The organism is Nonomuraea maheshkhaliensis, from assembly GCF_039529435.1.
Classification (GTDB): domain Bacteria; phylum Actinomycetota; class Actinomycetes; order Streptosporangiales; family Streptosporangiaceae; genus Nonomuraea; species Nonomuraea maheshkhaliensis.
Genome location: NZ_BAAAMU010000053.1, coordinates 1 through 55996, shown reverse-complemented (window position 1 = coordinate 55996; position 55996 = coordinate 1). Strand labels below are relative to the sequence as shown.

At 70.4% G+C, this 55996-nt stretch carries 53 protein-coding genes and 1 pseudogene (1 of these 54 cut by a window edge); 22 read left to right on the top strand and 32 right to left on the bottom strand.

Features of this window, described 5'->3' with window-relative positions; all coding sequences use genetic code 11:
- Positions 1-752: the 5' portion of a GntR family transcriptional regulator gene (locus tag ABFX54_RS30725; protein ID WP_346110058.1), read on the bottom strand. It extends 115 nt beyond the left edge of the window; only the first 752 of its 867 coding nucleotides appear in the window; the start codon lies at positions 750-752; its stop codon lies off the left edge, out of view.
- Between the two features lie 786 nt (positions 753-1538).
- Positions 1539-1784, bottom strand: a pseudogene (locus ABFX54_RS57105) (Lhr family helicase); the annotation flags it as partial.
- A 6-nt stretch (positions 1785-1790) separates the two neighbouring features.
- Here ABFX54_RS57105 and ABFX54_RS30715 point away from each other — a divergent pair.
- Genes ABFX54_RS30715 through ABFX54_RS30705 form a run of 3 tightly spaced genes read left to right on the top strand, consistent with a single transcriptional unit; the run spans position 1791 to position 5445 of the window.
- Complete coding sequence (locus ABFX54_RS30715; RefSeq protein ID WP_346110057.1) at positions 1791-2297, top strand: DUF5682 family protein; 507 nt, start codon at positions 1791-1793, stop codon at positions 2295-2297.
- Entirely contained in the window at positions 2294-3415 is a 1122-nt protein-coding gene (locus ABFX54_RS30710; protein ID WP_346110056.1) for a VWA domain-containing protein, read from the top strand. The genes ABFX54_RS30715 and ABFX54_RS30710 overlap by 4 nt, the downstream gene beginning before the upstream one ends.
- The gene (locus ABFX54_RS30705; protein ID WP_346110055.1) at positions 3412-5445 is read left to right on the top strand and encodes a hypothetical protein; all 2034 of its coding nucleotides are present in this window, start codon (positions 3412-3414) and stop codon (positions 5443-5445) included. The genes ABFX54_RS30710 and ABFX54_RS30705 overlap by 4 nt, the downstream gene beginning before the upstream one ends.
- 44 nt (positions 5446-5489) lie before the next feature.
- Here the strand turns inward: ABFX54_RS30705 and ABFX54_RS30700 are convergent, their stop codons facing one another.
- From ABFX54_RS30700 to ABFX54_RS30690, 3 genes are read right to left on the bottom strand one after another with little or no spacing between them, the layout of a single operon-like run.
- A complete protein-coding gene (locus ABFX54_RS30700) occupies positions 5490-6680 on the bottom strand; it encodes a PQQ-dependent sugar dehydrogenase (protein ID WP_346110054.1) in 1191 nt (396 codons plus the stop codon).
- Entirely contained in the window at positions 6677-7564 is an 888-nt protein-coding gene (locus ABFX54_RS30695) for an SDR family NAD(P)-dependent oxidoreductase (RefSeq protein ID WP_346110053.1), read from the bottom strand. Before ABFX54_RS30695 ends, ABFX54_RS30700 begins: the two co-directional genes overlap by 4 nt.
- Positions 7565-7578: 14 nt before the next feature.
- On the bottom strand, positions 7579-8316 hold the full coding sequence (locus ABFX54_RS30690; protein ID WP_346110052.1) for an SDR family oxidoreductase: 738 nt from the start codon (positions 8314-8316) through the stop codon (positions 7579-7581).
- A gap of 87 nt (positions 8317-8403) precedes the next feature.
- Here ABFX54_RS30690 and ABFX54_RS30685 point away from each other — a divergent pair, with 87 nt between their 5' ends.
- Entirely contained in the window at positions 8404-9009 is a 606-nt protein-coding gene (locus ABFX54_RS30685; RefSeq protein WP_346110051.1) for a TetR/AcrR family transcriptional regulator, read from the top strand.
- A 35-nt stretch (positions 9010-9044) separates the two neighbouring features.
- Here ABFX54_RS30685 and ABFX54_RS30680 read toward each other — a convergent pair whose 3' ends face one another.
- The 3 genes from ABFX54_RS30680 to ABFX54_RS30670 form a co-directional block, all read right to left on the bottom strand.
- Positions 9045-9461, bottom strand: a complete 417-nt coding sequence (locus tag ABFX54_RS30680; protein ID WP_346110050.1) for a DUF6086 family protein — start codon at positions 9459-9461, stop codon at positions 9045-9047.
- A gap of 123 nt (positions 9462-9584) precedes the next feature.
- Entirely contained in the window at positions 9585-9872 is a 288-nt protein-coding gene (locus tag ABFX54_RS30675) for a S41 family peptidase (protein WP_346110049.1), read from the bottom strand.
- A gap of 1 nt (position 9873) precedes the next feature.
- A complete protein-coding gene (locus tag ABFX54_RS30670; protein WP_346110048.1) occupies positions 9874-10080 on the bottom strand; it encodes a S41 family peptidase in 207 nt (68 codons plus the stop codon).
- 369 nt (positions 10081-10449) lie between these two features.
- Here ABFX54_RS30670 and ABFX54_RS30665 point away from each other — a divergent pair, with 369 nt between their 5' ends.
- Entirely contained in the window at positions 10450-10614 is a 165-nt protein-coding gene (locus ABFX54_RS30665) for a hypothetical protein (RefSeq protein WP_346110047.1), read from the top strand.
- Between the two features lie 168 nt (positions 10615-10782).
- Positions 10783-10965 carry a hypothetical protein gene (locus ABFX54_RS30660; protein ID WP_346110046.1) on the top strand — a complete coding sequence of 61 codons (183 nt, stop codon included), beginning with the start codon at positions 10783-10785 and terminating at the stop codon, positions 10963-10965.
- Between the two features lie 52 nt (positions 10966-11017).
- Here the strand turns inward: ABFX54_RS30660 and pafA are convergent, their stop codons facing one another.
- Both pafA and ABFX54_RS30650 read right to left on the bottom strand, forming a co-directional pair.
- Positions 11018-12376, bottom strand: a complete 1359-nt coding sequence (pafA, locus tag ABFX54_RS30655) for a Pup--protein ligase (RefSeq protein WP_346110045.1) — start codon at positions 12374-12376, stop codon at positions 11018-11020.
- Between the two features lie 104 nt (positions 12377-12480).
- The gene (locus ABFX54_RS30650) at positions 12481-13080 is read right to left on the bottom strand and encodes a TetR/AcrR family transcriptional regulator (RefSeq protein WP_346110044.1); all 600 of its coding nucleotides are present in this window, start codon (positions 13078-13080) and stop codon (positions 12481-12483) included.
- 87 nt (positions 13081-13167) lie between these two features.
- On the opposite strand from ABFX54_RS30650, the gene ABFX54_RS30645 reads away from it, so the two are divergent.
- Entirely contained in the window at positions 13168-13902 is a 735-nt protein-coding gene (locus ABFX54_RS30645) for an SDR family NAD(P)-dependent oxidoreductase (protein ID WP_346110043.1), read from the top strand.
- A gap of 88 nt (positions 13903-13990) precedes the next feature.
- Here the strand turns inward: ABFX54_RS30645 and ABFX54_RS30640 are convergent, their stop codons facing one another.
- On the bottom strand, positions 13991-14449 hold the full coding sequence (locus ABFX54_RS30640; RefSeq protein ID WP_346110042.1) for a hypothetical protein: 459 nt from the start codon (positions 14447-14449) through the stop codon (positions 13991-13993).
- 438 nt (positions 14450-14887) lie between these two features.
- Between ABFX54_RS30640 and ABFX54_RS30635 the strand changes: the two genes are divergently transcribed.
- Together ABFX54_RS30635 and ABFX54_RS30630 are read left to right on the top strand one after the other, a co-directional pair.
- Positions 14888-16024 carry a serine hydrolase domain-containing protein gene (locus tag ABFX54_RS30635; RefSeq protein ID WP_346110041.1) on the top strand — a complete coding sequence of 379 codons (1137 nt, stop codon included), beginning with the start codon at positions 14888-14890 and terminating at the stop codon, positions 16022-16024.
- Between the two features lie 303 nt (positions 16025-16327).
- A complete protein-coding gene (locus ABFX54_RS30630; protein ID WP_346110040.1) occupies positions 16328-16936 on the top strand; it encodes a flavin reductase family protein in 609 nt (202 codons plus the stop codon).
- A 62-nt stretch (positions 16937-16998) separates the two neighbouring features.
- Here the strand turns inward: ABFX54_RS30630 and ABFX54_RS30625 are convergent, their stop codons facing one another.
- The 4 genes from ABFX54_RS30625 to ABFX54_RS30610 all read right to left on the bottom strand — a co-directional run bounded on the left by ABFX54_RS30625 (position 16999) and on the right by ABFX54_RS30610 (position 19980).
- The gene (locus tag ABFX54_RS30625) at positions 16999-18201 is read right to left on the bottom strand and encodes a DUF7779 domain-containing protein (RefSeq protein ID WP_346110039.1); all 1203 of its coding nucleotides are present in this window, start codon (positions 18199-18201) and stop codon (positions 16999-17001) included.
- Positions 18099-18503, bottom strand: coding sequence for a hypothetical protein (locus ABFX54_RS30620; protein WP_346110038.1), 405 nt, complete (start codon positions 18501-18503; stop codon positions 18099-18101). The genes ABFX54_RS30625 and ABFX54_RS30620 overlap by 103 nt, the downstream gene beginning before the upstream one ends.
- Before the next feature lie 24 nt (positions 18504-18527).
- On the bottom strand, positions 18528-19304 hold the full coding sequence (locus tag ABFX54_RS30615) for a DUF4062 domain-containing protein (protein ID WP_346110037.1): 777 nt from the start codon (positions 19302-19304) through the stop codon (positions 18528-18530).
- A gap of 364 nt (positions 19305-19668) precedes the next feature.
- Positions 19669-19980, bottom strand: a complete 312-nt coding sequence (locus tag ABFX54_RS30610; RefSeq protein WP_346110036.1) for a hypothetical protein — start codon at positions 19978-19980, stop codon at positions 19669-19671.
- A gap of 632 nt (positions 19981-20612) precedes the next feature.
- Between ABFX54_RS30610 and ABFX54_RS30605 the strand changes: the two genes are divergently transcribed.
- Complete coding sequence (locus ABFX54_RS30605; protein ID WP_346110035.1) at positions 20613-23927, top strand: ADP-ribosylglycohydrolase family protein; 3315 nt, start codon at positions 20613-20615, stop codon at positions 23925-23927.
- Positions 23928-23935: 8 nt separating this feature from the next.
- Here ABFX54_RS30605 and ABFX54_RS30600 read toward each other — a convergent pair whose 3' ends face one another.
- The 5 genes from ABFX54_RS30600 to ABFX54_RS30580 all read right to left on the bottom strand — a co-directional run bounded on the left by ABFX54_RS30600 (position 23936) and on the right by ABFX54_RS30580 (position 27823).
- On the bottom strand, positions 23936-24871 hold the full coding sequence (locus ABFX54_RS30600) for an HD domain-containing protein (RefSeq protein WP_346110034.1): 936 nt from the start codon (positions 24869-24871) through the stop codon (positions 23936-23938).
- A complete protein-coding gene (locus tag ABFX54_RS30595) occupies positions 24868-25176 on the bottom strand; it encodes a PadR family transcriptional regulator (RefSeq protein WP_346110033.1) in 309 nt (102 codons plus the stop codon). The genes ABFX54_RS30600 and ABFX54_RS30595 overlap by 4 nt, the downstream gene beginning before the upstream one ends.
- Before the next feature lie 178 nt (positions 25177-25354).
- The gene (locus ABFX54_RS30590; protein ID WP_346110032.1) at positions 25355-26539 is read right to left on the bottom strand and encodes a methyltransferase domain-containing protein; all 1185 of its coding nucleotides are present in this window, start codon (positions 26537-26539) and stop codon (positions 25355-25357) included.
- On the bottom strand, positions 26536-27525 hold the full coding sequence (tgmB, locus tag ABFX54_RS30585) for an ATP-grasp ribosomal peptide maturase (RefSeq protein WP_346110031.1): 990 nt from the start codon (positions 27523-27525) through the stop codon (positions 26536-26538). Before tgmB ends, ABFX54_RS30590 begins: the two co-directional genes overlap by 4 nt.
- Position 27526: 1 nt before the next feature.
- The gene (locus ABFX54_RS30580) at positions 27527-27823 is read right to left on the bottom strand and encodes a hypothetical protein (RefSeq protein WP_346110030.1); all 297 of its coding nucleotides are present in this window, start codon (positions 27821-27823) and stop codon (positions 27527-27529) included.
- 449 nt (positions 27824-28272) lie between these two features.
- On the opposite strand from ABFX54_RS30580, the gene ABFX54_RS30575 reads away from it, so the two are divergent.
- The 3 genes from ABFX54_RS30575 (at position 28273) to ABFX54_RS30565 (ending at position 31488) form a co-directional block, all read left to right on the top strand.
- On the top strand, positions 28273-28500 hold the full coding sequence (locus ABFX54_RS30575; protein ID WP_346110029.1) for a GntR family transcriptional regulator: 228 nt from the start codon (positions 28273-28275) through the stop codon (positions 28498-28500).
- Between the two features lie 291 nt (positions 28501-28791).
- Positions 28792-28947: a hypothetical protein gene (locus tag ABFX54_RS30570; RefSeq protein ID WP_346110028.1), complete on the top strand. Its 156-nt coding sequence runs from the start codon at positions 28792-28794 to the stop codon at positions 28945-28947.
- Between the two features lie 1776 nt (positions 28948-30723).
- Complete coding sequence (locus tag ABFX54_RS30565) at positions 30724-31488, top strand: hypothetical protein (protein ID WP_346110027.1); 765 nt, start codon at positions 30724-30726, stop codon at positions 31486-31488.
- 127 nt (positions 31489-31615) lie between these two features.
- On the opposite strand, the gene pcp is transcribed toward ABFX54_RS30565, so the two are convergent.
- The 5 genes from pcp to ABFX54_RS30540 form a co-directional block, all read right to left on the bottom strand.
- Positions 31616-32260 (bottom strand): pyroglutamyl-peptidase I, encoded by a 645-nt coding sequence (pcp, locus tag ABFX54_RS30560; protein WP_346110026.1) that lies wholly within the window; start codon positions 32258-32260, stop codon positions 31616-31618.
- 23 nt (positions 32261-32283) lie between these two features.
- A complete protein-coding gene (gene rraA / locus ABFX54_RS30555) occupies positions 32284-32754 on the bottom strand; it encodes a ribonuclease E activity regulator RraA (RefSeq protein ID WP_346110025.1) in 471 nt (156 codons plus the stop codon).
- 162 nt (positions 32755-32916) lie between these two features.
- Positions 32917-34578, bottom strand: a complete 1662-nt coding sequence (locus tag ABFX54_RS30550; protein WP_346110024.1) for a hypothetical protein — start codon at positions 34576-34578, stop codon at positions 32917-32919.
- A gap of 86 nt (positions 34579-34664) precedes the next feature.
- On the bottom strand, positions 34665-35297 hold the full coding sequence (locus tag ABFX54_RS30545) for a TetR/AcrR family transcriptional regulator (RefSeq protein WP_346110023.1): 633 nt from the start codon (positions 35295-35297) through the stop codon (positions 34665-34667).
- 11 nt (positions 35298-35308) lie between these two features.
- The gene (locus ABFX54_RS30540; protein WP_346110022.1) at positions 35309-35959 is read right to left on the bottom strand and encodes a hypothetical protein; all 651 of its coding nucleotides are present in this window, start codon (positions 35957-35959) and stop codon (positions 35309-35311) included.
- A gap of 150 nt (positions 35960-36109) precedes the next feature.
- On the opposite strand from ABFX54_RS30540, the gene ABFX54_RS30535 reads away from it, so the two are divergent.
- Positions 36110-36901 (top strand): hypothetical protein, encoded by a 792-nt coding sequence (locus ABFX54_RS30535; protein ID WP_346110021.1) that lies wholly within the window; start codon positions 36110-36112, stop codon positions 36899-36901.
- Positions 36902-37001: 100 nt separating this feature from the next.
- Positions 37002-37484 carry a hypothetical protein gene (locus ABFX54_RS30530; RefSeq protein ID WP_346110020.1) on the top strand — a complete coding sequence of 161 codons (483 nt, stop codon included), beginning with the start codon at positions 37002-37004 and terminating at the stop codon, positions 37482-37484.
- On the opposite strand, the gene ABFX54_RS30525 is transcribed toward ABFX54_RS30530, so the two are convergent.
- Genes ABFX54_RS30525 through ABFX54_RS30515 form a run of 3 tightly spaced genes read right to left on the bottom strand, consistent with a single transcriptional unit; the run spans position 37447 to position 41127 of the window.
- On the bottom strand, positions 37447-39642 hold the full coding sequence (locus ABFX54_RS30525; RefSeq protein WP_346110019.1) for a DUF6571 family protein: 2196 nt from the start codon (positions 39640-39642) through the stop codon (positions 37447-37449). The genes ABFX54_RS30530 and ABFX54_RS30525 overlap by 38 nt on opposite strands.
- A gap of 32 nt (positions 39643-39674) precedes the next feature.
- Positions 39675-40196 (bottom strand): GNAT family N-acetyltransferase, encoded by a 522-nt coding sequence (locus ABFX54_RS30520; RefSeq protein WP_346110018.1) that lies wholly within the window; start codon positions 40194-40196, stop codon positions 39675-39677.
- 34 nt (positions 40197-40230) lie between these two features.
- Positions 40231-41127 (bottom strand): helix-turn-helix transcriptional regulator, encoded by an 897-nt coding sequence (locus ABFX54_RS30515; protein WP_346110017.1) that lies wholly within the window; start codon positions 41125-41127, stop codon positions 40231-40233.
- Positions 41128-41264: 137 nt separating this feature from the next.
- Here ABFX54_RS30515 and ABFX54_RS30510 point away from each other — a divergent pair, with 137 nt between their 5' ends.
- Positions 41265-42194: an NADP-dependent oxidoreductase gene (locus ABFX54_RS30510; RefSeq protein WP_346110016.1), complete on the top strand. Its 930-nt coding sequence runs from the start codon at positions 41265-41267 to the stop codon at positions 42192-42194.
- Between the two features lie 25 nt (positions 42195-42219).
- Complete coding sequence (locus tag ABFX54_RS30505; protein WP_346110015.1) at positions 42220-43284, top strand: Kelch repeat-containing protein; 1065 nt, start codon at positions 42220-42222, stop codon at positions 43282-43284.
- Between the two features lie 17 nt (positions 43285-43301).
- Here the strand turns inward: ABFX54_RS30505 and ABFX54_RS30500 are convergent, their stop codons facing one another.
- The gene (locus ABFX54_RS30500; RefSeq protein WP_346110014.1) at positions 43302-44270 is read right to left on the bottom strand and encodes a GlxA family transcriptional regulator; all 969 of its coding nucleotides are present in this window, start codon (positions 44268-44270) and stop codon (positions 43302-43304) included.
- A gap of 117 nt (positions 44271-44387) precedes the next feature.
- Between ABFX54_RS30500 and ABFX54_RS30495 the strand changes: the two genes are divergently transcribed.
- Positions 44388-45341, top strand: a complete 954-nt coding sequence (locus ABFX54_RS30495; protein WP_346110013.1) for an NADP-dependent oxidoreductase — start codon at positions 44388-44390, stop codon at positions 45339-45341.
- A gap of 12 nt (positions 45342-45353) precedes the next feature.
- On the opposite strand, the gene ABFX54_RS30490 is transcribed toward ABFX54_RS30495, so the two are convergent.
- Positions 45354-45866 (bottom strand): NUDIX hydrolase, encoded by a 513-nt coding sequence (locus tag ABFX54_RS30490; protein WP_346110012.1) that lies wholly within the window; start codon positions 45864-45866, stop codon positions 45354-45356.
- 179 nt (positions 45867-46045) lie between these two features.
- Between ABFX54_RS30490 and ABFX54_RS30485 the strand changes: the two genes are divergently transcribed.
- The gene (locus ABFX54_RS30485) at positions 46046-47953 is read left to right on the top strand and encodes a serine hydrolase (protein WP_346110011.1); all 1908 of its coding nucleotides are present in this window, start codon (positions 46046-46048) and stop codon (positions 47951-47953) included.
- A 29-nt stretch (positions 47954-47982) separates the two neighbouring features.
- Here the strand turns inward: ABFX54_RS30485 and ABFX54_RS30480 are convergent, their stop codons facing one another.
- The gene (locus ABFX54_RS30480) at positions 47983-48492 is read right to left on the bottom strand and encodes a hypothetical protein (protein WP_346110010.1); all 510 of its coding nucleotides are present in this window, start codon (positions 48490-48492) and stop codon (positions 47983-47985) included.
- Between the two features lie 69 nt (positions 48493-48561).
- A complete protein-coding gene (locus tag ABFX54_RS30475; RefSeq protein WP_346110009.1) occupies positions 48562-49857 on the bottom strand; it encodes an ATP-binding protein in 1296 nt (431 codons plus the stop codon).
- Positions 49858-50070: 213 nt separating this feature from the next.
- Here ABFX54_RS30475 and ABFX54_RS30470 point away from each other — a divergent pair, with 213 nt between their 5' ends.
- From ABFX54_RS30470 to ABFX54_RS30460, 3 genes are all read left to right on the top strand, one after another.
- Entirely contained in the window at positions 50071-53601 is a 3531-nt protein-coding gene (locus tag ABFX54_RS30470) for an nSTAND1 domain-containing NTPase (RefSeq protein ID WP_346110008.1), read from the top strand.
- Positions 53592-54278 carry a hypothetical protein gene (locus ABFX54_RS30465; protein ID WP_346110007.1) on the top strand — a complete coding sequence of 229 codons (687 nt, stop codon included), beginning with the start codon at positions 53592-53594 and terminating at the stop codon, positions 54276-54278. The genes ABFX54_RS30470 and ABFX54_RS30465 overlap by 10 nt, the downstream gene beginning before the upstream one ends.
- A partial coding sequence (locus ABFX54_RS30460; protein WP_346110006.1) for an NACHT domain-containing protein occupies positions 54275-55996 on the top strand: 1722 nt, incomplete at its 3' end. The genes ABFX54_RS30465 and ABFX54_RS30460, both read left to right, overlap by 4 nt.

The window sequence follows — 55996 nt, the reverse complement described above, 5'->3', positions numbered from 1 at the left end:
TCGAACAGGCTCAGGTGCTCCTGCCAGGAGTGCGGGGCCCGGACGGCGGCCGTCTGACTGAAGATCCACTGTGCTCGCTGGAGCATCGGCTTCATCATCAGGGCGAGGTACGAGTTGCCCGCGGCCTCGCCGACCGCCAGGTGGAAGGCGGTGTTCAGATCGGCCACCTCCTCCAGGCGCCCGCTCTCCACCGCCTCCTTGGCCTGATCGAGCACCTGCCGCAGCCTGGTGCTCGTGTCCGGGCCTGGGTCCGCCCCCGGCCTTGAGCCCGAGGTTGGTCCTGACCTTGACCTGGATCCCGACCTTGACCCCGACCGCGAGCTCGGGGTCGAAGTCGGCCCGGAGCCCGAAGCGGAGTCCAAGCTCGAAGCGGAGCCCAAGCCCGACGCGCAGTCCAAGCCCGACGCGGAGTCCAAGCCCGCGGCCAAGGCCAAGCCGCGCTTGCGCGCCGCCAGCCGCGCCGCCAGCCCTTCGACGGCCATCCGCACGTCGAACAGCTCCTCACCCTCCTCCGCCGACAACCGGGCGACCGTGGCGCCGATGCGGGGGACGACCTGGATGAAGCCCTCGGCGGCCAGCACCCTGATGGACTCGCGAACGGGATTGCGGGAGACGCCGAGCGCGGCGGCCAGCCGATCCTCGACCAGCCGCTCGCCCTGAGCGAGCTCGCCGGTGAGAATGCGGCGGCGCAGCTCCGCGGTGACCTCGTCGCGCAAGGTCTGATGGCTGGCGCCCAGCGTCATATCACTCATAGGGGGATCAATCGTATACAAAAACTCCGTACCCCAACCCGTCACCCACCCCACGACCGGCCACGTCTGGTGTCAGGCGGCAGGCGCATCCCCCGGGGCGTCAGGCGCGCAGGCGCAACCCCCGGGGCGTCAGGCGCGCAGGCGCAACCCCCGGGGGGTCGGGTGGAAGCCGGCCGCCTCCAGGGCCGCCGCCAGGGGTGAGTCGACGATGGAGCCGCCGTCGGCCCGTTCGACCGTCAGCTTGCCCAGCGCCCCGTCACGTACGGCCAGGGCCAGCGCGTCCACCGCCGGCTGCAGCCGGTCGCCATCGGTGAACGACAGCAGCGTCTTGCCGCCACGTTCCACGTAGAGCACCAGATGCCCGTCCACCAGCACGACGAGCGCGCCCGCCTTCCTGCCCGGCTTGTGCCCGACATCGCCGGGACGCTGCGGCCAGGGAAGCGCCGCACCGTACGGACTGGCCGGATCCGCCGACGCCAGCACCACGGCCCGCCGCCCGCCCTCGGACCGCCCAGCCCCCGGCCGCCCTCCACCGACGCCCCACCGACCACCACGCGCCCCACCGAACGCCGCCCCACCAGCCATCCCGCCGGGCGCCTGACCAGCCGTTCCACCGACCATCCCACCGGTCGGCTCCCTGGCCGTCCCGCCGGGCGCCTGACCAGTCATCCCACCGGCCATTCCACCGGCCGGCGCCTCGGTCATCCCACTGGGCGTCTCACCCGCCACCTCACCAGCCCCTCGGCCGACCGCCCCGCTGGTCCACCCGCCGGTGGGCCCGTTCGTGGCCCCATCGGAAGCACCATCAGCCCACACATCACCCATCCCGCCGGGTGGGGAGCCCGGGGCGATGCCGGGTGCCATGGCACGCATGCGGTCCACCGCCCCCGGCAGCGCGAACTGCGCGCCGCCGAGCCCCTCGACGAAGTACCCCCTGCGGCACCGCCCGCTCTCCTCGTACGCCCGCAGCACCTGGTAAACAGGCGTGAACCCGCCGGGCAGCCGCTCCGACGTCACCGCCCCCCGCGTCACCACGCCGTGCCGTTCGAGCAGCACCTCGGCCTGGGCGTGGGCGCGGCGCTGGGTGTCGCCGACCGCATCGCCGCCTGCCAGGACGTGCCGCCCGACCTGCGCGGGGCCTCACTCGGGCTGGGCTGGTCACTGCGCGGCGCCGCCACCGTGGATCCCGCGCGTGCGGTACGCGGCGCGTTCGTGCCCGCGTCGGCCGGCGACTGGCTGGCCGGGCTGTTCGCGCTCGCCCGGGAGGAGGTCCTGCACACCGGCGGCATGCTGGAGCTGCTCGACGAGCTGGTCGCGGCGATGAGCGACCATGACTTCCTGGTGGCCCTGCCGGCGCTGCGCCAGGCGTTCGGCTACTTCCCGCCGCGCGAGCGGCACCTCATCGCCACCCGCCTGGTCGAGGTGCGCTCCGGCGCGTCCGCGTGGGACCTGATGCGGCTGGAGGCGGCGCCGGAGCTGGTGGCCGCCGGCATGGCACTGGACGAACGCGTCGACGCGGCGCTGCGCCGGGAAGGACTGACATGACCGACCCCACCCTCGTACGGTGGCGGCTGCTGCTCGGCGAGGCCCGCGACGCCTGCCTCGGCGGCGGGCAGCTCGGCGCGGAGGCCGCCGGCCGCGACGCCGCCATGGACTGGCTGTACGGCCGCGACGAGGACCTGCGCAGGCGCGGCGTACGGCGGCAGGCGGGGAACGACCCGTCGAGCCTGACCACCTTCGACTGGCTCGACGACATCACCCGCCTGTTCCCCAAGGAGACCATCGAACGCCTGCAACGCGACGCCGTCGAACGCTACGAGATCCACGACCTCGTCACCGACCCCGACGTGCTCGCCCGCATCGAGCCCAACCCCGCGCTGCTCAAGGCGGTCCTGCACACCAAACACCTGATGAACCCGCAGGTGCTGCGGCTGGCCAGGCGCATCGTGGAGCAGGTCGTACGGGAGCTCATGGACAAGCTCGCCACCGAGGTGCGCACCGCCTTCTCCGGCACCAAGGTACGGCGGCCGGGCCGGCTGCGGCTGGCACGCAACTTCGACATGGCCAGGACCCTGCGCGCCAACCTCGGCCGCTACCAGCCCGACACCGGCAAGGTCGTGATCGAGACCCCGCTGTTCTTCTCCCGCACCCGCCGCCACCTCGAACAGTGGCAGGTGATCCTGCTCGTCGACCAGTCCGGCTCGATGACCGAATCGGTGATCCACTCGGCGGTCACCGCGGCCTGCCTTTGGGGCCTGCCCGGCGTGCGCACCCACCTGGTCGCCTTCGACACCGACGTGGTGGACCTGACCTCCGACGTGGACGATCCCGTCGAACTGCTGATGAAGGTCCAGCTCGGTGGCGGCACCGACATCGCCCGCGCGGCGGCGTACGGGGCCGGGCTCGTGGACCAGCCGCGGCGGGCCATCGTCGTGCTGATCTCCGACTTCTACGAGGGCGGCGATCCCCACCGGCTGGTACGCATCGTGCGCGACCTGGTCGAGCAGGGCAGCAAGGTCCTCGGCCTGGCCGCCCTCGACGAGCAGGCCAACCCGGCCTACGACCGGGAGCTCGGGCAGCGCCTGGCCGACGCCGGGGCTTACGTGGGCGCGATGACGCCCGGTGAGCTGGCGTCCTTCGTCGCGGAGCACGTGGGCCGATGAGAACGGATCTGCTCGGGCTCACCACGGACGCGCTCGCCGCGCTCACCAATCGCGGGCTGGTCAAGCGGGCCGGGAAGGAGGCGGCGCCGGAGGTGCGTACCGACGCTGACGGGACTGTGCACGGCGACTTCGTGGGCGGGCCGAGCGCGAGTCTGCCGGTCGGGGGGCTCGACGTGGCTCGGTGCACGTGTGGTGCGGCCGGGGTGTGCCGGCATGTTGTGGGGGTGGTGCTCGCGTACCAGCGCCGGCACGCCGCACCCGCCGCCGCACCCGCCGATGCACCCGCCACCGAACCCTCCGATGCACCCGTCGCCGGACCCGCCACAGGACCCGCCACCGAACCCGTCGCTGAGACCGCCGATGGGCCGTCCGTCGAGCCGGAGCCCTCCGCCTGGTCGCCGGGGCAGGTGAGCGACGGCGAGCTGACCGCCAGGATCGGCGCCCGCCTGATGGCCGCCGCCCGCCGTACCGAAAAATCCGGATATACCGCCCGGGTGCGCCGCGCCACCGCCGCCGATCCCGCGCCGCAGGTCGAGCTGGCCACCGCGACCGTGCGATTCCTGATCCCCGGCGACCTCGGCTTCGTCCACACCGACGCCGTCGCGGGCACCCGCGACGACGTCATCGCCCTCGCCGTGTGGGCGTTCCGGGTGGCCGACGAGCTGCATCCCGGAAGGCAGGAGGTACGGGTCGACGTCGGCGGCGAGGCCGCGACCGGTGCCGGATCCGGGCTGGAGCGGGCCCTGGGGCTGGCCGGCACGGTCCTGCGCGAGGGCGCGGCGCACCTCGGTCAGGGATTCGACGCCACCATCGCCGACGTACAGCGTCATCTGGACGCCGCCGGATCGCGCTGGCCGCTGCTGGCCGTCGGCGACCTCGCCGAGCAACTGGCCGCCTACCGCGACCGCGGCGCCCACTACCGTCCCGAGCTGCTCGCGAGCCACCTCGCCGAGCTGCACGCCCGGCACCGCGCCGTGACCCGCCCCGACGCGACCCTCCGCAGCAGCGTGCTGGGCACCGCCGAGGCCGCCGAGACCCCGTTGCGCCGGGCCCGGCTGGAGAGCCTCGGCTGCCGGATCCGCGGCCTCGGGGGCCGGCGGATCGCCGAGCTCTACCTGGCCCACAGCGACAGTGCGATGGTCCTGGTGCTGCGCCGCGAATGGGACGGCGACGACGACGGCGCCGCGCTGGCCCGGCGCCGCGTCGCCGGCTCCACGCTGGCCGCCCTGGCCACCGGCAACCTCGTCACGGAATCCGCGGTCCGCAGCGCCAGCCGTACGGTGCGGCTGGCCACCGGGCGGATCTCCAAGACGACGGTCGGCCCGTCGCGCGGCGACTGGGGTGAGCTCTCGCCGTCCCTGGTGGTGACCGACTTCGCCGCGCTCGGCCGCGAGCTCGACGCCCTCCCGCTGCGGCCCGTCCGCCCGCGCGTCGAGGCGGAGCTGGTCCGCGTGGCCGCCGTCTCCGAGGTGGTGGCCATCACCTATGTCCCCGGCGACCAGCGCCTCGACGCCATCATCGCCGACCAGGCGGGCAACACCGCCACCGTCACCGCCACCCACACCACCGCCGCCCCCGGCCGCCTCGACGCGCTGGCCTCCGTGCTCGCGGGGGAGGAAGGCGAGCTGCGTTACGTCAGCGGCGTGGCCGGCCGGACCGCGGGCGGTGTCGTCATCGACCCCGTCGGCCTGGTCGCCGGCGATCGGGTCGTCGTACCCGATCTGCGACCCGCCGCAGGCAGTGGCCCGCTCGCGGTCGCCGAGGATCAGCACGACCCGCTGACCGCCGTACTGATCGACACCCGCGCGCTGCTCGCGGAGGCGGCCCACCACGGCCTGTCCCACCTGCCGCCGACCTACGCCGCCCGCCTCGACACCGCCGCGCGACGGCTGACCACGCTCGGGCTCCTCCGCGTCGCCCAGGCCGTCACGGCGTTCGCGACGGCACGGTCCCAGGACTCGGGCGAGGCGGCCGAGCGCACCTGGATCGACGCCTACCTGCGCGTGGAGGTGGCCCTGGACCTGGCCTGACCGACGTCGCCCCCCGCCCCTGACCGACGTCGATCCAAGCGCGGTCAGCGCTTGTTCACCTCCACCCGGAGTATCCGGTCGTCGCCCGGGCGCGGGTCGGTGCCGCCCCAGGTCGCGCGGTCGGTGTTCGACGTGACCAGCCACAGCGCCCCGTCGGGGGCCACTTCGACGGTACGGATCCGGCCGTAGTCGCCGGCGAAGTGGCCGATGGGGGCGCCCGCCGCGGCGCCGCCCGCGACGGGAAGCTGCCAGAGCCGCTGCCCGCCCAGGGCGCCGATCCACAGCGACCCCTCGGCGTACGCGAGGCCGGACGGGCTGGCCTCGTCCGGGTGGATCGTGGCGATCGGCGGCTCGCCTGTCGAGCCGGCGGTCCCCTCGGTGTCCGGCCAGCCGTAGTCCGCGCCCGCGCGCAGGACGTTGACCTCGTCCCACGTCCGGTGGCCGAGCTCCGACGCGTACGCGGTGCCGTCGGGGCCGAACGCGATGCCCTGGACGTTGCGGTGACCGCTGGAGTAGATCGCCGACGACCCCGGATTGTCCTCGGGGACGGAGCCGTCCACCGCGATGCGCAGGATCTTGCCGTTGAGCGAGCCGGGAGTGGCGGCGTTCTCGGGCTCGAAGGCGTCACCCGTGCCGATCCACAGGTGCCCGTCCGGCCCGACGGCGATGCGACCGCCGTGGTGCCGGTCGGCGGTCTGGATGCCGTCGAGCAGCACCCGGCCGACGGTGAGGGAGCCGTAGTCGGCGGCGATGGTGAGCGCGACGATGCGGTTCCCGTCCCGCCCGGAGACGGAGGCGAAGACGGTACGGTCGGCCGCGAACTCCGGGGAGGCGGCGATGCCGAGCAGGCCGCCCTCCGAGCTCACGTGCACGCCGGGGACGACACCGACCGTTCGCGGGGTGCCGCCCTGGGCGGGGATCCGTACTATCTCGCCGGAGATGCGCTCGGAGACGAGCGCCGAGCCGTCGGGGAGGAACGTGAGCCCCCAGGGTGCCTCCAGCTCCGTCACGAGCTCGACCGGCTCCCCGAGGGTCGCCACCGCGCCGGCGCTCGGGGTGACCGCGCCGGTGTTCGGAGTGGCAGCGCCCGGGCTCGAGGTGACCGGCCGTGATGGTGCCGCCTGCGGCTCGCCCGTCGGCGCCGAGCATCCGCCGAGCGCGAGGGCGGCCGATGCCAGGACCGCCGTGGCCGCCGAGGCCGCGGTCCGCCGTAACGTGCGGTCGTGGCCGCTCATCGCTTGAGCTCCAGCGTCTCCCCGAAACCGAGCCGCCTTACGAACGCCTCCCGCGTCAGATCGCTGAACGCCATGACGTGATCGACCCCGGCACGGGCGGCGTCCACCACGGACCGGAACGGCTTGTCCCCGGCGGGCAGGGCGAGGATGCGCCGGATCTCCTCCGCCACGTCCCGCGGATCGGCGGTCGTCCCCGGCGCGAAGAGCTGCTCGTGCGCCTCGTGGGTCCGTTCGACCAGCGGGTCGAGTACGGCGTACTGCGCGCTCACGCGCTCGTCCGTGGCCCTGGAGGCGTTCGCGAAGTGCCGCGTGCCCTGCGTGATCGCGCCGGGCATCACGATCGAGGTCTCGATGCCGAACTGCGAGACCTCGTACGACGTCACCACGGCGAGCGCGTCGAACGCCGCCTTCGAGGCCACGTACGGCCCGAGGAAGGGCGGGGTGGTCACGAGGATGGTGCTGCCGACGTAGACCAGCGTTCCGGAACGGTTCTGACGGAGGTACGGCAGCACCGCCCGGTTGACCCGGTGTGCCCCGATCGTGTTGACGTCGAGCAGCCGGGCGAGGTCGTCGTCGGTGAACGCCTCGACGTAGCCGAGGTAGAGGTGCCCGGCGTTGTGCACGACGGCGTCCAGGCCGCCCGCGTCCGCGAGGATGTGCCGTACGGCATCCTCGGCCGAGTCCTGCGACGTCACGTCGAGCGCGACGACCCGCAGGTCCGCGCCGGTGGCGCGGGCGAGGGCGGCGAGCTCGGACGCGGCGGCGGCATCGCGGCCCTCGGGGTCGCGCATCGTGGCGTAGACGGTGTGCCCCGCCGCGGCGAGAGTCTCGGCCGTCAGGCGACCGATGCCGGTGGCCGCGCCGGTGATCATGACGATGGACATGTCCGGTTCCCCTTTCACGCTGCTCCGCCGTTGGCGTACAGGACCTGGCCGTTGACCCAGCGCGCGGGCCCGGCGAGGAAGGCGACGACCTCGGCGATGTCCTCCGGGGTGCCGAGCCGCTCCATCGGGTTCAGCGCGGCGATCCGGTCGATGGTCTCCTGGCTCTTGCCCTCGAAGAACAGCGGCGTCGCGGTCGGTCCTGGCGCCACGGCGTTGACCGTGATGTCCCGTCCGCGCAGTTCGCGGGCGAGGATCAGGGTCAGTGCCTCCGCGGCACCCTTGGACGCGGCGTAGGCGCCGTAGCCCGGCTGCTGCAGCCGGGTGACCGAGGTGGAGATGTTGATGATCGCTCCCCCGGCGCGCAGGCGCCGGGCGGCGAGCTGGTCGACGACGAATGTCCCGCGCACGTTGGTGCGCTGGACGCGGTCGAAGGCGTCGAGGTCCATGTTCGCGACGGGCGAGAGCGGCATGATGCCCGCGGTGTGGACGAGGACGTCGAGCCCGCCGAACTCGCGTTCCGCGACGTCGAACACGGCCTCCATCGCCGTCTCGTCCGCCACGTCCCCGGCCGCGACGGCGGCGCGACCCCCTGCGCGCGTCACCGCCCGCGCCACTTCCTCGGCGCGGTCCTTGCCGCCCCCGTAGTGCACGACGACGGAGAAGCCGTCGGCGGCCAGGCGTTCAGCGCTCGCCCTGCCGATTCCGCCGGACCCGCCGGTGACGAGTGCGACGCGTGCTGCGTTGTTCGCCATGTCAGAGCCTCCGCTAGGATATGAACAAGTCGTCCACATAAGACGGTAGCACCGAAATGAACAACTCGTCCATAAAAAGGGGTGGCGATGTCCGAGGAGACTGCCCAGCGGCGCGGCCGGGGCCGCCGCCCGGCCGCGGAGGTGCGCGCCGCGGTGCTCGCGGCGGCCGGCCGCATCCTGCTGGAGGACGGCATGCAGGCGGTGACGTTCGACCGGGTCGCGATGGAGGCGGGTTCGAGCAAGACGACCCTGTACAAGTGGTGGTCGTCGCCGGGCGTGCTCGCGGCCGAGGCGTACTTCGCCCAGAGCCGTCGGGTGCTGGAGTTCCCCGACACGGGAGACGTACGCGCCGATCTGATCACCCAGCTCAAGGCGTTCGTCCGCTGGCTGAAGGAGGAAGGCGCGGAGAAGCCCGTCAGCGAACTGCTCGGGGCGGCACAGCTGGACGCGAGCCTCGCGCGCGCCTGGTCGGAGAGCTACGCGCTGCCCCGGCGCGAACTCGCCCGGGAACGCCTGCGTGTGGCCGTGCGGCAGGGGCAACTGCGCGAGGACGCGGACCTCGACATCATCGTGGACCAGTTGTGGGGGGCCTGCTATCACCGGCTGCTCGTGCTGCGGGTGCCCTTCGACGAATCACTCGCCGAACGCCTGGTCGACCAGGCGTTGTACGGCTCGGCCAAGCACGGCCGGTGAGCCGGCCGCAACCTGACGCCGCTGATGACCGGAGCTCAATGCGGCATCGACCGGGCGTACCGCGCCGTGAGTTCCGCCCATCGCCCGGTGGCGCCGTCCTCGGGCAACCGGGTGGAAGGCCCGCTCACCTGCACATCCCGCCAGCCGTCACCGCCCGGCCGGGCCGGCTCGGCGCCGGCTCGCTGGACGAGCACCAGCGCCGTGGCGATGAAGCCCTCCATGAGGGCGTGCAGGATCGGATGGTTCGAACGCTCGTAGCGGTGAACCAGGGCGCTGACGAAGGCGGTGAAAACCTCCAGGTCGATCTGACATTCGTCGTCCCGCATCGGCCCGAGCCCCGTCGGCAGGCCCACCTCGGGTGCGAGGGCGTGGGCGGATCGCAGGAACAGCGCCGAGACCCCGTTCGAGGGGTTCCACAGCACGTGCTCACCGACCTGGTAGTACTGGCTCACCGCACCTCCGCGCCTACGCGTTCTCGGCCGAGAGGCACGCGAAGCATCATCACACAGCGCTATGAAGATCTTTCGACTTCCCCCAGCCCAACGTCCGACCCGCCTGGTCTCTCCTTGCCGGCGTCAGCCTGCCAGTCGGGCGAGAGCCAGGGTGTGCGCCTGGTCGAGGGACTTCGCGGCAAAACAAGGGACGTCCGGCCGCACGCCGAGGCCCTCCCAGTTGGTGCCTGAGACGGGGTTGATCGCGCGGCCGGTGGGGACGGTGGCCTCCAGGTGGGGGTGCACGGTCCAGCCCTTGCACGGGTGCGCGCCGCCGCGGGTGGTCTCGCCGACGACCACGGCGCGGCCGAGTTGCTGCAGGTCGTAGGCCAGTTCCTCGGCGGCGGAGAAGGTGTTGTCGCTGGTCAGCACGTTACAACGGTTTGCTGCCGCCGAAACGCGCGCCGGGGACGTGCGGCAGGCTCCAGGACTGCTCGGTGCGCTCACCGCTGCGCCAGTACATGGTGTTGAGGTGGGTGCGCTCGTCCAGGAGGTAACTGCAGACGAAGGCGACGGTGTCCGGGTCGCCGCCCCGGTTGCCCCGCAGGTCCACGATCAGCGCCTGGGCGCGCGAGGCCAAGGTGAGCGCGGCGGCCAGTGGTTCGGCGGCCTTCGGCGGCCCAGTCCAGCGGAAACAGCATCGGCGCCAGCTTTACCACGGCGACCCCGCCGTCGAGCAGCTCCACCCGGGGCGCGCCTCCCAGCGAGGTTTCGAAGTCCCGGCGGATGGGCTCCAAGGTCGCCGCGCCCTCTCCGGGGGACACCGGGTCGGCGTGGTGCTTCAGCCTCAGGTGTTTGTCGTCGTTGATGGACTGCAGGTCCGCGGTGACCAGACGGGCGAGCTCAGCAGCACTGTCAACGTCGTAGGCACCCTCGGCGAGGCGTCGTCGCAGCAGGTCGGCGAGCTGTTCGGCTATCTCGGGGAGCTTGCGCCGAATGCGGCCGGCCGGTGGCGACTCGCATCGACGACTGCGGGTTCTGGCAGGTGGTGTGGCTGGAGCCGAACGCCGTGCGGCCCGTCGCCGTGGCCGGGCCCGTTCCGCGGGTGATGGGGTGGGAGGAACCGCCGAGTACGCCGCCCGTCGGTCAGCGGGGTTACTGGAGCCCGCAGTGAAAGGCCGCCGTGGCGGTGGCATTGGCGCATCTGCTGGTGGTCTCGGGTGGTGAACGGGTCACCGTCCCTGATGGGCCCGTGGCCGAGGTGTTCCGGCGGGCGATCGATGGTCTCCCCCCCCCCCCCGCGGGGCCGCCGGAACGGCGCCTTGGCCTGGCCGGGCCCGGCTTGAGCGCGACCGCGGAGATCGCCCTGGTGCCGCGGCATCCGCAGACCGGTGAGGTGTGGCCGGGTGGCGGCGCGGGCGCGGTGGTGCCGCTGGCCGCGGACGTGTGGACCTCTGGCAGAGGTCAAACCGCCCAGGTCTGCGGGTCGCCGGGTCACCGCCTGTTCTCGCCGTGGACGAGGTAGTGCTGGGTGCGGTGGCGGAGATGGTCGCCGTTCTCCTGGCTCAGCCGCGCGGTCACATGTCCGCGATGAGCTTGTCCACTCGCTCGTCCACGCTCCGGAACGGGTCCTTGCACAGGACGGTCCGCTGCGCCTGGTCGTTCAGCTTCAGATGCACCCAGTCCACGGTGAAGTCGCGCCGCTTCTCCTGCGCCTTGCGGATGAACTCGCCGCGCAGCCGCGCCCGGGTCGTCTGCGGCGGCACCGACTTCGCCTCGAAGATCTTGATGTCGGCGGCCACCCGCTCCACGGCCCCGCGCCGCTGCAGCAGGTAGAACAGCCCTCGCGTGCGGTGCACGTCGTGGTAGGCCAGGTCGAGCTGAGCCACCCGTGGGGACGACAGCGCCAGGCCGTACTTCTCGCGGTAACGCTCGATCAGCTGGTGCTTGATCACCCAGTCGATCTCGCGGGACACCAGGCTCAGGTCCCCGGTCTCCACCGCGCGCAGCGTGCGTTCCCACAGGTCCAGCACCCGGTGGGTGGTCGGGTCGCCGCCGTGCCGGTCCACGAAGTCGATCGCCTTGCTCAGGTAGTCCTGCTGGATCTCCAGCGCCGACGCCTCGCGCCCGTTCGCCAGCCGGATCCGCCGCCGGCCGGTCAGGTCGTGGGAGACCTCGCGGATCGCCCGGATCGGGTTCTCCAGGCTCAGGTCGCGCAGCGCCACTCCGGCCTCGACCATGCGCAGCACCAGGTCGGTCGCGCCGACCTTGAGCAACATCGTGGCCTCGCTCATGTTCGCGTCGCCGACGATCACGTGCAGGCGGCGGAACCGCTCGGCGTCGCCGTGCGGCTCGTCCCGGGTGTTGATGATCGGCCGCGAACGCGTCGTCGCCGACGACACGCTCTCCCAGATGTGCTCGGCGCGCTGCGACACGCAGTAGACGGCGCCGCGCGGGGTCTGCAGCACCTTGCCGGCCCCGCAGATGAGCTGCCGGGTGACCAGGAACGGGATCAGCACCTCGGCCAGCGCCCCGAACTCGCCGTGCCGGCCCACGCAGTAGTTTTCATGGCAGCCGTAGGAGTTGCCGGCCGAGTCGGTGTTGTTCTTGAACAGGTAGACCTCGCCGGAGATGCCCTCCTCGCGCAGCCGCCGCTCGGCGTCCACGCGCAGGCCCTCCAGGATGCGCTCGCCCGCCTTGTCGTGCGTGACCAGCTCGACCAGGTCGTCGCACTCGGGCGTGGCGTACTCGGGGTGGCTGCCGACGTCCAGGTAGAGGCGGGCGCCGTTGCGCAGGAACACGTTGCTCGACCGGCCCCAGGACACGACTCCCCGGAACAGGTAACGGGCCACCTCGTCCGGGGAGAGCCTGCGCTGGCCCCGGAACGTGCACGTGACACCGTATTCGGTCTCCACGCCATAGATGCGGCGATCCATTACCTCACACTACTCTGCTCCTTTCCGAGGCGACGGTTTCGACGATCTTGATGATGACCGTCCCCCAGCCGGCGCCGCGGAACTCGCTGCCGTCGGACGCGAACTCAGCGAGCGGGCGGCCGGGGCAGCACGGCGAGAGCCGTCGAGGCGATGCCGGTCAGCGTCTCCTCGCTCGCCCCTGCCTTGCCCAGCGCCTCGATGCCGCGCAGTACGGCGAGCACCAGCGCGGCCAGCTCCCCCGGGTCCGCGTCCGCCGCGATGTCGCCGTTGCGCTGGCAGGCCGCGATGTCGTCCGCCAGCAACGTCCGCATCGCCTCGATGGTCACCTGCGCCCGCTTGGCCACCGCCTCGTCGTGTTCGGCCAGCTCGGCGGCGCCCTTGGCCAGCAGGCAGCCACGGCGGGCGGTGTCGGCCGCGGTCGACGCCGCCACCGCGTGCACGTGCGCGGACAACCGCGCGTAGGCGTCCTCGTCACTGCCGCTCAACTGCCGGCTCAAATCGTCGACGGCGGCCCCGCAGAAGTCGTCGAACACGCGGCGGAACAGCTCCTGCTTGCCCCCGAACGCCCCGTAGAGGCTGCCCTTGCCGAGCCCGGTCGCCTCGGCGATGTCGTCCATGCGCGTGGCGGCGTATCCGCCCGCCCAGAACCGCTCCCGAGCGGTGTCCAGCACCCGCTGTTCGTCGAACTTCCTGGGTCGTGCCATGGGCACATCCTAGCCATTCTTGACTGGCTCGTCCATAACGGCTAGCTTTCTGGACGAACGAGTCAAGAACCAGGGATCGGGGCTGTCATGACGGACGTACTAGCAGGCAAAGTAGCGGTGATCACCGGAGCCAACAGCGGCATCGGCCTGGCCATCGCCAAGCGGTTCGCCGCCGAGGGGGCCCAGGTGTTCCTGACCGGCCGCCGCCAGGAACCGCTCGACGCGGCCGTCGCCGAGATCGGCCCGGCCGCCACCGGCGTGCGCGCCGACGTCTCCGTACAGGCCGACCTCGACCACCTCTACTCGGTCGTACGCGAGCGGGCCGGCCGCGTCGACGTGCTCATCGCCAACGCCGGCGGCGCCGTCGCGCAGCGTCTCGGCGAGATCACCGAGGAGGCCGTCGACGCCACCTTCGGCACGAACGTCAAGGGCACGATCTTCACCGTGCAGAAGGCCCTGCCGTTGCTGTCGAAAGGCGCCTCGATCGTCGTGATCGGCTCGACCAACTCCCTGCGCGCCGGACCGGGCCTGGAGATCTACGGCGCGTCGAAGGCGGCGATCCGCAACCTGGTACGCAGCTGGGCACTCAGCGCTCGGGAACGGAACTTCCGGGTCAACGTCCTCAGCCCCGGCCCGACCGAGACCCCGGGCCTGGAGAGCGCCGCGGGCCCGGACTACCAGCAGCTCGCCTCGATCGTGCCGCTCGGCAGAATCGCCCACCCGGACGAGATCGCCACCGTGGCGACGTTCCTCGCCTCGGACGCCTCCAGCTTCGTCAACGGCGCCGAATGGTTCGTCGACGGCGGCCAGGCCCAGGTCTGACCACGCCTTCACCGGCGGGGCCGGGCACGCGGAAGAACCCCGGACACCACGCTGTCCCGGGGCCTTCCACGTGTGGTCGGCAGTGTGGTCAGAAGTGTGGATCGAGGGCGCTGCCCCACGTGTAATTGCCGTCACCGGGTATCCGGAAATTGCATCTGATGGTGTATGCCGCGCCACCGGTCTTGTGAGTGAGATAACTGTCGATCCGGTACCACCCGTCCCAGGGATACCCCGGCCAGATCTGCGAGGTCCATGTATACGTCCCCTCGATGATGGGGCCGGTATAGGTCTCGCACGGAGCACCGACATAGACCTCGGCAGGCGGATTCACGTAGGTGAACCAGCCGTAATCACCTTTGTCTCCCTCCAGCCAGATCTCGCGCCGTACCAGCTCCATGGGCATCGTGCGCACCGCCCATTCCGCCAGCCATTGCGTCTTGACGTTGTAGGCCGTGTCGGCGGCGTACGCCGTGCCGGTCGTGATCGGTGAGGTCATCATCATGACCGCCGCCGTGGCCAGACAGAGCTTCTTCAATGCAGAGCGCATGGAGCCTCGTTCCTGGTCCGAATCTTCATGTCACACCCGAACTGATTAGCACCTTTGTGCTCACCCGTGCCGCTCATCGCATCGCGACTTTCCTCTACTGCGGATGATTACTCGTCGACCGCGACAACCCCAGGACAACAACCGGACATATCGCGGGCATTGCGCGTTCCGTGCGCGCGAAGACCACCCGCAGGCCGGAGCACAGGTGCGGCCGATCGCTGGGCCCGATTGCTGGGCCCGATTGCTGGGCCCGATAGCTGGGCCCGCCGACCCGCTTCGTCCAAGCCCCTGATCTCCGTAAGATGTGTGATCCACGTATCGGATGTGACCAAAGGGGCATAAGTGACCGGCCTTTCCCGCAGAGCCCTCCTAGCGGCGGCACCGGCGACGCTGATCGCAGCGCGACCGGCACAGGCGGCCCCCGCCCCTGTCGTACGCGTGTCAGGAACCGCGCCCACCCAACTGGCGGGTTTCGACAACGTGGTCAAGAAGTTCGTGCTGGACCGCAAGATCAGAGCCGCGCAGCTGGCCGTCATGAAGAACGGCAAGATCCTGCTCGCGCGCGGCTACTGCTTCGACGACTACTCCAGGACGCCGGCCATCCCCTCGCCGACGTCGCTGTTCCGGATCGCCAGCCTGAGCAAGAACATCACCTCGGCCGCCATCATGCGCCTGGTGCAGGACGGCAAGCTGAGCCTGTCGGCCAAGGTCACCCAGCTACTCGGCCTCACCCCGGCCGACGCCCGGATGGGGCAGATCACCGTACTCCGCCTCATGCAGCACCTCGGCGGCTGGGACCGCGACGCCTCCAAGGACCAGCTCTGGCTGGACCACACCATCTCGGCCGCGCTCGACGTGCCGCTGCCGATCGGGCACGACGACATCATCCGGTACGCCACCGCCCGCCAGCTCGACTTCGCCCCGGGCAGCAAGATGGTCTACAGCAACTACGGCTACATGCTGCTCGGCCGCATCATCGCGAAGGTCTCGGGGCAGCCGTACGAGACGTACATCAAGACCAAGCTGCTCCAGCCGCTCGGCATCACCCGCATGCGACTCGGCAAGAGCCTCAAGAGCGAGGCCGCGACCGGCGAGGTCGGCTACGAGTCGCAGTACACGAACAAGACAGTCCTCGACACCTCCGGCACCACCGTCCCTTACCCCTACGGCGGCTTCAACATGCCCAACCAGGACGCCAACGGCGGCTGGCTGGCCTCCGCCGTGGACCTGGTCCGCTGGACCCTCGCCTTCGACCGGCCGGGCATCGTGCTCAACTCGACCTCGATCTCCAAACTGGTGGCCAAGCCGGAGATCGGCGTCAACGAGTACGGCTCCTGGTACGGCGGCGGCTGGTGGTGCCGCCAGGTCACCGGCCACCTCAACACCTGGCACAACGGCTCGATGCCCGGCACGTTCTCCTATCTGGCGCGGCTGCAGAACGGGTTCAGCTACGCCGTGCTGTTCAACCGGCGCGAGGAGAGCGGCACGCTCGACTACGACACCATCGACGACGACATGAACAAGGTGAAGGTCTCCTCCTGGCCCACGACCGACCTGACCTCGAAATACTTCTGACCTAAGCAACCCCGCCCCGTGGTGGCGCGTACCGGGGCGAGGTTGCCGGTCGGCTTGAGCTGGTGGACGAACCGCGCGTCCGCCAGCTCCCATCCCCGGCCCGCGCCTTCTACCCGGGCTGACACCACTCGCGTGTCCTTGGTGGCGGCTTCCTCGACGGCAGGCCGACACGGGAGCGGGCAAGGACGGTTACCGTCCCGGTGTGTGAGCGTGTACAGGACTTAGGCACGCCGTCCCACGCGCGGAATCGTCTTCCCGCGCGCCGGACCGCTACGAAAAGTGAACACATGGATACTGGATGCCATGCGCGTCGACTTCGATCCCACGGCGGTAGGCGCAACGGCTTTCTACCGGTTCCTGACGTCTGTCGTTGTTCCCCGCCCGATCGCCTGGGTCTCCACCATCACCCCCGATGGAGCGGTGGAGAACCTCGCCCCGCATTCGTTCTTCAGCATCGCCAGCACCGACCCGCCGATCGTGCAGTTCACCTCGATCGGCCGCAAGGACTCGCTGCGCAACGTTGAGGACACCGGCGAGTTCGTGGTCAACTTCTCCTCCGAGCCGATGCTGCAGGTGATCCGCGACACTGCCACCGACTTTCCCCGCACCGTCAGCGAGTTCGACACCGCCGGCATCGAGCGGGAACCCAGCCGCTGCGTGCGACCGCCCCGCGTGGCCGCCGCTCCCGTCGTCCTGGAATGCCGTTCCCACACCACCTTGCGCATGGGAAACTCCACGCTCGTGTTCGGCCGGGTCTTTTTCGCGGCGGTGCACGAGGAGTACCTCCTCAACGGCCGCCCGGACGCCAGGCGGCTACGGCCGCTGACCAAGCTCGGCGGCGACGAGTGGGGCACGCTGGGCGAGATCCTGCACCTGAACCGCATCCCTTACGAGGAACCTCAGCCGGGCTGACCCAGACGGGTCGGTCTTCAGAAACGATCGTTGCATGAAGCCGCTGGCCCAGTCCTTCAAGATCAACTGCGATGTTCCGCAATGGCGATTGTCAAGTTGCCTTGGACAATCCGAGTCGTCGGGTGGTCGGCGCCGAGCACCCGCTCCTGCTCGGTCAGGGTTGTTTGCAACAGGGGGATGGCGCGGGTGAGATCGGCAAGGTCGTACAGGTATCGGCCGCACCAGGCCCGGAGGGCTAACAGATCGGCTGGCAACCCGTCGTCGGTGTGGGCCTGCCGGTAGAGAGTGTCGGCCTGTTCGATGAACATCTCGACCGCAGGGCGGGCTGTCCAGGTCTGGGCACCGTTGGGCAGAGTGGCGTTGAAGACGTAGAGCAGGCGGAGGGCCTGGTCCAGGATGGTGTCGAGGTCGCCGTGGTGCGTGGCACGTTCGCGCAGCACGCGCTGTACCAGGCGGTGCATCAAGATCGCGGTGCCGTCCTCGTTGAAGGTGATCAGTGAGGTGTCGGCCAGGTCGGCGAGCATTTCCCTGAGGCGCATCGGCTCGATGCCGGTGCCGCCCGGGGCCGACAGCACCGGCAGGGGGATGCCGGCAGGGGACAGGACGGCCAGGATCGAGAGCAGTTGCCGGGCGAAGGGCAGGGTGGTCTCAGCCTGGGTGATCGACAGCAGGATCGCTTCGGCAGTGCCGGCCGGGTAGGCGTCGCCGTGCCGGGCGGGCAGGTAGTCGCCGATGGGGAAGTCGCGCAGCAGGTCCAGGTAGCCGGCATAGTCCAGCCGCAGGCGGGCGATCACCGCGGCGGCCTGGGCCAGCGCCAGCGGCAGGTGCCCGAGCTCGATGGCCAGCTCGGCGGCGCCGTCCGCATCGATCACGTGGGTGCGCCGGTGCAGGAAGGCGGACGCCTGAGCGGGGGTGAACACCTCGACTTCGAGAGGTTCGCAGACGCGCAGGAAGGCGCGGTTGCGGGTGGTGATGAGCACCCGGGTGGCGCCGGTGGCCGGGCACCAGCGGCGCACCGTCGCCACGTCGGTGGCATTGTCGAAGACCAGCAACGCCGGCTGCGTGGTGGTGGCCAGCCAGGCCTTGGCGCGGGCGGCGCCCGCCGCGGCGTCGTCATCGGCTGCGCGTACTCCAAGCCGTCCGGCCAGAGCGTCCAGGCCGGTCAGGATCTGCTCGGTGGTCTCGGCGGCGATCCAGGCCACCACCGGCCAGCGCGCGGCCTGACTCGCCCAGGCGTAGGAGGCGGCCAGCATCGTCTTGCCCACCCCGGGTTGCCCGCCATCGCACAGATCGCCACCGCTCCCCGGTGCTCGCCCCCGTCGCCGCTCTGGCCCGGGGCTTGGTCGCCGAGCAGACCCGCCAGCCGCTGCAGCAGTTGCTCGCGTGACTGGAAGCCGGGCGGGCGTTGCGGGATGTCACCCTCGACGATCTGGCCCGGCTCCGGCGCGGGCGGGTAGTGATAGTGCTCGTGGCGGTGGTATTCGGCGCCGACGACCTTGCCGTGGAAGACATTGTCGTGGAAGTCGACGTGGTCGCCCGCCCCAGGGCCGTCTTCAGCTCCGCTCATCGTCCACCTCGTCGCGGGGCGGGCTCACCTGCTTGCCGACGACCTTGTCATGGAAGGTGTTGTGGTGGAATTCGAGGTGATCGCCGCCGTAGGTGGGCCGCTGGTCCACGTACTCGTGGATGTGCTGGTCACCGGCTGACTGATAAACCGCGCTTTGATCCGAGGCATGCGCCTCCATCTGCACGTTGCGCGCACGGTCGCCGGTCGGGACGGTGCCGGAGTTGTCGCCGCCGATGGCGACCGACCGGTCGCCCTCGGCTGACACCTGCGCCGTCTTGTGCTCAGCAGCCGATGCCGTCCCAGTGCCTGGGACACCGGCGGCAGGACGGTCGGCGCTCTTTGCTGCAGTTCGGTCAGATGATTGTGGAGGGCGGCACCGACCAGTCCGGCCAGTTGGTCGGCGGTGTGGAAGGTGCTGCACAGCAAGGCGGCGCTCAGCTCCTGCCGTAACGCTTCGATCTGAGACAGGTCTTGATCCATCCGGGATCGTGGCCATGGGGCGTCCGGGTCGAGCAGGAAGATCAGGGTGGGTTTGCCCGCATCGACCGCCTGCCGGTATTCCAACTCGGTGATCGACATGCTCTGCCCAGGCGGGATGTAGCCGTAGCGCCAGGCGAAGATGCCCACATACACGTCGCAGTCGCGGACATCACGCAGGCACTTGTCCAGCGGGCGTCCGGACTCGGCGACGTAGGCCTCCATGGCCACGCCGGGCAGCCGCATCCGCTCCACGACCAGCCGCACCGCCGCTCGCTCGGCTTGGAGATCTTTGAACGTGGAGGACACATAGATCTTCGCCACGTCGCAACCCGCCCGTTCCCTCAGATGGCCATGTCGCTATGCGCATCCCCCGACACCGCCAGTATCCGCCCCGAACCCGTACCTGCGCGCGTCTACGCGACTCGCAGTCCAAGGCTGTAACCGGATCGGCTAGGAGCGATGCTTGAGACCTGTGGATCGGTCGGAAGAGGGGCGTACCTTCCCGATGATCATGTGAGTTCGCAAGCATGATCGACGCGTCAACGCCGATCGGGAAGCTCGTGATCACTGTAGTCCCTGACGCCAGCGGCGACCGCGACGCGACCGCCGCCGGGCTGAGCCGACGAGCGTGATGCCGTATTTCAGAAAGGCCCGGTCTGAACGGTTTCAGACCAGGCCTATGGGTTTAGTTGTGGGTTGGTTCCTGTCTGACTTGGTTGATGATTTGTTGGAGTGTGATGAGCCAGTGCAGGTTTTCGCGATGTAGAGCGGTGAAATGGTCGTGCATGTGCCAGCGGAGGCCGCCGAGTTCATCGCCGAGGGCGGCGGAGTCCTGTCGTGTCTCAGTGCGTCCGTTGGCGATCTCGGCGCGGAGTCCGGAGAGCTCGGTCAGCACCAGAAGGAAGCCGACCGCGGTGGTGTCCGCGTCGGCGCGGGTGTTCGTCTCAAGCGTCTCAATGCGTTGCACCAGCTCGAGGAACAGTGCTTCTGAGTTCACGCACATCCTTCCCTTACCAGGTGAGATAGGGGATCCCGGGTCTGCCTTTTGACGACGCCGGGCTTGTTGATGAGCACAGTGACATACGTCTGGGCGAGTGCGGAGCAGGAGACCACGGCGGGTGTGAATCTTTCTCCCGAACTTCGGCGTGTTTTCCTCCACGGGGTGTGTTCTTCCGCCCAGGGATACGCGGGCGAAATGGACCCAAGTAGGGATAAAGCTGGGGCAATCGCTGCACGTTCTTGGGAATGAAGGCCAGGTAAAATCTTCTGGCGATCAGCTCGTACGGTGAGTTATCCACAGGGTGTGGCGAGCGCATTGGTGATCGCGTACGGAGAAGGTCTCCGCCAGGGTGTTCGATCTTCGCGTACCTACAGGGAAGCACGGTGTCGTGTCGAAGTTCGACATATGCCATTCAGACGGGATTGACAAGAAAGCCCACCTTATAAAGCTCGTCCCTCGAATGCAGTCGAGGGATTGAGCCAACCAGGTGGAAACGTTCTGCGGCGCAGTGTAAAACGTCCGTAACGGCGGCTCGCGTGATCAGACCTGGGCCGTACGACCCCGTTGATTCAGCTCGTTTACCTGGGACGGGATACCACATTGCTAGTCAGATACATACAGAGCTGACCGTGCCCATCTTCCACGAGGACGCACCCCCTTCAGCTGTCGCACTCGACCGGTTCGTCAACCGCTTCAAGCTGACCCGCCACATCGTCACCCTCATCAACGACGACCCACCCCCGGACCGGATCCTCTACCTCCACGGCCCCGACGGCGTCGGTAAATCCCTACTCCTCCGCCACCTGGAAACCCGGGCCTGCCTGCGCACGGAGGACCGCTGGCCGGACCTCCGCGACACCCCCGACACCGAGCTCCTCGACCGCCTCGCCGAGCACGGCCACCCGGTGCCGGTGGCCAGGATCGACTTCGGCGCCCCGCCGGCGGGCGACAACCGGCCGCTGGAGGCGTTCTCGGCACTGTTCATGCTGAAACGCCGGCTCGCCCCCCGCATCGCCACCCCACGCTTCGACTTCGCCGCCATCACGTACCTGCACAAACTGGGCTTCGACCTAGCCCACCGCATCCGCGAGCTGTTCCCGAGCAGCGAGGTCGACACCGCGCTCGACATCGCCGACGCCTTACTCACGCTGCCGTTCCTGCGCGGCGGCCGGCACATGCTCACCTCCCGCATGGACGAGACCTTCACCCGCCGTCGCGCGCAACGCCGCCTCTCCCACGAGGACGCCGATCACATCCTGGCCCTCGTCCCCGAGCCCGACCTGCTGTACGAGCTGCCGCAGCTGTTCGCCAAGGACCTCAACGACGCCGCCGCCGAGCACGACCCGATCGTGCTGCTCTTCGACACCCACGAGGCGTTCTTCGGCGACACGGACGACCTGTTCCACGCCGACAAGCCGATGCGCGACGAGTGGCTGCGCTGCCTGCTCGGCCAGCTCGACCTGGGCTCCGGCATCGTCGCCGTCGTGGCGGGCCGCACCCGCCCGCCGTGGCCGTCCGCTCCCCTCTTCCCCATCCCCGAGCAGTACGTCGATCACCGCCTGGTCGGCCCCCTGACCACCGCCGACGCCACCCACTACCTCACCCTGGCCGGCGTCACGGATCCAGCCGTACGGACAGCACTCGTCACCCACGCCTCCACCGCCCCCGACGAGGTGCACCCCTACTCCCTCGGCCTCTGCACCGACATGGCACTCGCCGCCGACGGGACCCCGATCGACAGGGAACGCCGGCTACCCGCCGAGGCCGAGCACGGCATCGTGGCCGTCAGCGCCTGCCGCGCCTTCACCGCCGACACCTTCCACCACCTCGGTCAAGCCCTCGGCTTCCCCACCGACCCCACCGCCTTCGCCAGGCTGACGGCCTTCTCCTTCATCTCACCGCTGCCTGGGGGTACAGGCGCGTACGCCATGCACCCCATCCTGCGCCGATCACTCCAACACCTCCACCCCGACGAGGTACGCAAGGCCCACGAAGCCCTGGCCTGGCACTACGGCGAACGCCAGGAGTTCACCGCCGACTTAGAAGCCACGTACCACCTGAGCCACCTGGACCCCCACCAGGGATCGGCGGCCTGGATCGCGCTCATGGACCGCAGCCTCGCCACCAGCCGCTTCGACCGCTGCCGCACCCTGACCAACCTCCTCAACGACCTGCGCACAGACGGGGACCAGGGCCCCTGCCTGTACCGGGTGGCCAGAGCCCACCTCGCCCTCGGCAACTGGCCCCAGGCCGAAGCCCTGATCGACGGTCTCCCCTTCAGCTCCGCCTACGCCGTACTCGTACGTGCCGAGATCGCCTTCTACAGAGGCGACCTCGATCAGGCCGAGCACCTGGCCCACGCCGCCCTGGCTCTCACGGACGAAGACGCCCGGGAGGGCTTCCTGTTCCGCCTGGCCGGGATCGAGCTGCACCGAGGCCGTTTCACAGCAGGCCGCGACCACGCCACCGAGGGCCTGAACATAACCAGCGACCAAGCACCGTGGCTCAAGCTCCTGGCGGAGATCGAGTATTTCTCCGGCAACCTGGAACGCGCGGACACCCTCATCACCCAAGCCCACCAAAACGTCACCGACCAGGCCCTGCACGCCGACCTCCTCCAGACCACCGCACTGATAGCCGAAGCCACCGGCTCCTGGGAAACCGCCCTGACCAGCCAGGCCGAAGCCCTCACCATCCGCAAAGCCGCAAAAGACGCCCGCGGAATCGCCCAGTCCCTTCACGGTCTCGGCAGGGCCCGCTGCGGCCTGGGCCTCACGCAGGAAGCCGCCCAAACCCTGGCAGAGGCCGGCCGCATGGCCCGAGACCTCGGCGACGACCTGCTCGCGGCGCGGATCACCCACAGCGAAGCAGCCGTCCACCGCGCCGACGACGACCAGACGACCGCCCGGCAACTGACCATCCAGGCGTTGCGAGAGTTCGAACACCACGGCACCCCGTACGACGTCGCCTCCGCCTGCCTCTCCCTGGCCCGCCTCACGCACGGGCGCGAGCGCGTCCGGTACGCCGACCGCGGCCGACGCGCCATCGCCTGGAGCGGCTTCGGCATCCTCACCCAGCTCTTCCCGGACCAGGCGGTCCCGCCGGCCCGCCGCATCCTCAACGGGCTCACCGGCTTCTGCTGCGGCGACGCGCTCGGCGTCCCCTGGGAGGGCAAACCTCCCCAAGACATCCACCTGACCGAAACGCTCACCGCCCAGAGAGGCTGGCCACCCGGCAGCACCTCGGACGACACCGAACAACTCGTCCTGCTCGCCCAGAACCTGATCACCACCGGCGGCTCAGAAGTGACCTTCCTCCAGGCCCTGACCGCGGCCCTCCCCACCATGCGCGGAGCCGGCCCCACCACACGCCGAGCCGTGCAGCGGTTCGCGACCACCGGATCCCCGGTCGCCGACGGCGGATCGACCAACGGCGCCATGATGCGGGTGCTCCCCATCGGCTGGGCCCTGCCGGCCATAGAGGCCGAACGCCGCCGCGACCTGGCCGTACGCCTGACCAAGACCACCCACGCCGACCCCCGAGCCATCGCCGCCGCGTGCGCTGTGGCGGCCATGGGATCGTGGGCCCTGGAAGGCTGCACCACCGAGGACCTGGTCACCGTCGCCCGGGAAGAACTGGCTCATTTCGGCGCCTCCTTCCCCACAACCTGGCAACCCGCTCCCGCCGGCGTGTCCCTGGAGGTCTCGGACACCTTGGGCGCGATCCTCCACATACTCCCCCTCCACGACGACCCGATCGAAGCCATGCGGTACGCCGTCAGCCTCGGCGGGGACACCGACACCGTGGCCGCGATCATCGGAGGCATCCTGAGCTGCGGCCAGGACACGTTGGAGGTTCCATGGCAACCGCAGGTCCTGCTCCCGCCCGGCCTGGACTCGCTCGCCGAAGGGCTGCGGGCCATGCGGGAGGCAGCGTACGGCTGACTTCTGTATCAGCCGAGACCCAGCTTCGCGCGTGCGTACTTGACCCCCGTATGGAGAACGGGAGGAACGGTGATCAAGGCGACGATCGCGTCGCCGAGGCTGCTCTGTGCGATCTCCAGGACCACCCAGCCCAGCAGCAGGGTCAGCGGGGCCCACGTACGCAGCTCGGAGCGCAGGATCCAGCGGGCCACCGCCAACAGTGAGCCCGTTCGGCCTGGCGGGCGGCGCAGGGTCAGGGCCAGCGCCGGCATGCCCCGAAGCAACCCGAAGGCGAAACGCGCACGGGCCTGACTGCCTGGTACGACGTCCAGCTCGCCGAGCCATTCGTCGAGATAACTTGCCCGCAGCGTCGCGGGCAGGATCATCGAGCCCAAGGCGAGCATGCGACCCGCGACGCCGGTTCCGCCCGGCAGGTGCAGGCGGGCGAGCGTTTGGAGTTCGTCGGCGATGGCCCGCAGGCCGAGGCGCTCCGCGGCCGGCGCGATGACATCCAACGTCTGCCGGCTCTTGAGCTGCCGTCGGGCCGGCGTCAAATACTGGAGGGTACGCATGTTGTGCAGTCGATCAAGCACCTTCAGTGCGAGGACACGCTCGTCGGCGGCGTCGATCGCGGCTTGGTCGTACTGGCGGTCAAGATCGGTCATGCCCTGGATCAGCCCGATGATCGCGTCGCCGAACTCCGTGCGGAGCTGCGCGGCGGTGCAGCCTGTGTCGGCGATCACGTCGTGGAGCAGAGCGGCGCAGACGCTGTCGCAGTCCAGACCCACCTCGGCGGCGACTTCCGCGACGGCGACCGGATGAGTGATGTACGGATCGCCGCTCTTGCGTGCCTGCCCCGAATGGAAATGGGCGGCGAGCCTGTAGGCGCGCTGGATCCGGTCACGTTCCGCGGCGGTGAACCTGGCGCTCAGTTCGGCCCGCAGCGGGGCCACCGGGAGGGTCATGACGTCGCCGTCCGTAGATGTGTGACCGTACGTGACCGCTCGGCCCGGTCGAGGGCGGCGCGCGCCTTCACCGCGCCCTCGTCGGTCAGCAGGTAGTAGTGGCGAGCCCGGCGTCCCTCGGCCAGGTGCTCGGCCCGAGATTCCTCGTGACGCTCAAGCCAGCCGAAGTCGCGCTCCAGCCGGGCCAGGATCGGGTAGACCGTGCCGGGGTGTTGGCGGGTCTGCTCGCACAGCTCCAGGCCGTAACGGCGCTGCGCCGGGTCGGACAGCAGCACTTGCAGCACCAGCATCGTCTGCAAGGTCATGCGGGGACCATCTGCCATGTATCGAACTCTAGACATCCAGCACGAAGCGTGACACTACCCCCTCCGCCATAACAGTCTGACGAACGTCGCCGGCCACTCAGCCCAGGAGCGGGTGGCCTGCCCGGTTGCCGAAGCCATTTCGCCTTACCGGCCAGCCGGGTGCGGGCCTCGATGCTCGTCAGGTCCGCACCCGCCACTTCCGGGCGCTGGGGCGATCAAGCCACAGGTGGGTGCCGTCCGGATCGACGGTCAGCCCGAACCGGTCGTAACCGGGCCTCCCGAGCGAGACCCACTCCCGATAGGCGGACGACAACTCATCCCAAAGCCGCCGCTCACCGTACTGCGCCACCTCCCCCTCAGCCGCTCCGGGCTTTCGATCACAGGCCGCCCACGAGCCTTCGCCGGCGTGATCGTCCAGCTCGTACAGCAGCAGCGAGTCCTCACCGTCCTCGCAGACGTCGTACCAGCCGACCCGAGGAACCAGCGCCTGGCACAGCAGTAGCGCACCCAGGTCCATGTTCCAGAAGATCCGAGGGTGGACCTTCGTCGTGGAGCGGTGTGCCGCCTCGTGGTGGTGGCCGTTCCATCGGGTGTTGAAGCGTTGCTCGCGCAGCATCATGTAGCTGGCGGTCCCGTGGAAGCGGCCGACAGCCGTGGTCTCATCCAGCACCTCCAGGCGCAGTTGGTGCCCGACCAGCCCGCCGGCGTGCCAGGGCAGCACGATGACGCCGCCCGGCCTGGTCTGCTCGATCCAGGCCATCGGGATGTCGGACACACCCACCGTCACATGCACCCGATCGAACGGCGCCCGCTCGGCCCGGCCTTCGGTGCCGTCACCGACCACCAGCTGAGCGGCGCACCCGGCCTCGCCGAGATTGGCCGCGGCCCGAGCTGCCACCTCAGGATCGACCTCGATGGAGACGACACCGTTCGCTCCGGCAGCCCACGACAGCAGACCTGCCGTCCAGCCGGAGCCCGTCCCGATCTCCAGGATGCGATCACCCACCTGGGGAGCCAGCAACTCCAGGAAGGGGAACATGATGCCGGGGGCCGAGACCGACGACGAGAAGAGGCCCTTGCCGCTGAGCGGGTCGCCGGCCCCGTCGTCGGTCTGCAGGATGATGGAGGTGTCGGCGTACACCGCCGTCCACCAGCCCACCGGATCCTCGTCGAGGTCGAACCGGCCCCGCGGCGCGCTGGCATGGTTCGAGGTGAACCAGGCCGCAGCAGGCGCGAAAAGGTGCCGGGGCACCGCACGAAGCGCCTCCTCCCACCTCGCCTCCGTCAGCGAGCCTCGGCTGCGCAGGTGGGCGGCCAGTTTCGCGATCAGGTCGTCGAACGTGAGACCGTCCGGGGGCGTCATCGTGCCCATGCCGGACCCAGCTGCAGAACGTCCGCCAGCGCCTCCGGCACGGGCAGGCCCGCCTTCTGGTTGAGCCAGCCCCACTCCCCGCTCTGGTTGGTCTCCAGGAAGTGGTGGCGGCCCTGCGGGTCGCAGATCAGGTCGGCGGCGCCGTACACCAGGTTCAGCCGTTCGTGCAGCTCCACCAGCCGATCGCTGATCTCGTTCGGAAGATCGACGCGCTCGTACGTGAGGGAGTCGTAGTCGCTGCGCCAGTCGATCGTGCCCTGCTCGCTGGCGCTGTCGATGCGCACCGCGAGCACCTGGGCGCCGATCACGAGAGCCCGTACCTCGTACGCCTTGTCCACCCATTCCTGGAACAGTTGCGCGGTGCGCGCCAGAGCCGGATCGAGCAGCTCATCAGGGTCGTCCAGGGGCTTGGTGTAGATGACCCGCACCTGGCCCTCGTCCGCGTGCCAGATGCCACCGACCGCCTTGTAGACGAACGGCCTGCCGAGCTCCTTCGCCCACGCGTGCGCTTCCTGAGGGTCGTTGGTGATGATCGTCTTGGGTACGTTCAGCCCGACGCGAGCGGCCGTGACGAGCTGGATCGGCTTGTATTCGGCCCGCATCGCGGCCATCGGATCGTTGACCCACAGGCAGCCGCTCTGCCGCAACGCGGCCAGCACCCCGCCGAACCCGTAACGGGCTTCCGCGTAGGCGAAGGCGCGTTCCGGGGACGACATGCGCTCGTCCATCCGGAACTGGGTGGGGCGCCTGGTGTAGATCGCGCCCACGCCGGCCAGGTCGAGCTCGCCGCGTACCGTACCGACGACGCCTGACCAGCCGCGGCGGCCCGTCTCGATGTGAGCCGCCATCGAGGCGTGCGCCGGGAAGTCGGCGGTGTCCAGAGCGACGACGGGGACCCCGCGGCCGGCCAGCTCGGCTGCGACGCGTTCGGCCGCGGTGTCGGTGTCGTCGGTGATGATCAGGACGGTGTGCGTCACGTCAGTCCTTGACCTGCTCCTCGCTGGGGACGGTCCCGTCGCTGCTGGTCTCACTGGTCTCGTTGCTGCGGCCGCCACCGTGGTTCCCGGCGGCGACGGGTGCCGGCGCGACGAGGTGACGCAGACCCCACGGGCGTGCTTCGCCGGCCGGGGTGCCGGCGGCCGACAGGATGTGCTCGGTCGGGGACATGGGGAAGAAGTCGCCGGCCCGGAAGGGGGTTCCGCGCGATTCTCCGTCCGGGGAGTGGGTGATGAGGTCGAGAGCCGACTGGTCGTCCTGCTTGGTGCTCGTACGCATCGAAGTGTTCCTCCTTCTACCTGTCCGCCTTGTGCGGGCAGGCCGGTATTTCCGGACAGCGCTTCTCTCCTGGCGCCACCCTCCACCGCACCGGCACCGCGTCCGGACCCGGCGGAGCGGGGTGCGTGCTGTGGAAATCGTCATCGTCCACCACAGGAACTCACCGCCTTTCCTGACGAGCGATCCCCGACGTCCGCACCCACGGCCCCCGCGGAGATCGCTACCGATGAACAGGCGTTGGTGAGCGAGGAGCCATCCTCAGTCGCTTCGTGCGCTCCCACGGGCGGCGGCCTGGAGCGCACCGCACAAGCCTCACCCGGAGGAACCACGGACTGGCGCTCACCAACGCCATGCCGCTCAACCTAACTTAACCTGTCCTACCCTGTCTATAGACTTCTTAGCCATGCCTGTTCTATGTCGGAAAGTCCACTAACACGTATGGTCGTCCTGTGATCGAGTGGGACCCCAGGCTCTACAAGTGGGAGCAGATAGCGAACGTCGTCGCAGAGCGCATCGACGACGGCACCTACCCACCGCTCACCTTGATCTCCGAGGTGAAACTTCAGGAGGAGTTCGACGTCGCCCGTGTGACCGTACGGAAGGCGATGGAGAACCTCAGGAACCGGGAACTGATCACGACCAAGCCCGGCAAGGGTTCCATAGTCGCGCCACAGTAGATCACTACACCCATGCTCTGCGGGTCCCCGCGACACCCCGCTCGCGGCAACGCGGCGACACCGACGCACTGCACCCCCTGAACGCCTGGGACCAGACACTGGCCGATCTCTACGCCAACAGTGGGCTCGCCTTCGATTGCCGTTTTCGCACCGGCCAGGCCCCACGGGATGAGATCGCCGGCGCCTACGTCAGCGGGGCAGCGACGGCACCTACCGGCCCAAGCACCTGTTGTCCGAGGTGCAGCTCATGCAGGAGTTCGGCGTCGGCTGACACACGCCGCCAACCCGCTCATGCGGATCAGCCACGAAAGCATCTACCGCGCGATCTACATGATCCCGCGCGAGCTGTGCACCAAGCTGCGCACGCGCCGTCCCACCCGCAAGAACAAGAAGAACACGGTCAAGGGCCCATGGCGTTCCCGGATCATCGGGGCACGGCCCTGTTAGCGGTCAGCAGGAAACCCCGGTCGGCGGCCATGACGATCCTGGTGGATGGCCATGGCTGTCCGGGTAGGCGGCCACGATAACCCTGGAGGTGGACTCGCCTGCTGAAGGGCCGACTCGCGCCACCGGGCTGGGTTTCGTGCGCTCGTCCGTCCGGCCCGGACGCACGTGTTGAGGCCTGGTACGACGGTGCTCGATGCCAGCCACGTTTCAGCGCCGGCCACCGCATGGCGATCGTAAGTCGCTCTGCGTGAACTTCCTGATCGGAACCGAGACTTCGACGTGTCCGCCAGACTGGGTATCGGGTGACCGTGTGCCGGGAGAACTGCTGTCCGTATGCCGGGATCGTGGTGTCCGACTGCCGGGAGAACCTCGTGTCCGTTCACAGGCCCGATCGAGGGACGGCCTGACGCCGCCAACGCCCGAACCGAGCTCGGCCACCTCGAAGGCGACCTCATCATCGGAGCCAAGAACAGCCAGATCGCGATACTGGTCGACCGCAAGTCCCGCTACCTGACCATGGTCCCGCTCCCCAGCCGTCACACCGCGACGGTCATCCCCGCCCCGCAGCAGGCGTTCACACGGATGGATGTGCCCGCCTACGCAGCACCCTGACCTGGGACCGCAGCATGGAACTCGCCGGCCACCAGCTGCTGACCGAAGCGACCGACACCGTCTGAAGGCGGACTTTGGTAGATCTTTCTGCATTATTCGCGTTGACCGAGTTGCCGACAGCGCTTCTCCTGCTTGGCTTCGCTCCCGGCAGGGCCGTCGATCACGCCTTCTGGAGCTCTTGACCTGCAAGAACGTCAGGTACGCTCGCTGCACCCACAGGCTCCCGGTTTAGACCTATCAGTCCTTCATCGTCACTTTTGTCACGGTCTGCATGGTTGAATCCGGCCTCGTCCAGGGAGGTCCCCCGCTTCCATGACGCCAGATATCCAGAAGTTCATCGACTCGGTCTTTTTCTTGACCTCGTGGTATCAGCCTGCCGAGGCAGAACCTGGTGCCCTTACGCCCCTTGCACAGGCTTCCGACCCAACCTCCGTGGCGGACTCCAGCCCGCACGTTGCCGAGGATCAGCAGGGCCACCGGCCCCCTGGCTCTCAGGACGATGCGGAGATCGCCGATTCGCAGGACCATGAGGACCAGGCGGGCCCACCGGCGGGCGGACCTCATGGTGGGCCGCGTACCGATGCGGACGACTCCCAGGACGCTCAAGGGAGCTACCAGAGCCCGCATGGTAAGGGCCCGAATTCTCAGGAGTTCGGGCAGGGCTTTCCGGAGGAGCCGGGCACCTCGTCGGCCCCGAATCGCGACAGCAACAGCCAGAGCGGCGGGAACCCGAACGGATCCCATCAGGACGGCTCCCACCATCAAGAAGGTGCCGGCCCATCGGTCGTAGCGACCCGGCCCGTACCAAGGCCGACTCATGGCTCGGACGACACCCCACCGTCCGAAAGCACGCCACCGTCAGAGACGCCAGAGGCCACTCCCACCTCAACGTCGGGCGGGCCTGCCCCTACGACTACCCCGCAACCTACTTCGGACGCACCGACGTCCACCGAGACGCCGTCATCCACCCCGACCTCCACGACGTCGGATTCGTCCTCCCCTACACCCACGACTTCCGAGTCCCCCACAGCCACCCCCACGACCACGGCCGAGTCGCCTTCGCCCACCCCCACGGCGTCCGAGTCAGCTTCGCCCACGTCTACGGCATCCGAGTCGCCATCGCCTACAGAGACCGCCACGGCCTCCGAGGAGGCCCCCTCCCCCGTGGACACCGCCACGGCATCGGAGTCACCGGCCGCTGCGGCGACCGACGAAGCCGAACCGTCCGCCACCCCCAATTCAGCAGCGACAGACGACACTTCTACTTCGCCCGCGCCGGAGGCCGCAGCCGACGAGAACACGGTGGCCACGCCGGAGGTTGAAGCCGACGAAGGTGCCGCTGCCTCGCCGCCGGCAGCCAGCACCACCACTTCCAGTGCCGTCCCCGCGCACGTCAACACCGCGGCGTCCAGTCATCAGTGGGGCTTGTCCACCACGACGACGGTCACCTCGGCGGTGGTGCTCCTGGTCGCGCTGCTGGCCGGGCTCGCGGTGCTCGTGGCCAGGTCCCGCAGGACGCGCCTGGCCACCCCGGAATACGTCGAACCCGTGCCTTCGGCTCCGGCTCCCCTCCCCGCCAGGGCTGCCGGGGAGGAGAACCCGTGGACGCGGCAACTTCTCGAAGCCCTCGACAACGTCATCGCCCTCGATAAACAGGACAGCGCCCCATCCGGTGCGGAACATCCTCGTCCCGGGACCGATTCGCCTGCGCACGACTCCGACGAGGACCCAGAGGCGACCGCCGCCTGGAGCCCGCCGTTCAAGTCGTCCGCCCCGCCCGGGCCGCTGGAAGCCTTCTTCGAGCCCGCGGACGCGTCCCCACCTGATGACCTCGCCGAGGAGGACTCCGAAGACGAGCAGGTCAGTGAGCACCCGGCCACTGATGACGACGACACCAGGCCCGGGAGCACTGGCGACTCCACCCCGTAGTCCTGGGGCCGAGGTAACCAGCCGACGCCCTCCCTGACGCCGGGTTGAACGTCCTGCTCGGGCGCCCCGCTCGCGTCGAGCTGAAGGTGGCCGGCCTCTGGCCACCTCAGCCCGCACGGCACCTGGGTCAGTGGAGGGAGCCGCCGGTTTCCTTCAGGTCTGATGTCGTGGTGGCCGCCGCGGACACGATCGCGGTCAGGGCCGCCGCGATCGAGTCGACGGGCATCGACGGCTTGTCGCCGTCCGGGACCTGTTCCGGCAGGTACGGCACGTGGACGAAGCCTCCGCGCACCCCCGGCCGGCCGGAGGCGATGAGATGCATCAGGCCGTAGAAGACGTGGTTGCAGACGAACGTGCCCGCCGTGTGCGAGACGGACGCCGGCAGGCCGGCCTCGCGGACGGCGGCCACGCAGGCCTTCACCGGGAGGGTGGCGAAGTAGGCCGCCGGGCCGTCCGCGACTACGGGCTCGTCCACGGGCTGTACGCCCTTGTTGTCGGGGATGCGGGCGTCGTCGAGGTTGATGGCTATGCGTTCGACCGAGATGCCCGGCCTTCCGCCCGCCTGGCCGACGCAGATGACGACGTCGGCGCCGGACTCCTCTACGGCGGCGCGCAGCTGTGCGATGGCGTCGTGGAAGGTCACCGGCAGCATCGCCGTCGTCAGCGATAATCCGTCCGGCGGGGTGGTCGCGACGCGTTGCACCGCCTGCCACGACGGGTTGACGCCAGAGCCGTCGAAGGGCTCGAATCCGGTGAGCAGCACGTGGGTCATGAATTTCCTCTGTCAGCCGGGGGTCAGGCGCGGGTAACGAGGATGCCGTCGTCGTCGCTGAACAGTTCGGCTCCGGGGTGGAAGGTGGCGCCGCCGAAGGTAACCGGGACGTCGCGTTCGCCGGCTCCCGTTTTGCTGCTCTTGCGGGGGTTGGAGCCCAGGGCCTTGATGCCCAGGTCCAGCTCGCGCAGGGCGGCGACGTCTCGTACCGCGCCGTTGATGATCACGCCCGCCCAGCCGTTGGTGACGGCGAGGCCCGCGATGACGTCGCCCATGAGGGCGGCGTGCAGGGAGCCGCCGCCGTCGACCACCAGGACGCGTCCCTCGCCGGGCTCCTCCAGAGCCGATTTGAGCAGGACGTTGTCCTCATGGCAGCGGACGGTCGCGACCGTGCCGGAGAAGGCGCGGCGGCCGCCGTACTGGGAGAGCTGGAGGTCGCAGGAGTCGAGCTGCTCGCCTCGCTCGTCGTAGAGGTCTGCGGTCACAATGGTCATGGCGCGGCCTTTCTGCGCATCGGGCGTCCCGCTGGTCGAAGCGGCGCTCCGGCCGACCGTATCGGCTCAGCCGTCAGAGGGCGGGACCGGGCAGGCCGTCGTACGTGAGGCGGCAGGTGGCGCGGTGCTACCTGAGCACCCCGGCCACCCGCCGCCCCTCAACTACCGCTGATCCAGGACCGTGACGTCGTGGTAGACCCAGGCTCCCCGATGGGAGTCGTCGCCTTCCCATTGGACGGCGTAGGTGTATTCGCCTGGCCCGGTGGGGGTGTCGGTGAAGCTGAAGGACCCGTCAGGAGCGGGCGTCAGCTCGAACAGCTGCGTCAGGTCGGCGCGGGCGAGCGCGCGATGCACCTTGAGCGTGGTGGTCGGCGGGAAAACCCGGTCGCCGGCCTTCAGTACGCCGCTGAACTGGAGTCGTTCGCCGGCGGACCCTTCTGACGGGCCGGACAAGGTCAGTGACGAACGGGGCAGAGCGACGGATATGGTCCTGTAGGTCTTGCTCCATCGGTGATCTGCGTTGCCGTTCCAGAACACGTCATATGTGACCTTGGTGGGCGGCAGTGTGTCCGGGATGGTGAACGTGCCATCCGCCGCGGTTGTCACATCCGGAAGTGGTGTCACAGGACTGCCGCTCAGAGGCGACCTACGGGTCACGGTGATCGTCTGCGCGCCTGGGGCCGAACCATCGCTCAGTGTGAGCCGTCCCGTCAGGGTGAACTCCTCGTACGCGGTCGCCGTGGAGGGCCCCGTCAAGGTCAGCTTGGACGGTGGGAGGGTCACTCCGTGCAGCCGCCACAGCCGGAGCCGCTTGTCGCTGTTTCCCCGCAACACGCCGAAGACGTCAGCCCCGGAGAAGGCGAGACTTCCGAGGGAATTGGACGCCGGTGGGGTGGTGTGGTGCAGCGTCGTCGCCGTGGAAGTGCCGTACAGGGTGAATGCGCCCTTCCAGCCGCCAACGACGTGAGCGCCGTCCGGGCTGATCGCGACGGCCGCCGGGGAGTCTGCCGCTTCCGTGGCGTAGTCGCGGACCTTGGCCAGGCTGGTGGTGTCCCAGGCGCCGAGTTGGTGGGTGCCGGCGTCCACGGAGATGACGGTCGAGCCGTCGGGCGTCAGGGCGAGGTCGTTCGGGAGGCCCTGGTCGTTCGGGAGGCTCGCGATGGTGCCGCGCGGGGTGGCAGGGGTGCCGCTGATGTCGTATATCAGGAGGTCGGAGGACTCGGTGGAGGTGTTGGCCACCGCCAGCGTGTCTCCGGCGGCGGCGACCCGGGGTGCGTCGAACGTACCGGCGTCGATGGGGACGGGCACCGGTGTCGGCGCCGACAGGTCGAGGCCGATGACCCCGCCTCCGGTCTCGCGATAGCAGCCGTGGCCGACCCACAACCGGCTGCCGGAGAGCGATAGGTTCACCGGGCACGGGTAGGCGGTCAGGTCGATGTGCCGGACGATGCTGAGATCGGCGGTGTCGACTTCGGCCACCTGGTGCGAGCCGCCCAGCGCGGCGTACAGGCGGGTGCCGTCCGGGTTGAGGGCGAGGCCGGCCGCGCCGGACAGGCCGGTGATGCTGCCGGTGAGCGTGCCCTGGGTGTCCGTGACGAGGATCCGGGTGTTCGCGGAGACGAAGACCTTGCCGCCGCCTGCGGCTACGTCACCGCTTCTGGATGCGACGGACGGCATGAGCACGCCGAGGTCGGTCGTGGAGTCGGCGGCTGAGGCGGCCGGTGCGAGTGCGGTGAGCAGGCCGGCCGCCACGGCTAAGGCGCCGCTGAGGGCGAGCAGGCGGCGCGTTGCCGATGAGCCGGCGCCGCGTTTCGGTGAGCGCACGTGTCCTCCTGGAGGCGCATAATGGGAACGTGAGTTCGATGCACTGTGATCATGAAGGCGGGGGCTCCAGGAGTCAAGCCCTGTGATCAGTGGTCAGAGAGGAGTTCGCGGGGCAGGGCTTCGGCCCACCAGCGTTCGACGCGGTCCGGGGGCCAGCCACGTTCGGTGGTGAGGGTGGTGTAGACGTCGATGCTGCACATCGCCGCGTAGATGTCGGCTGCGGTCGGCACGTCCAGGCCGGGGCGGAGGGTGCTGGCCGGCCATGACGAGAACACCGCCACGCGGGTCTCGGCGGCGCGGGCGCGGCTGTCGCGGTAGAGGGTGGCCAGTTCGGGTTCCGTACGGGCGGCTTCGCGGAGCGGGACGATGATGTCTCCGGCGTCTTCGTACAGCCGCCGGTCGAAGGCCGCCATCGCGGCGAGCTGCCGTTCGGGCGTCGCTCCCGGGGCCTCCAGTTCGGCGAGCTGGCGCGCGGGGTCGGCGGACAGGCCGGCGGCGTCCGCCAGGGCCCGGGTCAGGCCGGCCTTGTTGCCGTACACCGAGTAGACCGTCGGCACGGAGACGCCCGCCTCGCGGGCGACGTCGCGTACGGTCGTCGCTGTCCACCCCCGCGCGACGAAGAGCCGGCGCGCGGCCTGGGCGATCTCGGCGCGGGTCTCCATCGCCTGCGCCGTACGGCGCAGCGAGTCGTAGCGGCGACGGGTCCCCTCTGCGCTCATGCTGAGTGACGCTATCGCAGCAGCAGGGAGACGCTGTAGGCGACGATCCAGGTGATCCAGCCCAGCCAGCCGATCAGCCCGGCGAGCCCGAGACGGTTGCCGCCTTCGACGTTGTACGGGGCGGCGAGCGCGGACAGCATGAGCAGGGCGGCGCTGAGATAGCCCAGGGCCGCCTGCCAGAAGGGGACGAGGCCGGCGCCGACCCCGGCGGCAGTGAAGCCGAGCAGGGCCATGGCGAGGAATGCCTGGTTGAAGCCGAACAGCACGTTGCTCATCCCCCACAGGCCTGCCATCTCGCCGCGTCCGTGGCGGGCGGCGGTGGCCATGCCGAAGCGCAGCGCCTCGATGCAGGTGAACGTCGCGTTCTGGAGCAGCACTCCGGCGAAGCCCACCAGCGCCCACGCGCCCTGGTCTCCGGTTCCACCCCATAGCGCGGAGAGGAGTCCGGTGGCGAAGAGTGTGAGGAACAGCCAGGTCAGCGGTACGAGGACCGACGGCTTCTTCAGGGCGTCGGTGAGGCCGGCGTACGAGTCGACGGTCGCGTCCAGGCCCTTGCCCGAGGTCGGGAGGGGGAGGCCGGAGCGGAGGTAGATGGCGTTGATGACGACTCCGACGAGCACGAACCCGATCCCGCCGAGCCCTGCCAGAACGGTGAACTCCATGCCGGCGCTCCTCTGATAATTTGGGTTAACGCTCCTTATAATAAATGTATAGCACGTCAATCCACGCGGAGGGGAGACGAGCACCGCATCCGGCACGCCATGGCGGCTGGACCGGTTCGCTTGCCCGCCTGCTGATGGTTGGATGCGCCCATGAGACGGTTACGCGGCCATCCCCGGACCTTCGGCACGGCTGTTTTGGCGCTGCTGATCCCGCTGGCCGCCTGCTCTCCGCCGGACGGCCGCGTATCGGCTCCAGCGCCTCCGGTTGAGCAGTCGTCAGGCGTCGCGGATGACGGCGTTGACTACCTGCGTGCGGTGGGTCGCGATCCGAGGATCGTCGTCCGTAGCTCAACGATCGACTTCCTCGTCGCTGAGAAAGGTGAGGTCAGATACAACGCTGAGAACAGGTGTCTGGAGCTGATGACGACCCGCTCGACGCTTGTCGGGCTGGTTTGGCCGAAGGGGACGGGTCCGGCGCGGGTCGATGGGAAACGCGGTGTGACCGTTCCGGGCCTCGGCGATGTCTTGGAGGGGACGTCGGTAGCTCTGGGCGGCGGGTACGAGAAATGGGGGAAGAAAATGCCGTACGGATACAGGGTGGACGGTGACATCGACTGTCTTTCCCATGCTCCGAACGGCGATGTTTTCGTCATTGCGACTGTGGATGTCGACGGCGTTCAGCGCTTCTTCGAGGTGGCCGGAGCGCCAGGTTCACGCGGGCGGTCCCTCGGGGGGTGTGCGGCGCATCTCTTCTTCCAGAGTCGCGAGAACGGCTTGTGCCACCGCTCTGACCCGGGTGCGGTGCCCGGTCAGTTCTCTGGCGAAGTTCTGGGCGGTGCGGCCGACCCAGATGGCCTGGCCCGCGAACTGGTCGCAGGCCGGGTCGAGTGCCGTCTCCAGTCGGTCCACGTGCGCCCTGGCCTGGGCGATGAGGTGCTGTAACTCCGCATGGCGCGGATTGGGTACCGGAGCCATCGGTTTCCTAGAGGGATTCGATTGGATGGCTTGCAGGGAGCTATCGAACATTATGAGACTTGTCCGGATGCTGGCCTGCGTTCGGAGGAAATCAATGATGAATCCGGCATGGCGCGTGCTTTCGGCGCCCCTGATCGGGCTTTTCGTGCTGGCCGGGTGTGGGGGGAACGAGGAGCCGAAGGTACCCACGGCTGCCGAAGCGGGGGTGACGCTCAAGGAGCACATCACGCGGACCTTCGAAGGAGCTCAGGCCAAGGACATCAAGGTCACGGACCCGGGTGGCAAGGACGTTCCCTGCGGCGCGGGCAAGGTCAAACGCACTTACGCGGCCACCGCGAAGAATGACATCGGATCAGGGGACCCGGACTCGCTGGTCCTGGTCATGATCGGCGCTCTCGATCTCGTCGCCGAATATGAGCTGAACGCGGCCGGGCAGCCCACGGTGCAGGATGTGGTCAGCAAGGAGTTCAGGACGCATATCGTGCTGTCGTCGCCGGCTCGGAATGCGATGGTCATCCGCGGCGAGACGGACTGCCTTCTGCCCGGCTGAGTTCGTCGAATCGCTTCCATTCGTCCTCCGCCGCGTCCTTGGCTCCGCGGAACATCACGTCCAACTGGGTCATCGCCTCTCCGATGCGGCTCTTGTCGGTCAGGCCCGAGCCGTTGGCGATCAGCCAGTTGTTGAGATTTCGGAGAGCTTCCTTGCTCTCAGCTATCTTCTCGAAGGGCAGCAGCCGGCCGTTCTCGTCCACGATCGGCGGCGTGTTGAATCGTTCGTCGGCCGCCGACACCTCCGGTTTGAACCCCTGGGCCATGAGCATGTCGACCAGCCACCGCCCTCTCACCAGTGCGGCCAGTCGAGTCTTGTCGTCGAGAGCGTCCAGGCGCGTCTTGTCGACCTCGTTCAGGCTGTTGATCATGGTTCCCGCGATCGTGCTCACCGCGATCCACAGTGGCTGACCCTGCAGCGAAACGGGGATCCCCGCCAGATTGATGAAGAAGCCGAGCTTGGCGGCCTGCTGCTCACGGAACTCCTTGTCTTTCTTGTCGAGTGAGCCTTGCACGGCTCGTTCGGCGGCGAACTGCATGCCGGCGGTGTATCCGAGCGCTTTCATCGCCCGTTCCAGGTGGTCGATGCTTCCTTTGCCGTCCGCCTGAGCTGCGGCAGCCATGAGCCGGTCCGTCAGCCGGCCCATGCCCTCCTCGAACGGCGCGACGGTAGCCGGGGAGTCCGCGAACAGCTTCATGAACGCGTACGTCTCCTCCGGCGACAACCGGAAAGCGGGCTTCAACCCCGGCACCACCGTCTTCACCGACCCGAAGGCACTCCCCTGAGTACGATTCGAGTCGCCCAGGTTCGCCCCCTCGGTCACCTCCGTCGCGTAAGCGCCGGCGACCTCCGCCAGATGCTTCCTGGTCGAGTCGTCTATTTCCACCGGCCAAATGCCGCGCCGCCGTTCCTCCGGAGTGGGATTGGCGAGACCCGGCAGCGCCCGCATGAGATCGAAGGCGAACCTCGCCGACTCCGGCGAGTGCGCCCCGTCCTTCTCGTCATAGGCCCCCGCCGCGGCCGCGAGCATCCGCCCGAAGGCGTCCGCCGCCTCGGACGTCCGGGTCCGCCGAAAGAGGTCGCGCAGCAGCTCCGCGAGCGGCACGCCGTCCTTGCGCACCGCGCCCAGAGCCAGCCGGGCGGCGGCGGGATTGTTGCCGAGCGCGTCGAGATACCCCTCCATCTCCTTGCCCAGCAGCCCGGCCTCCGGCGTCAGCGCGTGCGCCTTGACCACCTTGGCCAGCCATTCGGGCGGAAAGTCCCCGGCCCGCAGCAACCAGCCCAGCGCACGATGCCCGGGCTCGGGCGGCTCCCGGGTCAGTTCGTCCTTGAGCTTGGCGAAGCCCGGCACGTCCGTACCCGTGAAGACGGCGGAGTCCTCGCGGCCCGCGCGCGTGACGACGTCGCCGCCGCGGATCGCGGTGCCGAAAGCGCGGCTCACCACGTCGATCGCCTTCTCCGGATCCCGCATGCCCTGCCGCAGCTTGCCGGCGATGCCGAGCGTCCCCTCCACGCCCAGCCGGGCGAAGAACGCCGCGGTGAAGTCCGGGTCGTCGCGGTGCGCGTCCAGCTCGGCGATGAGCGCGCCGAGCTCGGCGTCGTTGGGCCGCTCCCCGAACGATCCAAAGCTCGACCTCGCGTCCCGGAACCGGTCGGCCAGCTCCGCCCCCTTCTTCCTGGCCTCGCTCTGCGACATGAGCTTGCTCTCGTTGAACGGCAGCAAGCCCGTCCGCCACGGCGTCAGCGCGTTCGCGGACCTGGCGGTCTGGGCGCGGCGGCGCAGCTCCGGCAGCTTCGCATCCAGCCACAACAGCGTGGCGGCGAGCGGCTGCAGCTCCGCCGCGGGCAGCCGCGCCTGTTCCAGCAGCCGGCGCAACGCGCCAGCCGCCTCGCCGACCCGGTCGCCACCTGTCTTGAACGTCGTGATGAACGCGTCCATGCGCTCGGGATCGAGCCCGCTGTAGTCAGGGGAGAGCGGGCCGGTGCCCGGCGGCGTCATTTCCACGATCGCCTCCCGCCTGTTGGCAGCCGCCCCCAGCGTAGGAGCAAAGCCGATCGTTTCTGCATCGATCGAACAAGTAGGCATAACGTGGCACGCATGCCCCTGAGTCCCCGCACGACGGTCCCGTCGCGCGGGGTGGTCCAGCGAGCCGCTCAAAGGTCAGGGGCTTGACCTGCAGGGGCGCCTTGTCAGGAGCCAGGTGCGCGCCGTTCTCGCACCACCGCGTAGAGGACCTGGTCGTGCCACTCCCCCATGCGCCATTGTGCGCGCCTCAGTATTCCTTCGCGCTGGAAGCCGGCTTTTTCGAGTGCGCGCTGCTCCGCCACGTTTTGGATGTCGGTCGACGCCTGGATGCGTTCCGCCCGGGTGTGCGCGAAAAGATATTCCACGAGGTCCTTCTGAGCGGCGGTACCGATGCCTCTGCCGCGGAATTCCGGGAAGAGGATGATGCCGATGGTCCAGTTCCATGAGGACTCCGGGCCCCAGGAATGTTTGACCCAGGTGACATAGCCCGCCACGGCGCCCGTGGACTCGACGACGAAGGCGCCTCCTTCCTGGCCCAGGTATCCGTCCTGGGCCACCCTCTCCCTCATTCGGTGGAACGTACGGAAGCCGAACCACTGAAAGTGCCCCAGGCCTTCGAGCGTCGAGGCTCCAGCCTCGATATGCGGTATGTCTGCTTCGCGAATCGGCCGGAGTTTCGCGCCCATCGAGTCTGCTCCCCTTTGGTGTTCGGCATGGCGATTATCCGGTCGGTGCGGCCGCGTTCAAGCCCGGACCGCCTTCCGTCGTGTCCAGGGTTTCCCTGGTCATGTCCTGGGTGCCGATGACGGACAGCAGTTCCAACTGGGCCGCTCCCCGGCTGCCGGCCGGCGCGGTGAACCAGAGCAGGCGCTGGCGGCCGTCCTCGCTGAACAGGCTGTGGCAGTCGACCTCGATGATGCCCAGCGTCGGGTGGACCAGGCGCTTGTGGTCGGCGCGGCGCAGCGCCACCGTGTGGTCGTCCCACAGACTCGCGAACTCGGCGCTGCGGCGGCGCAGTGTGGCCACCAGCCGCAGGACGTGGGCGTCGCGGCCACGGCGGGCGGCGACGGCGCGCAGGTCGGAGACGAAGACCCGGGAGTGGTGCGGGTGCTCGTCCTTCGGGTAGAGCGTGCGGGCGGCGGGGTCGGTGAACCAGCGGTAGACGTAGCTGGCCTGCGGGCCGGTCCGCATCGGGTGGCGGCCGATCAGGGCGGCGGCCGGGTCGTTCTGGGCCAGGGTCTCGTGCAGGTCGGTGATGATCATGGCGGGCGTCGTGGCCAGGCGGTCGAGCATGGCCAGCATGGCCGGCTGGACGTGCGCGGTCGGGCCGTGGGCGGCCGGGACCGGGCGGCCCGCGAGGTGGAACAGGTAGTCGCGTTCGTCGCCCTCCAGCCGGAGCGCGCGGGCGAGCGCGGCCAGGGTCTGGGCCGACGGCTGGGCGCCGCGGCCGCGTTCCAGCTCGGTGTAGTAGTCCGCCGACAGGCTCGCGAGCTGGGCGACCTCCTCGCGCCGCAGGCCGGGGACCCGGCGCCGGGGGCCGACAGGCAGGCCGACGTCGGCCGGGCGGGCGCGGGCGCGGCGGGTCTTCAGGAACGCGGCCAGTTCGCTGAGGTTCACCCTTCCATGGTGGCCCCCAGCGGCAGGGCGTAGCCAGGGGGTGGCGACCCCAGGGTCAGCTCAGCCCTGGTCGGCGGCCGGGGTTCCAGGCGAGCGTGGGCGGGAAAGCCGCGTACCCACCCCAGGGAGATCTCCTCATGCGTGTCATCACCCAGCGCGCGCTCGGCGGGCCGGACGTGCTCGAACTCGCCGAGGCCGACCGGCCGGAGCCGGGCTTCGGGCAGGTGCTCATCGCGACCGGCGCGATCGGCGTCAATCCGGTCGACGTGCACGTACGCTCCGGCGCCCTGCCGCTGCTCGGCGAGCCGCCGTTCACGCTCGGCTGGGACGTCGCCGGCGTCGTCGAGGCCGTCGGGCCCGGCGTGTCCGCGTTCTCCGAAAGGGACGAGGTACTCGGGCTGCTCGCCATGCCGGGCGCGGGCAACACCTATGCCGAGTACGTGATCGCGTCGGTCAACGAGATCGTGGCCAAGCCCTCGGGGCTGAGTGTCGAGCAGGCGGCGGGGCTGCCGATGGCCGGTCTCACCGCCTGGCAGGGTCTTGTGGGTCTGGCCCGGGTCGAGGAGGGGCAGCGGGTGCTGGTGCACCGGGCCGCCGGTGGCGTCGGTCATCTCGCCGTGCAGATCGCCAAGGCCCGGGGCGCCCATGTCGTCGCCACGGCGAGTGCGGGGAAGCACCGGTTGCTGCGCCGCCTCGGTGTGGACGAGCCGGTCGATTATCGGGCTCGCGACTTCACCGAGATCGAGCCGGTGGACGTGGTGTTCGACCTGGTCGGCGGCTCGTACGGTGAACGGTCGGCCCGGGTTGTTCGTCCCGGCGGGTTGCTGGTCAGCGCGTACCCGCAGGACACCGGGGTCACGCGGGAGCTGGTCGCCGGGCTCGGCATCCGGCATGCCGTGCTCGTCGTGCACTCGTCCGCTCCCGATCTCGCCCGGCTGACGGCGCTCGTCGCAGACGGGCGGCTCACCGTGCACGTCGATCAGGTGTTGCCGCTGGCGGAGGCCGCCAAGGCGCACATGGTCGTCGAGGGCGGGGCGGTCACGGGGAAGCTCGTGCTCGTGCCCTGATGAAACTGACGAAGCAAGGAGAATCATGAGACGTGTCATCGCCCTGTTCCTCGGTGCCGCCCTGATGGCGGGCCCCGTTTCGCCCGCGTACGCGCATCCTGCTCACCCGACGCCCGGCGCGACGACCGCGCCGGGTGATCCGGCCGATCCGGTCTACGGGAAGGGGTGGTCACGGCGGGCGGCGATCGGCGGCGGGCCCCGGCAGGAGCACGGCGTGGCCGCGCTCGGTCACCGGGTCTACGTGCTCGGCGGCATCGTCATCGACCCGGCCGGTGGCGTCGTGACCACCGGGCGGGTGGAGGTGTACGACACGCGGCGCGACACCTGGTCGGAGGCGGCCCCGCTGCCCGTCGCGATGAACCATCCCAACGTGGCGACGGTCGGCGGGCGGATCTACGTGCTCGGCGGGCTGTCCGGGGGCGCGTCGTGGCAGGCGTTGCGCGACAGCTTCGTGTACGACCCGCGTACCGGCCGGTGGACGTCGTTGCCGCCGATGCCCGCCGGCCTGGAGCGGGGCAGCGCCGCGATGGGCGTACGCGGGACGAAGATCTATCTCGCGGGCGGCATGCGTACGCTGACGCCAGGACCCGGCGGGCTGCAGGACACGGTGGACCTCGTGTCGTCGTACGACGTCATGACCGGGCGGTGGGAGAGCCTGCCGAGCCTGCCGCAGGCGCGCGACCACGTCGGCGGCGCCGTCGTCGGCTCGACCTTCTACGTGCTCGGGGGTCGCGACCGGGGGCAGGTCAACGTGCGCGACACCGTGTACGCGCTCGACCTGCGCTCGCGCCGCTGGTCGGAGCGGGCGCCGATGCCGACGGCCAGGGGCGGGATCGCCGCCGCGGCGGTGGGTGGCAAGATCTACACGTTCGGCGGCGAGGGCCGGCACGACGGGACGAACCCGAACACGGTCTTCGCCGAGGCGGAGGCGTACGACACGGCGCGCGACCGCTGGGTGCGCCTGGCGCCGATGCCGGTACCCCGGCACGGGACGGCCGCCGTCGCGGTGGGCGGCACGATCCACATCCCCGGCGGTGGCACGGCGGGCGGCGCCGCCCCCGTGGCCGTCAACGACGCTTACCGGCCGTGAAGCCGCAGCTCGATTTCCTATGAAACCGGTGCGTGGTGGGCGCGGCGGTAGGCCAGGGGTGACAGGCCCACGTACGTGTAGAAGTGCTTGCGCAGCGCGACCGGGTCGCCGAAGCCGCAGGCGGTGGCGATCCGGGTGACGGGCAGGTCGGTGGACTCCAGCAGCAGCCTCGCGTGCGCCAGCCGCCGCTGGGCGAGCCACTTCAGCGGGCTGCTGCCCACCTCGCCGCGGAAGCGCCGGGTGAAGGTGCGTACGCTCATGTGCGCGTGCCGGGCCATGTCCTCCAGCGTGATCGGCTCGGCCAGCCGGTCCAGCGCCCACTGCCGGGTCGCCGAGGTGGAGCGGTCGGTGTCCTGCGGGACCGGGTGCTCGATGAACTGCGCCTGCCCGCCCTCGCGCCACGGCGCGACCACGCAGCGCCGCGCGGCGGCCGAGGCCACCGCCGCGCCGTGGTCGAGGCGGACCAGGTGCAGGCACAGGTCGATGCCGGCCGCGCCGCCCGCGGAGGTCAGGATGCGTCCGTTGTCGACGAACAGCACGCCCGGATCGACCTCGACCTCGGGGAACAGCCGCGCCAGCGCGTCGCACAGCGCCCAGTGCGTGGTGGCCCGGCGGCCGTTCAGCAGACCGGCCGCCGCGAGCAGGAAGGCGGAGGTGCACAGGCTGACGATGCGGGTGCGCGGCCCGATGCGGGCCAGCGCCGCGGCGACCTCCTCGGGGAGCGCGCCGGTCGCGAGCAGCCGCTCGCCGGGCTCCTGGGTGGCGAGGACGACGGTGTCCGCGCGCTCCAGCGCCGACTCGTCGTGGTCGACGACGATCCGGTAGTCCTCGTGCGTGCGTACCGGCCGGCCGCCGAGCGAGCAGGTGGTGACGGAGTAGAGGCGGGTCCCGTCGGGTTCGCAGGCCTCGTTGAACACCCGGGCCGGGATGCCCAGGTCCAGCGGGAGGACCCCGTCGAGGGCGAGCACGGCGACACGATGCGGCATGGCTGGAATGGTACGGTAGCTGGCTTTCCGGCCACTCACACGCCTCCACGCGTACCCGCCACTGTTGCTTCCGCCGGGGCCGTGAGCAGCGTCCCGGCGGAAGAAAGGTGAGACGACATGATGCGAGCCGTCACCATCAAGGAGTTCGGCGGGCCGGACGTGCTGACCGTGGAGGACGTCGCGCGCCCCGAGCCCCTGCCGACCGAGGTGCTGGTACGGGTGCACGCCGCCGGGGTCAACCCGGTGGACTGGAAGACCCGCGTGGGCCACGGCATGGCCGGGCTGCAGACGTTCCCGCTCATTCTGGGCTGGGACGTCTCCGGCGTCGTCGAGAAGGTCGGCTTCGGCGTCACCACGCTCGTGCCCGGGGACGAGGTGTACGCCATGCCCTGGTTCCCGCGGGCCGCCGGCGCGTACGCCGAGTACGTGACCGCGCCGGCCCGCCAGTGGGCCCGCAAGCCGGCCACCCTTGACCACGTGCACGCGGCCGCCGTGCCGCTGGCGGCGCTGACCGCCTGGCAGGCCCTGGTCGACACCGCCCGCGTACAGGCCGGGCAGCGGGTCCTGATCACGGCCGCGGCCGGCGGGGTGGGCCACTTCGCGGTCCAGTTCGCCTGGCACCTGGGCGCCCACGTGATCGCCACCGCGAGCGCCGCCCGCCACCCCTGGCTCAGGGAGCTCGGCGCCGAGGAGGTCATCGACTACACGGCCACCCGCTTCGAGCAGGCCGTCAAGGACGTGGACGTCGTCATCGACCTGGTGGGCGACGGGCAGGACCGGACCGGCACCCGTTCGATCGAGGTCCTGCGTCCCGGTGGCCTGTTGGTCGCCGTCCCCGGCGGGGTCTCGCCTGAGCTGGTCCGGGCGGCCGAGGTGGCCGGCGTGCGCGCCACCCCGTTCCTGGTGGAGCCGGACGGCCCCGCGCTGACCACGATCGCCGGCCTGATCGACGAAGGTCAGGTCGCCGTCGAGGTGGCGGAGACCTTCCCGCTCGATCAAGCCGGCGCGGCCCACGCCCGGGGCGAGGCCGGCCGCACGCGCGGCAAGCTCGTCCTCACCCTGGCCGGCTGATCGAGATCACCGTCACAGCAGGCCCGCCTCGGCGAGGGCCCGGTGGTCGAACCTCCTGCTCACGATGTTGGGATCGCGAACGTGGTGGCGCGCGTCGGCGGCCGGGACCAGGCGCCGGTGCCTGATCTCGAACCGCGGCTCCCACGGATGCACCAACGTCATCGCCCGCCAGAAGGCGCGGACCAGGACGAGCCCCTGCTCATGCCCACGGACGCACTCGCTGCGGACGTAGCCGAGCAGCCGCGCCGCGGTGACCGTGACGCACGCCTCCTCCCACATCTCGCGGCGCAGCGTCTCTTCGTAGGTCTCCTCCCCTTCCGGACGTCCTGCCGGGAAGCCCCAGTGCTCGCCGTCGTGGCTGATCAGGGCCAGCTCGCCGGCGTCGGTCAGGCAGACCCCGGCGGATCCGTGCGGCCTGCCCGGCGGGGGGTCGCCGGCGGGATGCCAGGACACCAGCCAGCTCTGTCCGTGACTCTGGGCCGGAAGGGGCTCGTGGTCCGGGGCGGGCACGATCGGTTCCGTCATGGTCCTGCCCATCCCCCGATGCCGGCCAGATCACTCCCCGACCGAGACGGGTGAGGCCGGTCGCTCGCGGGGCAGTTGCCGTCCCAAGCGGCAGCTCCGATTGAGTACGGCCCTACTCAGGCCCGCTCCGGTCGCCGACCTCATCGTTGGATCGTCCAACAGCTTTGGGGGGTTTGACCATGATGTCTCCGTTCGTGCCCTACAGCCGGCGCGATGTCCTGCACGCGGCCGCCGGGCTCGGCGCGCTGCTCGGGCTCGACCTGGCGGGGCTGGGTCGCGAGGTACGGACCGCGATGGCGGGGCCGTTCGGATGGGTGGCGCGGCACAACCTGACCGCCGACCAGTTCCAGGCGGAGTGGGACCGGCTGGCAGGGCTGGGCTACCGCCCCACGCATGTCGACGGGTACGCCGTCGGCGGCCAGGCCCGGTACGCGGGCATCTGGGAGCAGGCGCCGGGCCCGCCGCTGATCGCCAGGCACGGGCTCACCTCGGCGCAGTACCAGGCCGAGTTCACCCGCGTCACCGGCCTGGGATATCGCCCGGTCGTGGTGAGTGGCTACGAGGTCGGCGGGCAGGCGCACTTCGCGGCGATCTGGGAGCAGACCGGCGGCCCGCCCTGGGTGGCCCGGCACAACCTCACCTCGGCCGAGTACCAGGCCGAGTTCGACCGCCTGCTCGGCCTCGGATACCGGCTCGTGCTCGTGGACGGGTACCAGGTCGGCGGGCAGGCGCGGTTCGCCGCGATCTGGGAGCAGACGGAGGGGCCGGCCTGGGTGGGGCGGCACAACCTGACCGCCGCCCAGTACCAGGCCGAGTTCACCAACCTGACGAACCAGGGCTTCCGTCCGGTTCACGTCAGCGGGTACATGGTGGGTAGCACTGAGCTGTTCGCGGCGGTCTTCGCGCACGGCGACGGCCCGGTCTGGTCGGCCAGGCACGGTCTCGACTCGGCCGCCTATCAGGCTGCCTTCGACGATCACGTGCGCCGCGGCTACCGGCCGGTCAAGGTGAGCGGGTACGGCCTGCCGCGCTTCGCCGCGATCTGGGTGAGCCAGACCGCGAACGACTTCTCCCGCGCGGACGCCGCCGTCAACCGGCACCTGACCGGTTCTGGCGTGGCCGGCATCTCGCTGGCCGTCGCGCGCCGCGGCGCGCTGGTCTTCGCCAAGGGGTACGGCCTGGCCAGGCGGGACACCGGCGAACGGCTCACCGAACGGCACATCATGCGGGTGGCCAGCGTCTCCAAGCCGATCACGGCGGTCGCGGTCATGCGGCTCGTCGAGTCCGGCCGCCTGGCGCTCGACCAGCGAGTCCTCGGGACCGGCGCCCTCCTGGGCACGCGGTACGGCACCCAGCCGTACAGCGCGGACCTGCGCTCGATCACGGTCAGGCACCTGCTGGAGCACACCGCCGGAGGCTGGCCCAACGACGGCACCGACCCGATGTTCACCAACCCGACGATGAACCAGACCCAGCTGATCACGTGGGTGCTGGACAACCGGCCGCCGCAGTTCGCGCCCGGCACCAGGCACATGTACTCGAACTTCGGCTACTGCCTGCTCGGACGGATCATCGAGCAGGTCAGCGGGCTGTCCTACGCCGACCACGTCCGGCAGAACGTGTTCGGGCCCAGCGGGATCGGCAACATGCACCTCGCCGCCGACACGCTCGCCCAGCGGCGGCCCGACGAGGTCGTCTACTACGGCTCCGGCGACCCGTACTCCATCCCGGTGCGGCGCACGGACGCGCACGGCGGCTGGCTGGGCTCGCCGGTGGACGTCGTCCGGTTCGCGGTGCGCGCCGACGGTTTCCCCACCGTCGGTGACCTGCTGCGCCGCGACACGATCAGCACCATGACCACGCCGTCGGCGGCCAGCCCGACCTACGGGCTCGGCTGGTACGTCAACAGCCTCGGCAACTGGTGGCACACCGGCCGCTACATCCCGGGCACCGAGGCCGTCATCGTCCGCACCGGGAACGAGTTCTGCTGGGCCGCCGCGGCCAACGGCAACAACGTCGACCTGGACGCGATGATGTGGGACGTCTACCGATCCGTCTCCGTCTGGCCCGCCCACGACCTGTTCTAGCCGGCGGTCAAGGGATCAGGCTCTCGGCTCTACTTGAAGCAGTCCTGCTTCTTGAGGAAGAGGCCCACGCCCAGCACCTTCGTCTTCGAGAGGTGGAAGACGAAGGTCGCCCTCCGGTTGCCGGGCACACTGGCGATGGGCCCGTCCGCGTTGATCCTGAAGTCGGGATAGGCCCGCCGGAGCTGGGCGATGGTCGAGCCTCTGCCGATTCCTTGCGGAGTGCGTACGTTGCCCGGCGCCGCGATGGCGGCGACACCGTGCCTCTTCGAGATGAAGACGCCCGCCCGGTCGTTTCCGTAGCGCTGTTCCTTCAGGTCCCACGTCGTGCAGGTCGGCAGGGAGTTGCGGACGGACTTGCGAACGATCTTCCCGGTCGCCCTGGCCTGGGCCGCGGTCATGCCAAGCTTCACGGAGCCGTAGCCCGTGGGGCCTAAGAGGAGCTTCTGCTCGGCGAGGGCCGGAGTGCCGGCGAGCATGATTCCCCCGGCGAGCGCGGCGGCCAGGGCCGAACGGCCGAGGTTCAGAGTGTGATTTTTCATGATCGCAGACCCTACAGGTCTTGACTCAACGATGTCGGCGGATCACTCATCCAGGCGGTGATCTCGCGGCTACGTCAAGGAGGCCGTGCGGCAGCGGACGCGGACGGAGGGTCTGACGCCGTGCGGTGGCCGCAGGGTCGAGGCGTGCGCGTGGACCAGGTCGTGCAGCCGGTAGCGGCCAGGGGACGGCTCCTGGAGGAGATGGGCGTCCAGGAGCGGGTCCAGCAGCCGGCTCGCCCGGTCCACCGTCGTGTTCAGCAGGGCGGCGGCGGTGCCGAGGGTGAAGGACGGGTGCGGGGCCGAGCCCAGGAGTCGGTAGGCCCGGCGCTGGTCGGGGGGCAGGCGTTCGTAGGAGCGGTTGAGTGCGCCGGTGACGCTCTGGTGGCCGGCCACCAGTTCGGCGAGGCGGTCGGTGGTCAGGCGGTCGAGCAGGTGGCAGGCGTTCCACGAGGGGTGGGCCTGGAGGCGGGCGGCGGCGAGGCGGATGGCCAGGGGAAGCAGGCCGCAGCGGCGGACGATCTCGGCCAGCGCGTCAGGAGGCGCGTCAGGGTCGCAGCCCGCGGTGCGGACGAACAGGGCGACCGCCTCGGTCAGGGGCAGGGTGTCCAGGGACAGGATCCGGGCGTCGCCGGGGCAGGTCAGGCGGTGGCGGCTGGTGACGATCACCCGGCAGCCGGGCGTGGCGGGCAGGAGCGGGTCGAGCTGGTGTTCGCCGGCGGCGTCGTCCAGGACGATCAGGAGCCTGCGGCCGGCCAGGACGCTGCGGTACAGCGCGGCGCGGTCGTCCAGGTGCCACGGGACGTGCTCGGCGGGCACACCCAGGGTGCGGAGCACGCGGGCGAGCGCGTCGCCCGGCTCCACCGGCGCCGCCCCCTGGGCGTGGCCGTGCAGGTCCACGAAGAGCTGCCCGTCGGGGAAGAGAGGGGCCAGGCGGTGGGCGGCGTGCACGGCCAGCACCGTCTTGCCCGTCCCGGCCATGCCGGTGACGAACACGACCGGCTGGGTGCCGCGGGCCGTCACGAAGGCCGCCTCGCGCTCCCGTACGCCGGGCGCGGCGACGTCGGCGGGCAGTTGACGCGGGACGGTCCACGGTCGCGGGTCGGCCACGACGGGCCCGCCCGTGTCCGTACCGGCGACGGGTGCGCCGGCGGCGCTGCGGGCGGCCGTGTTGAGGGCCGCCCGTTCGGCCTCGTCCAGGTCCAGTGCCCGCGCCAGCAGCAGGACCGAGGTGGTCCTGGGCCGCAGCAGCCCGTCGTTCTCCAGCCGGCGCACCGTCCTGACGTTCAGACCGGCCCGTTCGGCGAGTTGTTCCTGCGTCAGCAGCGCCCGCCGGCGCCACGTGCGCAGCAGTTCCCCCAAGGACATCCCGGCACCGGGATACATTCCTCCGACACCCCCGTTCTCATCGTCGGCCTGTCTCACGACGCATCCCCCGTCGTTCTTGACCATCGAAACCGCGTCCCGCCTGTTCAAGCCACCGTTCGGACGGCATTGGACGGAATCGGACGGGACGGGCGAGCCCGGCATCGCGCGCAAACATGATTGAGGGCGTGCGGGTGATTGGCCAGAATGAGCGCCATGGGCGAGCGAGGCGGGGGCGGCCGATCTCACGACGTGTGCCCCTACCAAGGTCTGGTCCCGTTCGAGAGCACGAAGGCGGAGCTGTTCTTCGGCCGTACGCGGGCGACCCGCGGCCTGCTGGACCGCCTGGCCGGCCGGCTGGCCGGGCACGGATCCGTGCTGCTCGTCTCCGGCGCCTCGGGGGTGGGCAAGTCGTCGCTGCTGCGCGCGGGGCTGATGCCGGCGCTGGCGGAGGGCATGCTGCCGCTGCCCGGGTCGCGGGACTGGCCGCGGCTGCTGGTGACGCCGGGCGCCGATCCGTTCGCCGCGCTCGCCGCGGCGTGGGTACGGGAGTTCGGCGGCACGGCCGAGACGACGGCCTCGCGCTTGCGCCACGCGCCGGGTGACGCGCTCAGCAGGCGGTTCGTGCTGGTGGTGGACCAGTTCGAGGAGCTGTTCACGCTGGTGAGCGACGAGCGGGAGCGGCAGGCGTACGTACGGACGCTGCATGCCCTGGCCCAGGGCCGGGACGGCGCCGCGGTGATCGTCGGGGTGCGGGCCGACTACTGGGACCGCTGCGCCGCCTACCCGCGGTTCGCCGCGGCGATCCAGGACGGCCAGGTCATCGTCGAGCCGATGACGGAACCGGACCTGCGGCTGGCCATCACCGGCCCGGCGGCCACGGCGGGCCTGCGGCTCGAACCGGGGCTGGTGGAGATCATCCTGGCGGAGCTGGGGGCCGGCGACGGGTACGAGGCCGGCGCCCTGCCCCTGCTCTCCCAGGCCTTGCGCAACACCTGGGAGCGGCGCGAGAAGGACACGCTGACGGTCCGCGGGTACGAGGACTCCGGCCGGGTCCGCGACTCCGTCCGGCGTACGGCCGACGAGGTCCTCGACGTGCTGCGGCCGGACGACCGAAAAGCGGCGCTCAGGGTGTTCCGGCGGATGACGACGATCACCGCGGGCGGCCGGGTGGCGCGGCGCCGGGCGACGCTGGCCGAGCTGCACGCCGCCGCGTCCGCGCACGACGCGCAGGACCGGGAGCGGACGGCGGCGCTGCTGTCCGCGTTCGCCGACCGGCGGCTGCTCACCCTGCACGAGGACAGCGCCGAGATCGCCCACGACGCGCTCCTGACCGCCTGGCCCGCCCTGCGGCGCTGGCTCGAACCCGATCTCTCCGCGCAGTCGGTGTACGACGGGCTGGTGGAGGCAGCCGCGCAGTGGGCGGACAACCACCGCGACCCCGCCTTCCTCTACCGGGGGCCCCGGCTGCTGGCCGTCCAGGACAGCCGGCCCCGCTGGGAGCGCGATCCGGACAGTTTCCCTCCGCCCGGCGCCACCGTGGAGAGCTTCGTCGCGGCCTCCGAGCGGGAGGCGCGGCGGACGACCCGGCGCCGCCGGCTCGTCATGTCGGGTCTGGTGGCGCTGTCGGCGATCGCCCTGGTCGCGGCCGGCACCGCCGTCAACGCGGCGGACGCGGCGAACCGGCAGCGCGGGCTGGCCAGTTCCCGCCAGCTCGCGCTGCACAGCGAGGTCACCGGCGACACGGCCCTGGCCTCGATGCTGGCCGTGGCCGCGTGGAAGATCGCGCCCACGAACGAGGCCCGCAACCGGGTGCTGACCGCGGCGACCCGTACCGGCAGAGGGACCCTGACCGGGCACGGGCGCGGCGTCAAGGCGGTGGCGTTCAGCCCCGACGGCGCGCTCATCGCGACGGGCAGCGACGACGGGACGGCGCGGCTGTGGGACGCGGCGACGCGACGGCAGATCGGCGCCCCGATCACGCGAGGTCGATACGAGTGTTCGAGCGTGCGGCTGGCCCTGAGCACCGACGGCCGGACGCTGGCCACGGCCTGCCTCGACAGCGTCCTGTTCTACGACGTGCGTACCCGTCGCCAGGTGGGCTCCGAGGTGAAGGCCGGCGGGGTCGTCAGGACGCTCGCGTTCAACCCGGACGGCAGGACGCTCGCCACCGGCGACAGCAGCGGCGTGGTCCAGCAGTGGGACGTGGCCACGCAGCGCCCGCACGGGGCTCCCATGGGCCGGGCGCACGAGGGGTTCGACCATAAGAAGGCCGTCCTGGGGATCGCGTACAGCAAGGACGGGAAGACCCTGGCCACCGCCGGGGAGGACAGGACCGCGCGGCTCTGGGACACCGCCACGTCCCGGCAGTTCGGCGAGCCCTTCACCGGACACGCCCAGCCCGTCACGGACGTCGCCATCAGCCCCGACGGGTCGAGGCTGGCCACCGTGAGCTGGGACCGTACCGGCCGGGTGTGGGACGTGGCCACGCGGAAGCAGAAGGGCAGGCTCATCGACCGCACCGCCGGCTACTCCTCGATCGCCTTCAGCCCGGACGGCACCAGGATCGCCACCGGCGGGGACAGCGGGCGCACCGTGGTGTGGGACACGGCCAGCCGGCGGCAGGTGTTCGCGCTGGCCGACAACTACTCCGGTGTCGACGACATCACGTTCAGCCCGGACGGGACGCTGCTGGCCGCCGCCAGCGGCGACGGCGTGGTCCGGCTGGCCGACCCGTGGACGCTGCAGCAGAAGGGGACCCATGTGCCGGCGTCGGGAGCCGTCGCGCTGAGCCCGGACGGGCGGATCCTGGTCACCGGCGTCGCCGACGAGAAGAGCCCCGACCTCCAGCTGTGGGACGCGGCCCACCAGCGCCCTCTCGGCCCGCCGCTGCGTCCCGTGACCGCCCGCCCCTCGGCGGCGTACCGGCTCCAGTTCACCCCCGACGGGCGGACGCTCCTGTCGGAGAGCCTGGACGGGATCCGGCTCTGGGACGTCGCGAGCCGCCGCGAGATCGCGCACGAGAAGTCGCTGCACCACGCCCTGATCAGCTCCGACGGCCGGTTCGTCGCCGCCCAGCGGGACAAGTCGCTCGTGTTCTGGGACCTCGCGAGCCGCAGGGACTTCGGGCCGCGCATCACCGTACGCGACGCGACCGACGTCATCACGGCGATGGCGCTCAGCCCGGACGACAGGATCGTGGCGACCGCGGGCTTCGACGACCGGATCCGCTTCTTCGACGTCGCCACCGGCAAGGAGCTGCCCGGCCCGACGTTCAAGGCGCACGGCGGGCTGGTCAACGACCTGGCCTTCAGCCCCGACGGGCAGCGGCTGGCCGTGACCGCGTACGACAACAGCGTGCGGCTGTGGGACGTGCCGCGCCGCCGTCCTGTCGGCATCGGCCTGATCACCGACGACGGCATGGCGACCGCGCTCGGCTTCAGCCCCGACAGCAAGGTGCTGGCCACCGGGCTCATCGGCGGCGACGTGCAACTCTGGGACCTGCTGACCTACCGGCGGCTCGGGCCCGCGATGAGAGGCCACGGCAAGAGCCCGACCGACCTCGTCTACAGCCGCGACGGGACGACGCTCGCCACCGCGTCGGGAGACAGGACGGCGCGGCTGTGGAACGTCCGCACGCCCCCTGACCTGGTGGCCGCGGCGTGCGCGAACGCGGGGCGCTCCCTCACCCGCGAGGAGTGGGAGAATCTCGTGCCCCAGGAGGAGTACCGCCAGACGTGTCCCTGACCCTGAGGACGGAGACCACGACGATGTTCCTGCGAGGCTTACGGCGGCGGACAGGCCGGCCGGTCCCGGAACTGGTCGCGTTGTTCCGTTCGATCGTCGAGGGCGGCCGCGACTTCCATCCGATCGCGTCCGACTTCCTTGAGCACTTCATGGACGGCGCGGGCGCGTCGCGGACGATGTCGCAGCGGTGGCTGCGCTCGTTCAAGGTGATCAAGAAGGCCGAGCGCAAGAACCAGCGCCGCTTCGAACGGCAGCTCGCGCGGAGCGCGCGGCAGTTGCGGGAGGGAGAGTCGAGCTGGTTGCACGACCACTGGGACGCGCGGATCAACGCCTTCATCGGCACGGAGCTGTTCTACGTCAGCAGGATGAGCCTGCTGCGCTCGCAGGGGTCGTTCGTGCTGACCAGGGACGGGCCCGAGGTGAGCGTGTCCGGCACGGTGCGGCACCGCTGGTTCGACCCCTACGACTGGGACCGGGGGCGCTGGGTCTACATCCCGCGCCACGGGTTCGTGCCCATCGCGGTCGGCCGTGACCTGGTGGAGGCCGACGAGGCGCGCAACTTCCTGATGGAGTCGCGGCACGTGCAGACGCTGGAGGGCCGCTGCCGTGACGGCCGGTGGCCGTGGCGGCACGGCGACGAGTTCGTCTGGTCGCTGGTACGGGCGGGAGAGGGATGATCGAGGAACGTCCCCGGCCGCCTGATCCGATCGGGGCGGGCAGCACCGAGGACTTCGTAGGGGCGCTGGTCCGGCTCAAGCAGTGGGCGGGCGAGCCGTCCCTGAGCCGGCTGCGCTCGCTCGGCGGGCAGACCACGGCCGCCGACGGAGCCACGGTCGACATGCTGCCCAAGAGCACGGTCTCGCACGTTCTGCGACAGACCGACCGGCTGCCGCGCTGGGACTTCGTCCGGGCTTTCGTGACCGCGTGCCTCCACTACTGCGAGTACCCGTCCGAGCTGGTCCCCGGTGAGCTCGAACGCTGGCGGGCGGCCAGGACGGCCCTCGCGGAACCGTCCGTTCCCGTGCTCGTCGATGAGCCCGCCATCGCCACGCCCGACCCCGCCGTGGAGCTGCTGATCCGCCGGGTGCTCCGCGAGGAGGACCGGGCGCGCAAGGGGCTGCTCGGCGGCTACAACCTCGCGGCGCTCTCCTTCAGCCGGTACGGCGACCCCGGCGAGACCACGCACGATCTGCACACGATCGGCCGGTTCTTCGACGGCCTGAGCCCGCGCCGCCTGCTGGTCGTGGGCGAGTCGGGGGCGGGCAAGACGGTGCTGGCGATCGAGCTGGTGCTGCAACTGCTGGAGCCCGTGCTCACCGGCCGCCTCGACCAGGGCAAACCGGTGCCGGTACGGCTGAACGCGGCCCGCTGGACCCTCGGCCGGCCGTTCGAGACCTGGCTGGCCGAGCAGCTCGCGCAGGACTTCGGGCTGGCGGCCAGGGACGCGCAGCGGCTCGTACGTGACCGCCGGGTGCTGCCGGTGGTGGACGGGCTGGACGAGCTGGATCCCGAGCCCGGATGGGGCCGGCCGCGCCGGGCGATCGGGCTGCTGGCCGAGCTCAACCGCTACAGCGACCTGTCCGGCCGGCGGCCTGGCGCGGTCGTCGTGACCTGCCGGGCCGACCGGCACGCCGAACTGCGCGAGGCCGGAGTCGGGCTCGACGACGCCGCCCAGATCCACCTGCATTCCCTGACCGACCAGCAGATCGGCGCATACCTGCGGGCCCGCTGGCCGGACGGGCACCCCCACGCCGCGCGGCGCGAGGCCGTCCACGAGGCGCTGTCCGGGCCGGCGGGCAAGGCCGTGCACGCCGCGCTGTCCACGCCGTGGCGGCTGGTGCTGACCGTGACCGCCGTGGAGTCGGGCGCCGATCCGGACAAACTGCTGCGGGTTGAGCCGGGGCTCGACAGCGGTGAGGGAGCGGCGCGGATCGTCAGGAGGCTGCTGGAGGCGTACGTGCCGGCGGCGACCGTGCTCACGCCTCGTGCCGCCGCGCAGGGGGCCGCGTACCAGCCGGATCAGGTGCGGTCGTGGCTCGTGCTGCTGGCCGGTCACCTGCGCCGGCAGGCCGCGCGGGGAGCCGCGACGGACCGGCCGCCGCCGGGGCTGACGGCGATCGACATCGTGCCGCACCTGCTGTGGCCGATCGGCGGCCGGCGGATCGTCCTGATCGTGCACTGCCTGGCCTGCGTGCTCTTCGCGTGCGTCGCGATGCTGGCGTTCTGGACGGGATCGGCGGCCGGCGCGGCCGGGACCGGGGCCGAGCGGGTGCTCACCCTGACGCTGATGGCGAGCTGGGTGGCCCTCGCCACCGGACTGTCGCTGTCACCCTGGCCGGCCGCCGCCGGGGGGGGCAGCGGGGTGCCCCGGCGGGGGGGGGGGGTGGGCGGGCCG

Excerpts from the sequence above, each read along its gene's own strand:
- ABFX54_RS30700 (WP_346110054.1), bottom strand. The coding sequence starts at position 6,680 with ATGAGCGGCCACGACCGCACGTTACGGCGGACCGCGGCCTCGGCGGCC.
- rraA (WP_346110025.1), bottom strand. The coding sequence starts at position 32,754 with ATGACCATTGTGACCGCAGACCTCTACGACGAGCGAGGCGAGCAGCTC.
- ABFX54_RS30590 (WP_346110032.1), bottom strand. The coding sequence starts at position 26,539 with ATGACGCCCCCGGACGGTCTCACGTTCGACGACCTGATCGCGAAACTG.
- ABFX54_RS30595 (WP_346110033.1), bottom strand. The coding sequence starts at position 25,176 with ATGACCTTGCAGACGATGCTGGTGCTGCAAGTGCTGCTGTCCGACCCG.
- ABFX54_RS30690 (WP_346110052.1), bottom strand. The coding sequence starts at position 8,316 with ATGGCGAACAACGCAGCACGCGTCGCACTCGTCACCGGCGGGTCCGGC.
- ABFX54_RS30570 (WP_346110028.1), top strand. The coding sequence starts at position 28,792 with ATGCGGATCAGCCACGAAAGCATCTACCGCGCGATCTACATGATCCCG.
- ABFX54_RS30510 (WP_346110016.1), top strand. The coding sequence starts at position 41,265 with ATGCGTGTCATCACCCAGCGCGCGCTCGGCGGGCCGGACGTGCTCGAA.
- ABFX54_RS30645 (WP_346110043.1), top strand. The coding sequence starts at position 13,168 with ATGACGGACGTACTAGCAGGCAAAGTAGCGGTGATCACCGGAGCCAAC.
- ABFX54_RS30685 (WP_346110051.1), top strand. The coding sequence starts at position 8,404 with ATGTCCGAGGAGACTGCCCAGCGGCGCGGCCGGGGCCGCCGCCCGGCC.
- ABFX54_RS30520 (WP_346110018.1), bottom strand. The coding sequence starts at position 40,196 with ATGGGCGCGAAACTCCGGCCGATTCGCGAAGCAGACATACCGCATATC.
- ABFX54_RS30495 (WP_346110013.1), top strand. The coding sequence starts at position 44,388 with ATGATGCGAGCCGTCACCATCAAGGAGTTCGGCGGGCCGGACGTGCTG.
- ABFX54_RS30710 (WP_346110056.1), top strand. The coding sequence starts at position 2,294 with ATGACCGACCCCACCCTCGTACGGTGGCGGCTGCTGCTCGGCGAGGCC.
- ABFX54_RS30540 (WP_346110022.1), bottom strand. The coding sequence starts at position 35,959 with ATGGAGTTCACCGTTCTGGCAGGGCTCGGCGGGATCGGGTTCGTGCTC.
- ABFX54_RS30530 (WP_346110020.1), top strand. The coding sequence starts at position 37,002 with ATGCTGGCCTGCGTTCGGAGGAAATCAATGATGAATCCGGCATGGCGC.
- ABFX54_RS30500 (WP_346110014.1), bottom strand. The coding sequence starts at position 44,270 with ATGCCGCATCGTGTCGCCGTGCTCGCCCTCGACGGGGTCCTCCCGCTG.
- ABFX54_RS30600 (WP_346110034.1), bottom strand. The coding sequence starts at position 24,871 with ATGACCCTCCCGGTGGCCCCGCTGCGGGCCGAACTGAGCGCCAGGTTC.
- ABFX54_RS30535 (WP_346110021.1), top strand. The coding sequence starts at position 36,110 with ATGAGACGGTTACGCGGCCATCCCCGGACCTTCGGCACGGCTGTTTTG.
- ABFX54_RS30475 (WP_346110009.1), bottom strand. The coding sequence starts at position 49,857 with ATGTCCTTGGGGGAACTGCTGCGCACGTGGCGCCGGCGGGCGCTGCTG.
- ABFX54_RS30470 (WP_346110008.1), top strand. The coding sequence starts at position 50,071 with ATGGGCGAGCGAGGCGGGGGCGGCCGATCTCACGACGTGTGCCCCTAC.
- ABFX54_RS30640 (WP_346110042.1), bottom strand. The coding sequence starts at position 14,449 with ATGCGCTCTGCATTGAAGAAGCTCTGTCTGGCCACGGCGGCGGTCATG.
- ABFX54_RS30490 (WP_346110012.1), bottom strand. The coding sequence starts at position 45,866 with ATGACGGAACCGATCGTGCCCGCCCCGGACCACGAGCCCCTTCCGGCC.
- ABFX54_RS30620 (WP_346110038.1), bottom strand. The coding sequence starts at position 18,503 with ATGAGCGGAGCTGAAGACGGCCCTGGGGCGGGCGACCACGTCGACTTC.
- ABFX54_RS30630 (WP_346110040.1), top strand. The coding sequence starts at position 16,328 with ATGCGCGTCGACTTCGATCCCACGGCGGTAGGCGCAACGGCTTTCTAC.
- ABFX54_RS30545 (WP_346110023.1), bottom strand. The coding sequence starts at position 35,297 with ATGAGCGCAGAGGGGACCCGTCGCCGCTACGACTCGCTGCGCCGTACG.
- ABFX54_RS30485 (WP_346110011.1), top strand. The coding sequence starts at position 46,046 with ATGATGTCTCCGTTCGTGCCCTACAGCCGGCGCGATGTCCTGCACGCG.
- pafA (WP_346110045.1), bottom strand. The coding sequence starts at position 12,376 with ATGGATCGCCGCATCTATGGCGTGGAGACCGAATACGGTGTCACGTGC.
- ABFX54_RS30705 (WP_346110055.1), top strand. The coding sequence starts at position 3,412 with ATGAGAACGGATCTGCTCGGGCTCACCACGGACGCGCTCGCCGCGCTC.
- ABFX54_RS30505 (WP_346110015.1), top strand. The coding sequence starts at position 42,220 with ATGAGACGTGTCATCGCCCTGTTCCTCGGTGCCGCCCTGATGGCGGGC.
- pcp (WP_346110026.1), bottom strand. The coding sequence starts at position 32,260 with ATGACCCACGTGCTGCTCACCGGATTCGAGCCCTTCGACGGCTCTGGC.
- ABFX54_RS30695 (WP_346110053.1), bottom strand. The coding sequence starts at position 7,564 with ATGTCCATCGTCATGATCACCGGCGCGGCCACCGGCATCGGTCGCCTG.
- ABFX54_RS30650 (WP_346110044.1), bottom strand. The coding sequence starts at position 13,080 with ATGGCACGACCCAGGAAGTTCGACGAACAGCGGGTGCTGGACACCGCT.
- ABFX54_RS30580 (WP_346110030.1), bottom strand. The coding sequence starts at position 27,823 with ATGCGTACGAGCACCAAGCAGGACGACCAGTCGGCTCTCGACCTCATC.
- ABFX54_RS30480 (WP_346110010.1), bottom strand. The coding sequence starts at position 48,492 with ATGAAAAATCACACTCTGAACCTCGGCCGTTCGGCCCTGGCCGCCGCG.